Raw genomic sequence first — 57671 nt, 5'->3', positions numbered from 1 at the left:
GCACCGATTGCGCATAGTCGCGGTGGGTCAGTGGGATCCCGGCGTACGCCGCGCAACCACTGGCCGCCGTGATACCCGGCACGACCTGGAACGGGATGCCATGGGCCGCCAGTTCCTCGATCTCCTCGCCACCACGACCAAAGATGAACGGATCGCCCCCCTTGAGGCGCAGCACGCGCTTGCCTTGCTTGGCCAGGTCCACCAGTTGCTGGTTGATCTGATCTTGCGGCACGGCATGGTCGGCGCGACGTTTGCCGACGTACACACGCTCGGCATCGCGACGGCACAGTTCCAGAATCGCCGGCGCAACGAGGCGGTCGTAGAGCACCACATCGGCTTGCTGCATCAGGCGCAGTGCGCGGAAGGTCAGCAGGTCCGGATCGCCGGGGCCGGCGCCCACCAGGTAAACCTCACCCGGCGCATGGGGCGCCTTGCCGTTGACTTTTTCCACCAGCAAACGCTCGGCTTCGGCGCCCTGCCCGGCCAGTTGGCGATCGGCAATCGGGCCCTGGAACACGTCTTCCCAGAACGCGCGACGTTGCTGCACATCCGGGTACAAGCCTTTGACCTGGGCGCGAAAACGCGCCGCCAACCCGGCCAACTGGCCGTAGGTGGACGGAATCCAGGTCTCCAGCTTGGCGCGGATCAGCCGAGCCAGCACTGGTGCATCGCCGCCGCTGGACACCGCAATCACCAACGGTGAACGGTCGACAATCGCCGGGAAGATCACGCTGCACAAGGCGGGCGCGTCGACCACATTGACCGGCACGCACCGACGCTTGGCATCGCTGGACACCTGCGCGTTCAGCGTTTCATCGTCGGTGGCGGCGATGATCAGGGTGCAGCCGTCGAGGTCGGCCTCCTGATAACCGCGCAAAATCAGTTCCCCGCCACTGCCCAGCACCAACTCGTTGAGCTGGTCTTCGATCTGGGGAGCAACCACCCGCAGCAACGCACCGGCGTCGGCCAGCAGCCGGGATTTGCGCAAGGCAATCTCCCCGCCACCGACGACCAACACACGACTGCCGCGCAGGTTATGAAACAGCGGCAGAAATTCCATTTAGCCGATGACCTCAACGCCCGCCATGTACGGCTTGAGCACGTCCGGCACACGGATCGAACCGTCAGCCTGCTGGTAGTTTTCCAACACGGCCACCAGGGTACGGCCTACGGCCAGGCCCGAACCGTTGAGGGTGTGTACCAGTTCCGGCTTGCCGGTTTCCGGGTTGCGGAAACGCGCCTGCATGCGACGGGCCTGGAAATCACCGCAGTTGGAGCACGACGAGATCTCGCGGTACTTGTCCTGGCTCGGCACCCACACTTCGAGGTCGTAGGTCTTCACGGCGCTGAAACCCATGTCGCCGGTGCACAGTGCCAAGACGCGGTACGGCAGCTCCAGCAGTTGCAGGACGCGCTCGGCGTTGGCGGTCAGGCCTTCCAGGGCGTCCATGGAGGTCGACGGCTCGACGATCTGCACCATCTCGACCTTGTCGAACTGGTGCTGGCGGATCATGCCGCGCGTATCGCGGCCCGAGGCGCCGGCTTCGCTGCGGAAGCATGGCGAGTGAGCCACGAACTTCAGCGGCAGCTCTTTGGCGTCGAGGATCTCGCCGGAGACGATGTTGGTCAGCGACACTTCGGCCGTCGGGATCAGGTACAGGTCGGCTTCGCCTTCGCGGCTGATCTTGAACAGGTCTTCTTCGAATTTCGGCAGCTGGCTGGTGCCCATCAACGCCGGTGCTTGCACCAGGTACGGCGTGTAGGCTTCTTCGTAGCCGTGCTCGGCGGTGTGCAGGTTGATCATGAACTGCGCCAGGGCGCGATGCAGGCGGGCCACCGGACCACGCAGCAGGGAGAAACGTGCGCCGGACATCTTGGCAGCGGTTTCGAAATCCAGGCCACCGGTCAATTCGCCCAGGGCAACGTGGTCCTTGACCGCGAAATCAAAGGCTTTTGGCGTGCCCCAGCGGCGCACTTCGACGTTGCCGTCTTCATCTGCACCCACCGGCACGGATTCATGCGGGATGTTGGGGATGCCCAGCAGGATCGAATCCAGCTCGGACTGGATGCCTTCCAGCTCGACCTTGCCGTCGGACAGCTCAGTGCCCATGCGCTCGACGTCGGCCATCAACGGCGCGATGTCTTCACCGCGCTGCTTGGCCTGACCGATGGATTTGGAACGGGCATTACGCTCAGCCTGCAGTGCTTCGGTGCGGGTCTGGACGGTCTTGCGCTGTTCTTCCAGCGCTTCGATGCGCGCGACATCCAGGGCAAAGCCACGGGATGCCAGGCGGTCCGCTACGTCCTGAAGGTTGCTACGTAACAGTTTGGAATCGAGCATGTCGGTCTCTCGTTTATCAAAGTTTGGTCAGGGACAGGCCAGCCCAGGTGGCGAGCAGCCCGCCGAACACGCTGATGCCCAGGTACCCGAAGGCGACCAGGGCTTGCCCGCTTTCCAGCAGGCGCAGCGTATCCAGTGAAAAGGATGAAAAGGTCGTCAGACCGCCTACAAAGCCGACAATCAAGCCGGCGCGAATCTCAATCGGCACTTCCGGGCGCAACAGGAACCAGCCGTACAACAGCCCGATAATCAAGCAGCCCACCAGGTTGACCGCCAGGGTCGCCGCATAAAAATGCTTCGGCCAATTGGCGCTGACCCACGTACCGGTGGCGAAACGCAATAATGTACCAGCGATGCCGGCTGCGGACACGGCAAGAATCGTCTTGAGCACTACTTTCTCCGCTGTCTGGGGCTGAGTCGATCGAGTTGCGCGAGGTGATTCAGTTTTTCGCCGATTTTCAGCTCCAGGCCGCGGGGCACCGGCTGATACAGCGGCAGCGGTTCAAGCTCATCGGGGAAGTAATCTTCGCCGGCGGCATAAGCGTCCGGCTCGTCATGGGCGTAGCGGTATTCATCGCCATAACCCAGTTGTTTCATCAGCTTGGTCGGCGCATTGCGCAGGTGCATCGGCACCTCAAGGGAGCCGTATTCAGCGGCCGCACGCAGCGCCGATTTGAAGCCCATGTACACCGCATTGCTTTTTGGCGCGCAGGCCAGGTAGGTGATGGCCTGGGCCACCGCCAACTCGCCTTCCGGGCTGCCAAGGCGTTCCTGCACGTCCCACGCCGCCAGGCACAGGCTCAGCGCGCGCGGGTCGGCGTTGCCGATGTCTTCGCTGGCCATGCGCACCACGCGACGGGCCAGGTACAGCGGGTCGCAACCGCCGTCGATCATGCGCGCAAACCAGTACAGCGCGCCGTCGGGGTTGGAGCCACGCACGGATTTGTGCAGCGCCGAGATCTGGTCGTAGAAGGCTTCGCCGCCCTTGTCGAAACGGCGGCGGGTGTCGCCCAGCAGGCTTTGCAGCAGGTCGACACCGATCTCGCTGCCGTCTTCCGCCAGGTCGGAGGCGTTTTCCAGCAGGTTGAGGAAGCGCCGCCCATCGCCATCGGCGGCGCTCAGCAGAATCTTGAAGCCCTCGTCGCTGACGCGCAGCTGGCGCTTGCCCAAGCCCTTGTCTTCGCTCAAGGCGCGGTGCAACAGCTTTTGCATCGCCGCTTCGTCCAGGCTCTTGAGCACATAGACCCGCGCCCGCGAGAGCAAGGCGTTGTTCAACTCGAACGAAGGGTTTTCGGTGGTGGCGCCGATAAAGATCAGCGTGCCGTCTTCCACATAGGGCAGGAACGCATCCTGCTGCGACTTGTTGAAGCGATGCACTTCGTCGACAAACAGGATGGTGCGCTTGCCGTATTGCCCGGCCTGCTGCTTGGCCACCTCGACCGCCTGGCGGATCTCCTTGACCCCGGCGAGTACCGCCGAGACCGTTTCGAAGTGTGCATCCGAGACTTTCGCCAGCAGGCGCGCCAGGGTGGTTTTACCTACCCCTGGCGGCCCCCAGAAAATCATCGAGTGCAGCGCACCTTGCTCCAGGGCTTCGCGCAACGGCTTGCCGCGAGCGAGCAGGTGCTCCTGGCCGACGTACTCATCCAGGTTGGTCGAGCGCAAGCGCGCGGCCAGGGGCTGGGCAATCGGGTCACTGCGAAACAGGTCCATGGGCAGCGTTTTACTCCTGGATCACGTCGGCACCCTTGGGGATGTCGAACTTGAACGTGGAGGCAGGCACCGGCTGGTTGGCCTTGACCCCGGAAAACAGGATATCGGTGCGTTGGCCGACGCTGTCGATCAGGCGCATGTTGTTGATCACGCCATTGCCGAACGACAGGGACAGGGTGTCAAACAGCGTGTCCTTGGATTTCGGCTTCAGGGTGAACTCGATCACGTTGCTGGTTTGCTTGGAGGTGATCTCGAAGCTGTCGCTGATCTTCGACACATCGCCCGACAACAACAGCGCCGGGGTCTGGTTCAGGCGCGGGTCGAGCTTCTTGATGGTCACCTGCTCCAGGTCCGGGTCCCACAGGGTGACCTTCTGGCCGTCGGAGACGATGGTCTGCTCGTTCGGCGCGTCGGTCTTCCAGAAGAACAGGCCAGGGCGCTGCACGGCCATTTCACCGGCGGTTTCCTGCAACTGGGTGCCGCCGCCGTCCAGGGTCAGCTGGGAGAAGCGCGCGGTCAGGGTCTTGGATTTGTCCAACAGGTTGGTCAGGCTGGCGACGGAGGCCGGGTCAGCGTGAGCCGAAACAGCGGTCAGGGCCAGTGCCGGCAACAACAGCATGCGGATAAGGCGCATGGGAGTCCTCATTGAGTCGTAAGGGCGCGCCGCGTGCTGTCACGCGGCACGGGATCAGTCGCGCATCTGCCCGGGGGCGATGACTTCACGCGAGCCGTTGGTGTTCATGGCGGTCACGACGCCAGCATTTTCCATGGCCTCGATCATGCGGGCGGCGCGGTTGTAGCCGATTTTCAGCTTGCGCTGCACCGCAGAAATCGACGCGCGGCGGCTTTCGAGTACGAAGGCCACGGCTTCGTCGTACAGGGCATCGGTTTCCGCATCGTCGTCACCGCCACCGCCGCCATTCTCGAAGCCGCTGCCGGCTTCTTCGACGCCGTTGAGGATGTCGTCGTTGTACTCGGGGGCGCCGCGCAGTTTCCAGGCTTCCACCACGCGGTGCACTTCATCATCGGAGACAAAGGCGCCGTGTACACGGATCGGCAAGCTGGTGCCCGGCGGCATGTAGAGCATGTCACCGTGGCCCAGCAGTTGCTCGGCGCCGCCCTGGTCGATGATGGTCCGCGAGTCGATCTTGCTCGACACCTGGAACGCCATGCGCGTCGGGATGTTGGCCTTGATCAGACCGGTGATCACATCCACCGACGGACGCTGGGTGGCGAGGATCAAGTGGATACCGGCCGCACGGGCCTTCTGGGCGATACGGGCGATGAGTTCTTCAACCTTTTTGCCGACGATCATCATCATGTCGGCGAATTCGTCCACCACCACCACGATGGTCGGCAGCTTGGTCAGCTTCGGTGCTTCGTCGTGAATGCTTTCGCGCTTGTACAACGGGTCATCAATGGTCTCGCCACGATCGTGGGCTTCCTTGATCTTGGCGTTGAAGCCCGCCAGGTTGCGCACGCCCATCTTCGCCATCAACTTGTAGCGGCGCTCCATCTCGGCCACGCTCCAGCGCAGGGCGTTGGCGGCGTCCTTCATGTCGGTGACCACTGGGCATAGCAGGTGTGGAATGCCTTCGTAGATCGACAACTCCAACATCTTCGGGTCGATCATGATCAGCTTGGCGTCTTCCGGGCCGGACTTGAACAGGATCGACAGGATCATCGCGTTCACACCCACCGACTTACCGGAACCGGTGGTACCGGCCACCAGCAAGTGCGGCATTTTCGCCAGGTCGGTGATCACTGGCTTGCCGCCGATGTCATGGCCTAGGGCCAGGGTGACCGGCGACTTGAAGTTGTCGTACTCGGGCGTCGACAGCACTTCGGAGAAACGCACAATCTGGCGGTCTTCGTTGGGAATCTCGATGCCCACGGTGGTCTTGCCGGGGATCACTTCCACCACGCGCACGCTGGTCACGGCCAGGGAACGGGCCAGGTCTTTGGCCAGGTTGGAGATGCGGCTGACCTTGACGCCCGCGGCCGGCTGGATTTCGTAACGAGTAATGACGGGGCCGGGGTGGATCGAGTCCACGGTCACTTCGACGCCGAATTCCTTCAGTTTGATTTCCAGCAGATGGCCAACGGCAGCCAGCGACTCTGGGGAATAGTTGAGTTGTTTCTTTTCGGCCGGGTCGAGAATCGAGATCGGCGGCAAGGTGCCTTCGACGGCGCTGTCGACAAACAGCGGCGCCTGTTTCTCTTTCTGCACACGGGCACTCGGCTCGGGGGCCTTGGGCGGCGCCGGCGCGATCACCGGCGGCACCTGCTTCTCGCGGTCCGACATGTGCTTGCTCAGGGCCTGCTCACGTTCGATCAGGCGCTCCTTGACCTTGGCCTGCTCACGGCGGTCCGGCGTGCTCGGGGCCACCACTTCGTTGACGCGGGTGTCCACTTCACGCAGTTGCGCGACCATGCGCTTGCGGTCGACCCGCGCCGCCCACCAGCGGTTGGCGGCGCCCTGGAACAGCTCCAGCAGGTCGAGGGTGATCTTGCCGGTCACGTCCATCACCTTGAACCACGACAGGTCGGTGAACACGGTCAGGCCGAACAGGAACAGGGCGATAAACATCAGCGTGCTGCCCTGGATGTTCAGGGTCTTGCGCGCCAGGTCGCCCAGGCTTTCGCCCAGCGCACCACCGGCGCCCGCCGGCAGGCCGGTGGGTGCATGGAAATGGATGTGCGCCAGGGCCGCGCCGGACAGCACCAGGAACACCAGGCCGATCAGGCGCCAGGAGAACAGCCAGCCGCTCCACTGCCACGGCTCGTGGCGCTGACGGAAGATCTGCCAGGTCTTGATCGCCAGCAGCAAGGGGAAGATGTACGCGAAGTAACCCAACACCATGAACAGGATGTCGGCGCTGTAGGAACCGGCGGGGCCGCCGAAGTTCTGTACATCGTCGATCTTGCTGTTGTGGCTCCAGCCCGGATCGTCCTTGCCATAGGTGAGCAAGGCCATCATCAGGAACAGGCACAGGGCGCCGATCGCGATCAGCGCACCTTCCTTGAGGCGGTAGTGCAGGTGCTGGCGCCAGGCCGGCACGACTGCTGCTTTAGGTGTTGCGGCGGATTTCTTCAAAACGGGTCTTTTCCTGCGCTTTTAGCGCGTCCATCTATTGAATGACTGCAACCACTGCCCAATCCGAGCAGCTGAAAAATAAACGAACGTCGTTGATTCTACGTTTAACACCGGGAGATGAAGCGGTGAAACGGCGATAACGCCACAGTGCCCGCATTGTACGGGTTTGTGCCCCCGTTGCCACGCCCTTGCCCTTCCCCCGGCAGCATAGACAATTCAAGTGTTGCAACATGTTCAATTTGAGCATGCATTGTCTTTGCTGACAAAGGCTTATGGGCTGTTTTTACCAAACAAGGCAAGCTTGGCAAATGGCCTGCATGGTGTAACCCCGGTTACGACCACATCCCCGGCAGAGAGTTGCAGAAACACCCGCTCACGCTAATCCTCACTTGCACCCGATTCGGGCTGGCCCTGAGGCGCTCTGTCGACAATAATCACCCTCACTCGCGGCACGTACCGCTCCCCTCCCCTTCCGTAAGCCTGGATGCCATGCTGACCTGGTTGCAACGTGACTCCCTGACCTTCCCGCCGCTGGCCAAGGCCATGCGCGAACCCAATGGCCTGCTGGCCGCCGGTGGCGACCTGTCGGCCGACCGTTTGGTACAGGCTTACCGCCATGGCTGTTTTCCGTGGTTCTCGGACGGCCAGCCGATCCTCTGGTGGTCGCCAGACCCGCGCACGGTGATCTTCCCCGAAGAACTGCATGTATCCCGCAGCCTCGGCAAACTGTTGCGCCAACAGCGCTATACAGTGACCTTTGACCAGGACTTCGCCGCCGTCATCCAGGCCTGCGCGGCACCCCGCGCCTATGCCGACGGCACCTGGATCACTGAAGGCATCCAGGACGCCTACCTGGCGCTGCACCAGCGCGGTTACGCGCATTCCGTCGAAGTGTGGGACGAAGGCAAACTGGTGGGCGGGCTCTACGGCCTGGCAATGGGCCAATTGTTCTTTGGCGAATCCATGTTCAGCCGCGCCGACAACGCCTCGAAATTCGGCTTCGCCACCCTGACCCGGCAGTTGCAGGCCTGGGGTTTTGTGCTGATCGACTGCCAGATGCCCAACGATCACCTGCACAGCCTGGGCGCCCGCGCCATCCCGCGCAGCGAGTTTGCGCAATACCTGCACGACCATCTGGACCAACCCAATGCCGGACCCTGGGTTTCCTAGGCGACTTTCGCGCTCGTGGCTTACACTTGATTCAAAGCTTATCCCGAGGGTTGATCATGACCGAGCTGGCACGCTTGAAGTTTTATGCCACTCAAGCCCACTCTTGCAGCTACCTGCCCGACGAGCAGGCCACCACACTGTTCCTCGACCCCAGCCAGCCGATGGACGTGCACGTGTACGCCGACCTGTCGGAAATGGGCTTTCGGCGCAGCGGCGACCATCTGTACCGCCCCCATTGCCAGAACTGCAATGCCTGCGTGCCGGCGCGCATTCCTGTCGCGCAATTTCTGCCAGACCGTAACCAGAAGCGCATCCTCAAGCGCAATGCCGACCTGACGGTGACCGCCACCAAGCCACACTACAGTGAAGAGTATTTCGACCTTTACCAACGCTACATCGAACAGCGCCATGCTGACGGCGATATGTTTCCGCCCAGCCGCGACCAGTTTTCGACATTCCTGGTGCGCGACCTGCCCTTCTCGCGCTTCTACGAGTTCCGCCTCGACGGTCGGCTGGTGGCCGTCGCCGTGACCGATTTGCTGCCCAACGGGCTATCAGCGGTGTACACCTTCTACGAGCCCGCCGACGAACGCCGCAGCCTGGGGCGCTTTGCGATCCTGTGGCAAATCGGTGAAGCCCTGCGCCTGGAACTGGAGGCGGTGTACCTGGGTTACTGGATCAAAAACTGCAAAAAGATGAACTACAAGACCCAATATCGCCCCATAGAACTGCTGATTAATCAAAGATGGGTCACGCTTAACTAGAACCCCTTGGCTTAAACACCCTTTTTCGGGCACAATGCACGCCGCTTTTGCCTGGCGCAGTTGCACCGGGCCATTCACTGGATACCGAGGGCTTTACTGCATGTCGAAAGAAGACAGCTTCGAAATGGAAGGCACTGTCGTCGACACCCTGCCCAACACCATGTTTCGTGTGGAGTTGGAAAATGGGCACGTCGTAACCGCGCATATCTCCGGCAAGATGCGCAAGAACTACATTCGTATTCTTACCGGTGACAAAGTGCGCGTCGAGCTGACGCCCTATGACTTGAGCAAAGGGCGCATCACTTACCGCGCTCGCTAAGCAAGTCAATACAAAACGCCCGGTTATGCCGGGCGTTTTTGTGTGTGCGCTGTTTACCGAACACCACAGATCCCCTGTGGGAGCTGGCTTGCCTGCGATAGCGGTTGGTCAGAAAAGAATTTTTGGCTGATACACCGCTATCGCAGGCAAGCCAGCTCCCACATTTGATCTTCATTGTCTTGAAGGTCGTGTTTCAAACTTGAGACAGCAAAAAGGCGCCTTTCGGCGCCTTTTTGCTGTGTTGCGATCAGCGATCAGGCCATTTCAGCCGTGGTCTCGAACTCGAAGGTCAGCTCGCCATCCTTCAGATCGATATGCACCACGCCACCATGGTCGGAAAGCTCGCCGAACAGGATCTCTTCGGCCAATGGCCGCTTGATCTTGTCCTGGATCAGACGCGCCATCGGGCGTGCGCCCATTGCCGCATCGTAGCCGCCTTCGGCGATCCAACTGCGTGCCGCATCCGTCACTTCCAGCTGCACGCGCTTGTCTTCCAACTGCGCTTGAAGCTCGGTAAGGAACTTGTCCACCACGCTTTTGATGACCTCATGGCTGAGGCGACCAAACTGGATGATGGTGTCCAGGCGGTTGCGGAACTCCGGCGTAAAGCTCTTCTTGATCACTTCCATCGCATCGGAAGAGTGATCCTGATGGCTGAAGCCGATCGAAGCCCGCGCGGCCGTTTCGGCACCGGCGTTGGTGGTCATGATCACGATCACGTTGCGGAAGTCCGCCTTACGCCCGTTGTTGTCGGTCAGGGTCCCGTGGTCCATCACCTGCAACAGCAGGTTGAAGACTTCCGGGTGGGCCTTCTCGATTTCATCGAGCAGCAACACGCAATGTGGCTGTTTGGTGATCGCTTCGGTCAGCAGACCGCCCTGGTCGAAGCCGACATAGCCCGGAGGCGCACCGATCAGGCGCGACACGGTGTGACGCTCCATGTATTCGGACATGTCGAAACGTACCAGCTCGATCCCCATGGCCTTGGCCAACTGCCGCGCCGCTTCGGTCTTGCCGACGCCGGTGGGGCCTGCGAACAGGAATGAACCGACGGGTTTGTCCGGCGACTTGAGGCCCGCACGGGACAGCTTGATCGCCGTAGACAGCGCGTCGATGGCCGCATCCTGGCCAAATACGGTGAGCTTGAGGTCGCGCTCCAGGTTACGCAGCAGCTCCTTGTCGGAACTGTTGACGTGTTTAGGCGGAATCCGCGCGATCTTCGCGACGATGTCCTCGACCTGAGGCACGTCGATGCGCTTCACACGCTTCTCGACCGGTTGCAGGCGCTGATAGGCGCCGGCCTCGTCGATCACGTCGATGGCCTTGTCCGGCATGTGCCGATCATTGATGTAGCGCGAAGCCAGCTCGGCCGCCGCACGCAGGGCTTCATCGGTGTACTCGATGCCATGGTGCGCTTCGAAACGCCCCTTGAGCCCACGCAGGATGCCGATGGTGTCTTCAACCGAAGGCTCCGACACATCGACTTTCTGGAAGCGACGCGCCAGGGCGCGGTCTTTCTCGAAGATGCCGCGGAATTCCTGGAACGTGGTCGAGCCGATGCAACGGATATCACCCGACGACAGCAACGGCTTGAGCAGGTTGGAAGCATCCATCACCCCACCGGACGCCGCACCGGCACCAATGATGGTGTGGATTTCGTCGATGAACAGGATCGCCTGCGGGCGTTTTTTCAGCTCGCCGAGCAACGCCTTGAAGCGCTTCTCGAAATCGCCACGGTACTTGGTCCCGGCGAGCAACGCGCCCAGGTCCAGGGAGTAGACGACACTGTTGGCCAGCAGATCCGGCACCTGGTTATCCACGATGCGCTTGGCCAGGCCTTCGGCAATTGCGGTTTTGCCCACGCCCGCCTCACCCACCAGCAACGGGTTGTTCTTGCGACGACGTGCGAGGATCTGTGCTACGCGCTCAACTTCAAGCTCGCGCCCCACCAGCGGATCGATCCGCCCCTGGCGCGCCAGTTCATTGAGGTTGCTGGCATAGGCATCCAATGGATTGCCCGAAGAAGAAGACTCACCGCCCTCGTCGTCCTGCATATCCTGCTCACCCTCGGAATGATCGCCGTGCCCAGGCACCTTGGAGATACCGTGGGCGATGTAGTTGACGACATCTATACGGGCAACGCTCTGCTGCTTGAGCAGGAACACTGCCTGGCTTTCCTGTTCGCTGAAGATCGCCACAAGCACATTGGCGCCTGTGACTTCACGCTTGCCGGAGCTCTGCACATGGAACACGGCACGCTGAAGCACCCGCTGGAAGCCCAGGGTTGGCTGGGTTTCACGGTCTTCATCGTGGACTGGAATAAGTGGCGTTGTGGAGTCGATAAACTCCTGCAGGTCATGCTTGAGTTTGTCGAGGTTGGCGCCGCACGCACGCAAGACGGTGGCGGCAGCTTCGTTATCCAAAAGTGCCAGCAGCAGGTGTTCGACGGTCATGAATTCATGACGCTTCGAACGGGCCTCCTTGAAGGCAAGATTGAGGGTGACTTCGAGCTCGCGGTTTAACATAGCTTCACCTCATACCCAAGTGGTCGGCGTTAACCGTCCTTCTCGATTTCACAGAGTAGCGGATGCTGGCTTTCCCTGGCGTACTGGTTGACCTGCATGGCCTTTGTCTCGGCGATGTCGCGGGTAAACACTCCACATACTGCCCGTCCTTCTGTATGAACGGCCAGCATTACCTTGGTCGCCAACTCGCGGTTCAGGTTAAAAAACACCTCGAGCACTTCGACGACGAAATCCATCGGTGTGTAGTCATCATTAAACAAAACCACCTTGTACATCGGCGGTGCCTGTAGAGCAGGCTTCGCCTCCTGGACAGCAATGCCTGCAGAACCGTCGTCATCATGTTCCTGATCCGGGCGATCCTGATTGAATGTTAGTCGAATCTGGCTGTTTGCATGCATGGAAAGAAAGGTTCGTCAGTGGTTCAAATACAGTGGTGGGGGCGACCTGTCAGAATTTCAACTCTGACCGACTGGTCGCCTTGACTATCGGCGAAACGGTGTTACAACCAATAGAACCCACAGTGGGTAAAAAAGGTCCGCGCAGTCAACCTTATTTATTCGGGTTAGGACGGATAAACTGGATGATACTCCAGTGATGGAGTCTGGTGCAGAGGGATATGGAGATGGCTAGTGGTAAGGTCAAGTGGTTCAACAATGCCAAAGGCTACGGCTTCATCAATGAAGAGGGTAAGACCGAAGACCTATTTGCGCATTACTCAGCGATCCAAATGGATGGATACAAGACGCTGAAAGCGGGCCAACCTGTGGATTTTGATATTATTCAAGGGCCGAAAGGACTGCACGCCGTGGCAATCAAGGCCGCCAATCAAGCGCTGCCTGACAATCACGCACACTCGCACGCCCAGCAAGAAAAGATACAAACGGCCTAATCCGCCAAGACGCGCGAGCGGTGTGATAAAAAAGGCCACTCCAATCAACTTGGAGTGGCCTTTTTCTGTATTGCCCTTACATGTGCGAAATCAGCGCCTCACCAAAGCCCGATGACGACACCAACTTAGCGCCCTCCATCAATCGCTCGAAGTCATAGGTCACGGTCTTGGCCGAAATCGCGCCATTGGTGCCCTTGATGATCAGGTCGGCCGCTTCGGTCCAGCCCATGTGGCGCAGCATCATCTCCGCCGACAAAATCAGCGAACCCGGGTTGACCTGGTCCTTGCCCGCATACTTCGGCGCCGTGCCGTGGGTTGCCTCGAACATCGCCACGGTATCCGACAGGTTGGCCCCCGGCGCAATACCAATACCGCCCACCTCTGCCGCCAAGGCGTCAGACAGGTAGTCACCGTTGAGGTTGAGGGTGGCGATCACATCATACTCAGCCGGGCGCAGCAGGATCTGCTGGAGCATGGCATCAGCAATAGCATCCTTGACCACGACATTCTTGCCGGTCTTGGGGTTCTTGAATTGCATCCACGGGCCGCCGTCGAGCAACGTCGCGCCGAACTCTTTCTCGGCAATCCCGTAGGCCCATTCTTTAAAGGCGCCTTCGGTGAACTTCATGATGTTGCCTTTATGCACGATGGTCAGCGAATCGCGATCGTTATCCACTACATATTGCAGGGCTTTGCGCGCCAGACGCTCAGTGCCTTCCTTCGAAACCGGCTTCACGCCAATCCCGCAATCCTGATCAAAACGAATTTTGGTAACGCCCATTTCCTCTTTCAGGAACTTGATCACCTTGATGGCTTCCGGCGAACCGGCCTTCCATTCGATGCCGGCGTAAATATCTTCGGAGTTTTCGCGGAAGATGGTCATGTCCACATCCCCCGGTTTTTTCACTGGGCTCGGCACACCTTCGAACCAGCGCACCGGGCGCAGGCACACGTACAGGTCGAGTTGCTGGCGCAGGGCCACGTTCAGCGAGCGGATGCCGCCACCCACCGGCGTGGTCAGCGGACCCTTGATGGAAACCACGTAGTCCCTGACCGCATCCAGAGTCTCCTGGGGCAGCCAGGTGTCCTGGTCGTAGACTTGAGTGGCCTTTTCGCCGGCATACACCTCCATCCACGAGATCTTGCGCTTGCCGCCGTAGGCCTTTTCAACAGCGGCGTCGACCACCTTGATCATCACCGGGCTGATGTCGACACCGATACCGTCACCTTCGATGAACGGGATGATCGGGTGGTCAGGAACATTGAGAGAATGGTCTGCATTGACGGTGATTTTGTCGCCGACGGCTGGAACCTGAATCTTCTTGTATCCCATGCTGAACTCCATCTATGGATTGAACATCTGGCTGCGTTCGAGCCTACTCCAGATAAATGACGACTGAAACCTCGCGCCATGCTCATTTGCATCGAAAACAGCATATTTAGTCGCCTACAAGCCTGAAATCAAAGGCAAAATCGCCAATCCTGAGCACATCGTGCGACTTTGGGCGTAACCCGGTACCTGCGACCTTTAGACCAATGGACGACACACCTTTTGTATGAAGGCTCGGCGTAAGCATAGCGACCTATGTATAATGCCGCCGCTGACCCAAGAGTCACGACAGCTGACCGCTCTGGAACAGGTGCCTTCAGCTACAAAGCCGGACTATTACAATAGTCCACCCGCTTGACGCTCGACTGATGCAACCCAACATCACCGCGAAGAAACCTCGACATTTCGCTCATGGATGACTTTGAACGAACGCGCTCCACCCGGCGCATCTCGAGTTTCTGCGCACGCTTTCAGCAAAGAAGAGAGTTAATCCGAATATGCCCACCCGCTCGAAGATCATCTACACCTTCACCGACGAAGCCCCGGCCCTCGCCACCTATTCACTGCTGCCTATCGTAGAGGCCTTCACCGCTTCCGCTGATATTGCCGTGGAAACCCGCGACATCTCCCTCGCCGCGCGCATCCTCGCAAGCTTCCCCGAGCAACTGGGCGCCAAGGCTATCCCGGACCACCTCGCCGAACTGGGCGACCTGGCCGTTACGCCTGAAGCCAACATCATCAAGCTGCCTAACATCAGTGCCTCGACGCCGCAGCTGCAAGCCGCGATCAAGGAACTGCAGGCCCAGGGCTATGCCCTGCCGGACTACCCGGAAACCGTAACCACCGACGCGGAAAAAGAAACCCGTGCACGTTACGACAAGGTCAAGGGCAGCGCCGTGAACCCGGTACTGCGCGAAGGCAACTCCGACCGCCGCGCACCGCTGTCGGTCAAGAACTACGCACGCAAGCACCCGCACAAGATGGGCGCCTGGGCTGCCGACTCCAAGTCGCACATCGCGCACATGAACAACGGCGACTTCTACGGCAGCGAAAAAGCCGTACAGATCGAAGCCGCTGACGCAGTGAAGATCGAACTGATCGCCCAGGACGGCACCGCCACTGTCCTGAAGGAAAAGACTTCGGTACAGGCCGGCGAGATCATCGACACCGCCGTACTGAGCAAGAAAGCCCTGCGCGCGTTCATCGCCGCTGAAATCGAAGACGCCAAGCAACAAGGCGTGCTGCTGTCGGTCCACCTGAAAGCCACCATGATGAAGGTCTCCGACCCGATCATGTTCGGCCAGATCGTTGCCGAGTTCTATAAAGACGCCCTGACCAAGCACGCTGTCGTGCTGGAGCAGATCGGCTTCAACCTGAACAACGGCATCGGCGACCTGTACGCTCGCATCAAGGCCCTGCCGGCCGACCAGCAAGCGCAGATCGAAGCTGACATCCAGGCGGTCTACGCCGCTCGCCCTTCCCTGGCGATGGTCAACTCCGACAAAGGCATCACCAACCTGCACGTGCCGAGCGACGTCATCGTCGACGCCTCGATGCCCGCCATGATCCGTGACTCCGGCAAGATGTGGGGCACCGACGGCCAGCTGCACGACACCAAGGCCGTGATCCCGGATCGCTGCTACGCCACCATCTACCAAGCCGTCATCGAAGACTGCAAGGCCAATGGCGCGTTCGACCCAACCACCATGGGCAGCGTGCCAAACGTTGGCCTGATGGCGAAGAAAGCCGAAGAGTACGGCTCCCACGACAAGACCTTCCAGATCAAGGCTGACGGCGTAGTCCGCGTCACCGACAGCAAGGGCAACCTGCTGATGGAACAGACCGTCGAAGCCGGCGACATCTTCCGCATGTGCCAGACCAAAGACGCGCCGATCCAGGACTGGGTCAAACTGGCCGTCAACCGCGCCCGCGCCAGCAACACCCCAGCCATCTTCTGGCTGGACCCTAAACGCGCGCACGATGGCGTCGTGGTCGAGAAAGTTCAGGCCTACCTGAAAGACCACAACACCGAAGGCCTGGACATCCGCATCATGGCTCCGGTCGATGCAATGAAGTTCACCCTGGAGCGCACCCGCAAGGGCCTGGACACCATCTCGGTGACCGGCAACGTGCTGCGCGACTACCTGACCGACCTGTTCCCGATCATGGAACTGGGCACTAGCGCCAAGATGCTGTCCATCGTGCCGCTGATGAACGGCGGCGGCCTGTTCGAAACCGGCGCCGGCGGCTCGGCACCGAAACACGTGCAGCAACTGGTTGAAGAGAACTTCCTGCGTTGGGATTCCCTGGGCGAGTTCCTGGCCCTGGCGGCCTCCCTTGAGCATTTGGGTGTGACATACAACAACCCGAAAGCCCTGGTGCTGTCCAAGACCCTGGACCAGGCCACTGGCCAGTTCCTCGACAACAACAAATCGCCATCGCGCAAAGTCGGCAACATCGACAACCGCGGCAGCCACTTCTACCTGGCGCTGTACTGGGCCCAAGCCCTGGCCGCCCAAAGCGAAGACACTGCACTGCAAGCGCAGTTCGGCGAACTGGCCGAAACCCTGACCGCGAACGAAGCAACCATTGTTGCCGAGCTCAACGCCGTACAGGGCAAGCCAGTGGACATCGGCGGCTACTACGCGCCGAGCCCGGAGCTGACCAGCAAGGCCATGCGCCCGAGCAACACCCTCAATGCGGCGATTGCCAAGTTGAAGTAAGGTTGTAAGGTGACATCACAAACCCCGGCCATGTGCCGGGGTTTGTGTTTTCAGGCCTTAATCAAAGAGGGCCATCGATATACTCAGAAGCCCATGCTGTGCGGATCAAATCCAGCATCTGCTGCCGACAACCGGGATTCCAGCCTGCTCGCTCCCTTAGCATCACGGCAAATTCGGGCAGCCTCGGCAGACTGGAAACACCCTCGAGGCTTCTCAGGCCCATCGCTTGCGCAACATAAGGAAGTAACGTCACCCCCACACCCGCTTGCACCGCAGAGCGCAATGACATCAAATCCTCCGATTCATAGACGCAGTGCCATTTGAGCCCACACGCTTCCAGACTCCTGATCGCCAAACTGCGGAATCCACAAGGGGGTTTGAACAACACTAAGGGCACATCTTTCAAATCATCGCCTAAGCCGGCCTGCGCACTGCCAAACCATTTGACCGATAACGTATGCCAAGGCGGCTCGCTCGCAATCCCCAGCTCATCTATAACCAGACACAAGTCGATCTCACCGTCCTTTACGGCCTCCATCAATACGCCAGACCTTGCAACCTTTACCACCATCTGCGTAGAAGGAAACTGGATGGCCATATTGGAAATGATATGCGGTAGCACACGCTCACAAAAATGTTCAGGCATACCCAGTACAACTGTTTCTCTTCTTTTTTCCTTCTCAAACAGTCCACCTATCTTGTCGTTACAAGCAACAATATCTTTGGCATAGCCAAATAGCTTTTCCCCCTCCAGAGTGAGCAGGACCTGACGCCTTTCCCTCACGAAGAGCTCGACTCCCAGCAAGTCCTCAAGGCGCCTGATCTGCTGACTGATCGCGGGCTGAGTCAAGCTCAATGCTTGCGCTGCACGCGTAAAGCTTTTGGTTTCACCCACCTTGATAAAACTGCGCAAAGACTGAACATCAAGATTGACCCTCATGACACGCCACCCACCGAGGAATAACGCTTCGAAGTATGGCAATTCCCTGCGGCACTCACCACTGACTGTTCGGCTAGGTAGGGATGTTATTCGCACTGGAAGATCAAACTTAACGTGTATCCCTGTAGTCCCTCCTACGCCTTATGCAAGAAAACGCGACTCTGTACTTTATGACCTCCTATCATTAACAAGCGACAGCTTCGACAGGACATTCTCAGCTCGACTCGCAGAGTGACGGGCATTGATCTCCAGCGCACTGGTAAAAAAGAAAGCACCACTCGTGAGCTCGCCTAACACTGTAATTCTGTCGTCCACATAACCTCGCTGATTAATCAATCCACCGGTTTCAGTAGCAACCCTAACGCCGCCGAACGGATCAACACTGGCCAGGCCCTGATGAAGCATATTTTGTACCAGAGGGTTGTCGAACTTTCTGACGTCACGAGGTGTACCGGTCGCAATGACCACGGCGTCATACTCGCAGCGGCGAATGCCTGAACAATCATCTATTACCAAGGTAAACCTTCCGTCCCACTCCACCGCTTTAAGCTCACCCTTAAAAATCGACAATTGTTCCGTCTCAAGCAAATCTTTTATTTTCATTGCATTCTCTACTGGAATGGAAACACGGTAGGCCATCCACCAACTTGAATAACTTAAGAATTTTCGCCTATCCTCCTCAGGCATTGCAGGCCAAATCAAATCAAGCACCGCATTGGTAGAATAAAGTACCGACTGCCAGAATCTGGGATGCTGCGCCTGTGCGATCTCATCCGTCAGAAACTCAATGGCGGGCTTCTGAGTGCACTTGGACGACCAATCAATGCCACCAATTGCCTCTCCTCCTAAAGCCAACTCCTGCAACGTCCAGCGCATGACATCTTCCAGTCGGACCGCCCCGTACTTGGAAATGCAAGACTTGACCATCTCAGGCGTCAGGATTCTCGGCTTATAGCGCGCCTGGGTCCCACGAACGTAGGGCAATGCGCCTGTACGCGAATGGCACGTGATTGGCCCCACGTGCCCGCTGGCGGCGAGCCCGATCAATGTGTCGATGGCGCTCAGCCTTGACCCGACAACGGCCACACTTGCTTGCTTCGGAATCAAACGACATGTACGCCTTAGCGGGTAAGGACTGTTGAAAAAACCCTCTGAAGTCGCCAGGTGCTGATATTCCAGACTGCGGGCATTACCGCAACTGAGCACCACGTGATCACTAGAAAAGGAAAGATTTTCCTTAGTTAAAACTACAACTTTTCCATCGTGAGCAAAACTCAGACTGACTGCCTCATCATGAACTTGAATCAACTGGCAGCCGAGTGCCACCGCCTTATTCACCAAACACTGAATCATATGCGCAAGGTAAAGCCCGAACAGCGGTCGCGGCAGAAAGGCCTGAGGCGATAATTCAACACAAGGAAAGTCATCCTCCCAAACCCCCCGATTATCCGACAACCACCTATAGAAATGCCCAGGCTGGTCGGCAAAAGGCGAGATAAACTCGGCCCGCGTATTTAAAAGATTAGTGATGCAGTCTTCTGAATAGGCGAGCCCTCGCCCACACTGCGACTGCCTATCGATTAAATACAACGAGAAACCCGAATGACAACCAGACCTACTCAACCCCTCCAACAGCGAATAGATAAACGCTACACTTGATGCACCACCACCGACAACCGTGATAATATTATTTGGCATATCAACCTCCGCTCAATCGAATCAATCACCCCACTCAACACCTCATATAGCCAACCCAATTTGACCCTCAACAGAAAAATACAAACCTAAATCAAAAAAACATCATCCTTCATACACTTGCAATTAGCCGATATAACAAACCCACCTTCGATATACGGCGCTATATCGCGTACAACATCAATACCTGGCGCGACTTCATCCAAATAAAGCAGACCATTACACAATGAAAAAACTGCACGCTCCGTAATAATCATTACGCGCTGATGCAATAACTTAGCGTAACCACCATTAAATGTCAGGTGCGAAACTTGGCGAACAAACTTTTTGATGCAGCCCTCCCTGACTATTCGCAGCCCCTCTGAGCCCATTTCGACATTTAACCCTACCGCAGTTAACGTACCGCAAAATAGAATGAAACGTGCGGACTGAGAGATATTTATAAAACCGCCAGCCCCCTGTAGCTTGCTGCCAAACTGCGAAACATTGACATTGCCAACGGTATCAACTTCGGCAAAACCCAAGCACGCTACATCAATTCCGCCGCCCTCATAAAAATCAAACATGGCTGCCTGCTCGATCACGGCACTAGGTCGATAGCTGGCTCCAAACGATAATCCGAAGGCCGGCCTACCCCCCATGACCCCAGACTCAACAGTAAAGGTCTCGCCTCCCGAAAAACCGTTCTCTTCGGCCAATCGACCAATAACAGTGGGTATGCCAATACCGAGATTGATTACTTTAGCCTTCTCCTCTCGAATTGCCTGTAGCGCGCGCCTGGCAATAATTCGCTCAGCACAGGAAATTTCCCCGCTATCAGGCGCCTGGACTCCCGGACATAAAAATGCAGAGTTGTAGGCTTCGGCATAGGTTTGAGGATGTTCTCCAGGGCAAGATACGGTGACGTAGTCCACTAATACGGCAGGAATTTTTACATGCTGCGACTCTATCTCGTGCAGTCCTACCAAACTTTCAACTTGCACTATTACGATGCCGCCGCAATTCTTGACGGCCATTGCCTGTGCCAGCGAGTCACTGTAAGAAACCTCCCTCTCCATTGAGATATTTCCTTCAGGATCGCAACAGGTACCTCTCAACAACGCACAATTAACGTCAAGCGCGGGAAAGAAGAGTGTTGTCGCCCCCGCGATATCAACTCTTTGAACAAGCGGACCGCTCCCTCGGTCATTCAAACACCCCCCTTCATTATTGGGATCAACGAAAGTATTGAGCCCGATGCTCGATATTACCCCGGGCTTTTTGGCTGCGATGGCACGAAAGAGCTGACTGATAACACCCTGTGGCCAGTTATGCGCCTCTATTTCGCCGCGCCGCGCCATCTCACCGAGTCGCGGAACCAGCCCCCAAAAGCCGCCAATCGCCCTGGCCACCAGCCCTGGCTGAGCAAATAGATCGACACCTCGCCCCTCAAGATCCCCAGAGGCCGACGCGAAGAGCAGACCAATTTTGCGCGGTCGCCCTTCCCGCTTGAAACGTTCACTGATTGCGCGCGTGAGGCCATCTGGATGCCCGCAACTTCCAAAACCACCGGGGATGATTGTCCAACCGTCTTCGATCAAGTCCGCCGCTTGTTGCTCGCTAATGACTTTCATAGGTCGGCCCCAAGAGTTGAGGCTGCACCTGCACTGTCTTCGGGTGACGTGACAACTTGAACGGGTTGCTCCCAAACAACCAGGAACGTACAACCGGTCATCGAACGGAGTTCATGCGAAGAACCGGGCGGATAAATCTGCAACACGCCCTCAGCATGAAGCCCCCTATCATCAAGCAGCTCACCCTTTAACACTAAAACCAACTCCCACCCCAAGTGCATATGTCTTGGGGTAAAGGCTCCCGCCGTGTAACGGACCAAAGCTGCGGCGGGCCCTTGCGCATTTTGCCGGGCGTCATACAGATAAAATATCGAAACGCCCTCGCGACCATCAATTTGATAAGGCTCAAATTTTAAATGCTCAAGATCGTCGGTAGATAATCCACCGCCTAACTCATTCATCTGAATGTCAAATATTTCCCTACTGCCTATTGTATGCATGACCGTTCTCCGTCTTGTCACGAATGAACTGTTTATCGATCATTTCGGCGGGAATGATTCATCAAATAAACCCCAACCGCCGAAACAACAAGCCCCACAATCGCAACCGTACTAGGCACTTCCCCCAGCACTAGCGACGCCATAATCTGTGTGACCGCCGGAATAACATGAAACAAGTTAGTCGCCTTACTTGCCTCACCCCGGCGAATCATCAAATACAGCAGCGTCAGCGCCCCAACTGAATTCATCAACGTGATCCAGGCCACCGATGCTGCAAATGGCGCCCATTCGGTCACGCGCATGGTTTCGGTGGTATAGGCCAGCACCAACATAACCAGCGACGCGACAACCATCTGAATGAAGCAGCCCACCCACAGGTTCACACCACCTAGAAAGCGCTTCTGATAGAGCGTGCCAAGCGTGATACCCAGCAATGCCAGGCCTACTGCGCCATACCCGCCTAATGACGCCTCGGAACCGAAAAGGCTGCTGGCTACGACAATGACCACACCGCCGACCCCCAGGATGGACCCCGGCAGGTCGCGCCAACTCAATTGCTCACCTAAAAAGAAATAAGCACCGATCACGACAAATACCGGCATCAGCCCGACGATCAATGCGGCTTGCCCTGCTGGAACGCCCTGACTAATGCCGGTGTACAAGCCACCGAACTGCAACGCCTGCAGAAGCAGCCCAACTGCAGCAGCGTGGAGGTAAGGCGTCAGCTTTTTCGGCCATTCCGCTTTAATCGCGAGTGCTACTCCCAGGAAAACCAGCGCCGCCAGGGCAAATCGATAGAACGTCATGGTGAACGGCTCGCCATAACGGACGCCGAACGCGCCGCCGATGTAACCGGAGCTCCACAGCAGAATGAAGGCAATGGGTAGCGGCGAGGTGAGACGTACTTCGTAGCTTTTGTGGGCAACCGGACTCATGACACTCTCCAAATTGACTTGAAGAGGTAAACTGCGCCACGCCCTGGCATCCGTAAAATCATAAAATGTCAGGCTCATCATGCAGATTGCTTATGCAGACTCACTGAAGACACCCAATCAAATGTGGAAGCTGGCTTGCCTGCGATAGCTGTCTGCCAGTTGGTACCGCCGTAGCTGACCCACCGCTATCGCAGGCAAGCCCGCCCACATTGACCGAGTTTCTCCAGCCACATCATCCTCGAGGCCGCTTATGACCTGGCAACCCCACATCACCGTCGCCACCATCGTCGAAGACAACGGCCGCTTCCTCATGGTCGAAGAACTCAAAAACGGCCGCGCCGTGCTCAACCAGCCGGCCGGCCACCTTGACCCGCATGAAACCCTCACCGAAGCCGCCATCCGAGAAACCCTCGAAGAAACCGGCTGGGATGTCGAAGCCACCGGCATCGTCGGCATCTACCTGTACACCGCCCCCAGCAATGGCGTTACCTATCAACGGGTTTGCTTCATCGCCAAGGCCCTGAAACACCACCCGGACTATCAGCTCGACGAAGGCATCCTCCGCGCCCGCTGGCTGACCCGCGACGAGCTGCTGGCCGTGCGCGAAGATTGGCGCAGCGAGCTGATCATCCGCTGTATCGATGATTATTTGGCCGGCCAGCGCCACAGCCTCGAATTGATCCGCCCTTCTCTTTAGCCTTGAAGGCCCGAGCCTGATAGAATCGCGTCCTTTTTCAAGACACCCGTTGAAACCCTATGCGTGATCCAGCCCCTTCTGACACACAAAAGAAGCGCGTCATCGTCGGCATGTCCGGCGGCGTGGATTCTTCCGTTTCCGCCGTTCTGCTCATGGAGCAGGGTTATGAGGTGGAAGGCCTGTTCATGAAGAACTGGGAAGAAGACGATGGAACGGAATATTGCACCGCCATGGACGACCTGGCGGACGCCCAGGCCGTGTGCGACAAGATCGGCATCAAGCTGCACACCGCCAACTTCGCCGCCGAGTACTGGGACAACGTGTTCGAGCACTTCCTGGCCGAGTACAAGGCCGGCCGCACGCCGAACCCGGACATCCTGTGCAACCGCGAGATCAAGTTCAAGGCGTTCCTTGACTACGCCATGATGCTTGGCGCCGACCTGATTGCCACCGGCCACTATGTGCGTCGCCGCGACATCGATGGCCGCACCGAACTGCTTAAAGGCCTGGACCCGAACAAGGACCAGAGCTACTTCCTGCACGCCGTCGGCGGCGAACAGATCGCCAAGACCCTGTTCCCGGTGGGCGAGCTGGAAAAGCCCGAAGTGCGCAAGATCGCCGAAAAACACGGCCTGGCCACGGCCAAGAAGAAGGATTCCACCGGGATCTGCTTTATCGGCGAGCGCCGCTTCAGCGACTTCCTCAAGCAATACCTGCCGGCACAGCCAGGCGAGATCAAGACCACCGACGGTGAAGTCATCGGCCGCCACCATGGCCTGATGTACCACACCATCGGCCAACGCCAGGGCCTGGGCATCGGCGGCTTGAAAGACGCCGGCGAAGAGCCGTGGTACGTGCTGCTCAAGGACCTGGAAAACAACGAGCTGATCGTCGGCCAGGGCAACGAGCATCCGCTGTTGTTCTCCGGCGCCCTGCTGGCTTCGGAAATTTATTGGGTCAACCCGATCGACCTGAGCACCCCACGCCGCCTGACGGCCAAGGTGCGCTACCGCCAGAGTGACCAGCCCTGCACGCTGGAAAAGACCGCTACCGGCTATCGCGCCACCTTTGATGACCCGCAACGCGCGGTCACCCCCGGCCAGTCCGTGGTGTTCTACGACGGCGAAATCTGCCTGGGCGGCGGCGTGATTGAAGTCGCGCAAGCCTGGAGCAGCCAGGCATGAGCCCGACCCAGGAGCAATTGACGGCGCTGGGTGGGGTTTTCCTCGCGGCTGTCCTGGTGGACAAGATCGCCAAGACCGGCCAGGTCACCGAGGCGGGCCTGACCTGCATGCTCGGCAGCCTGTTGATCCGCGACCCCAAGGACACCCTGGAAGTCTACGGTGGCGACGATATCGCCCTGCGTGAAGGCTACCGCGCGCTGATCGGCGCCCTGGAGCGCGACCCCAGCACCTTGCAGCGCGAGCCGTTGCGCTACGCCCTGTCGATGCTCGGCCTGGAACGTCAACTGGCCAAGCGCGAGGACATGCTGGAAGTCATCGGCAAGCGCCTGCCACAGATTCAATCCCAGGTGGAACACTTCGGTCCGGCCCACGAAAACGTGATCGCCGCCTGCGGTGCACTTTACCAAGACACCTTGAGCACCTTGCGCCAGCGGATCCAGGTCCACGGCGACATGCGCAACCTGCAACAACCAAACAACGCCTCGAAAATCCGCGCCCTGCTCCTGGCCGGTATTCGTTCGGCGCGGTTGTGGCGGCAGTTGGGCGGTCATCGTTGGCAGTTGGTCATCAGCCGACGCAAATTGCTCAAAGAGCTTTACCCGTTGATGCGCAACGAATAAGTCGCAGCAACCGCATTTTTTCAAGCGTTACGCGTAATACGCCGGTCAGTTGGCGACGGACCGGCGGATTTTTTCATGTATGATACGCGCCCCATTTCGTTGCCCGACTGTCCGAGAACACCCCATGCAGCTCTCTTCGCTCACTGCGGTTTCCCCTGTTGACGGCCGCTACGCCGGCAAAACCCAGGCCCTACGCCCTATTTTCAGCGAATACGGCCTGATCCGTGCTCGTGTCCTGGTTGAAGTGCGCTGGCTCCAGCGCCTGGCCGCTCACCCCGCCATCAGCGAAGTGCCGGCGTTCTCCGCCGAAGCCAACGCTGTGCTCAACACCCTGGCGGAAAACTTCTCCCTGGAGCACGCCGAGCGTGTGAAAGAGATCGAGCGCACCACCAACCACGACGTTAAAGCCATCGAGTACCTGCTCAAAGAGCAAGCAGCCAAGCTGCCGGAACTGGCCCAGGTCAGCGAGTTCATCCACTTTGCCTGCACCAGCGAGGACATCAACAACCTGTCCCACGCCCTGATGCTGCGCGAAGGCCGTGATGACGTAATGCTGCCGCTGATGCGCCAGACCGCCAACGCCATCCGCGAACTGGCGATCCGTTTCGCCGACGTGCCGATGCTGTCGCGCACCCACGGCCAGCCGGCCTCGCCGACCACCCTGGGCAAAGAACTGGCCAACGTGGTGTACCGCCTGGAGCGTCAGATTGCTCAAGTCGCGGCCGTCCCGCTGCTGGGCAAGATCAACGGCGCCGTGGGCAACTACAACGCCCACCTCTCGGCCTACCCTGAGATCGACTGGGAAGAAAACGCCCGCGCCTTCATCGAAGACGAGCTGGGCCTGGGTTTCAACCCCTACACCACGCAGATCGAGCCGCACGACTACATCGCCGAGCTGTTCGACGCCATTGCGCGTTTCAACACCATCCTGATCGACTTCGATCGCGATATCTGGGGCTACATCTCCCTGGGCTACTTCAAGCAGCGCACCATTGCCGGTGAAATCGGTTCGTCGACCATGCCGCACAAGGTCAACCCGATCGACTTCGAAAACTCCGAGGGCAACCTCGGCATCGCCAACGCCCTGTTCCAGCACCTGGCCAGCAAGCTGCCGATCTCCCGCTGGCAGCGCGACCTGACCGACTCCACCGTACTGCGCAACCTCGGCGTGGGCTTTGCCCACAGCGTGATCGCGTACGAAGCCAGCCTCAAAGGCATCAGCAAGCTGGAGCTCAACGCGCAGAAAATCGCCGCTGACCTCGACGCGTGCTGGGAAGTCCTGGCCGAGCCGATCCAGACCGTGATGCGTCGCTACAACATCGAAAACCCGTACGAGAAGCTAAAAGAATTGACGCGCGGCAAGGGCATCAGCCCTGAGGCGCTGCAAACTTTCATCGACGGCCTGGACATGCCAGCCGCGGCCAAGGCCGAGCTGAAACTGCTCACCCCGGCCAACTACATCGGCAACGCTGTAGAGCAAGCCAAGCGCATCTGATCATCGCAAGACCCTTTGAGACGCCCGGCCGCGCCGGGCGTTTTTATTACAGTCTGAAAAGTGCTTTCTTTCAATAGGTTACACATGAATCCTGACATCCCTCTTCAACTTCTGGGCGGCATCACGGCACGGGAATTCCTGCGCGACTACTGGCAGAAAAAACCGCTGCTGATCCGCCAGGCCATCCCCGACTTCGAAAGCCCGATCGACGCCGACGAACTGGCCGGCCTGGCCCTGGAAGAAGAAGTCGAGTCGCGTCTGGTGATCGAACACGGCGAACGTCCGTGGGAATTGCGTCGCGGCCCGTTCGCCGAAGATGCTTTCGGCGCCCTGCCTGAGCGCGAGTGGACCCTGCTGGTACAAGCGGTTGACCAGTTCGTGCCGGAAGTCGCCGAGCTGCTGGAGCAGTTCCGCTTCCTGCCAAGCTGGCGCATCGACGACGTGATGATCAGCTTTGCCGCACCCGGTGGCAGCGTGGGTCCGCACTTCGACAACTACGATGTGTTCTTGCTGCAAGCCCAAGGCAAGCGCAACTGGAAAATCGGCCAGATGTGCAACTCCGAAAGCCCGCTGCTGCAACACGCGGACCTGCGCATCCTTGCCGAATTCGAAGAAAGCGCCGAATGGGTCCTGGAACCGGGCGACATGCTCTACCTGCCGCCACGCCTGGCCCACTTCGGTATCGCCGAAGACGACTGCATGACCTACTCCGTGGGCTTCCGCGCACCGAGCGCGGCCGAAGTACTGACTCACTTCACCGACTTCCTCGCCCAGTACCTGACCGACGAAGAGCGCTACACCGACGCCGACGCCCAACCGGTCAGCGACCCGCACCAGATCCAGAGCGACGCCCTCGACCGCCTGAAGAGCCTGCTGGCCGAACACATGAGCGACGAGCGCATGTTGCTGACCTGGTTCGGCCAGTTCATGACCGAACCGCGCTACCCTGAACTGGTGGCGGGCGAAGAACTGGGCGAGGACGACTTTATCGGCGCCCTGCAAGACGGCGCGATTCTGGTACGTAACCCAAGCGCGCGCATGGCCTGGTCGGAAGTGGACGACGACGTCCTGCTGTTCGCCAGCGGCCAGAGCCGTTACCTGCCGGGCAAACTGCGCGAACTGCTGAAGCTGATCTGCGCCGCCGACGCCCTGCACGCCGAAAACCTCGGCCCATGGTTGGCGGACGAAGACGGCCGCGACCTGCTGTGCGAACTGGTCAAGCAAGGAAGCCTGGGGTTTGCTGATGAATAAGATTCACGTAAGTGTCGCGGACTGGCAAAAGGATATCGCCGAGATACGGCGCATTCGTGAAGCGGTATTTATCGCTGAGCAATCGGTACCCCCGGAGCTGGAATGGGACGCAGACGACGCTGACGCGGCGCATTTCCTTGCCTTCGAAGGCGACTTTCCGATTGGCACCGCTCGCCTGCTGCCCAGCGGCGAGATCGGGCGTGTGTCGGTGCTCAAGGATTGGCGCGGGCTTAAAGTCGGCGACAAGCTGATGGAAGCGGTGATTGGCGTGGCTGAGCAGCGTGGCCAGACGAAGCAGTTTCTCAGTGCGCAGGTGTATGCGGCGCCGTTTTATGAGCGATTGGGGTTCAAGATCGTCAGCGAGGAATTCCTCGAAGTCGGGATTCCCCATGTCGATATGGTGCGCGGGGACTGATCCAAGACCGAGTCGCGCCTTTCGCGAGCAAGCCCGCTCCCACATTTGACTGAGTACACCCCTTGGAATGCGGTCAAAATGTGGGAGCGGGCTTGCTCGCGAAAGCTATTTCAGCAGCACCACAAATGCCCTGCCCTGCCAGGGCATTTTGCCGTCTACGATTCAACTTGCACCCCGCCAAGCCGACAAACTGGCACTATCAAGCCCAAACGACTCGCAGAGATAACGGACATGTCCCTACGCACCCTGCTCACCGCCCTCCTGCTGGCCACCAGCGTCACGGCCATGGCCGACACCGAAGTGGTCAACCTGAGCAACCGCACCAGCGCCGACCTGCTGCCCGTCGCGCAGAATTTCATCGGCAAGGACGGCACCGTCAGCGCCTACGGTAACCAGCTTATTGTCAACGCTGACCCCGGCAAGATCCAGGACCTGCGCGCCCTGCTCGCGCAACTCGACACCCCTGCCAAGCGCCTGCTGATCACCGTCGACACCAACGAGAACAACCAGCAGAACAGCGGCGACAACCAGACCCGCATCATCAGCTACGGCACCGCCAGCCGCGACGGCGGCGTGCAGCAGATCCAGGCCAGCGAAGGCGTGCCTGCGCTGATCCAGGTCGGCCAGAGCGTGCCGCTGACCACCACCCAACCGGACGCCTACGGCCGCCCGCAGAACCAGACCCAATACCGCAACGTGACCCAGGGCTTTTACGTGACTGCTAGCGTCACCGGCGAGACCGTTCACCTGGCCATCAGTACCAACCGTGACCGCATGAGCCAGGAACGTCCCGATGTAGTGAACGTGCAAAGTACCGACACAACCGTCAGCGGCCGCTTGGGTGAATGGATCCCCCTGGCCGGCATCAACCGCGAGACCCAGGCCGACAAATCCGCTGGAACCCGCACCTACTCTACTCAGGGCCGGGATGACCTGACTTTGCGGGTCAAGGTCGACACCCTGAACTGAAGCACCAAAAACTGACTGATGAGTCGTCTTAGACTAAAGATGTAGTGCTTGAAAATAAGCACTACAAAACATTTGACGAGCCAAAAAAGCATGGGCATGATGGCCTCGCTCCCGCTAATCAGGGGCCCTGGCAAGGGCCTTCGGATCGCGCTCCAAGCTACCCACCCGAGCCGATTCGTGTCTGTACCGCCCACAAGGTGTGTTTGACGAGGTTGCGACTGGAACGAAGTTGTCCCGAGGGACGGAAGCTAACCAGGTAACCCGGCTACACACTGATGGATCGTACAAAGGCCCACGACGCCCGAAGACTGCCCGCAGTTCGCCCCTACCTGCTCAACTCCTCCTCTCGCAACGCGTTCATCCCGTCGCATTCCCCGGCAAACCCGACATGACCGCCTAAGCTTCTGGTCAGCGAGCAGCCCTGCCCACGCATCGATTGCACGGCTGGAAAACGGATCTTCTAAACAAGACGCGACGAGGTTTACTCCCATGGCACTGACACGCGAACAGCAAATTGCAGCCCTCGAGAAAGACTGGGCTGAAAACCCACGCTGGAAAGGCGTAACCCGCGCTTATTCCGCTGCTGACGTCGTCCGCCTGCGTGGCTCGGTTCAACCGGAGCACACCTTTGCAAAACTCGGCGCCGAGAAGCTGTGGAACCTGGTCACCCAAGGTGCCAAGCCGTCCTTCCGTCCCGACAAAGATTTCGTCAACTGCATGGGCGCCCTTACTGGCGGCCAGGCAGTGCAACAGGTAAAAGCCGGCATCCAGGCGATCTACCTGTCCGGCTGGCAAGTGGCAGCGGACAACAACTCCGCTGAATCCATGTACCCCGACCAGTCGCTGTACCCGGTGGACTCGGTGCCAACCGTGGTCAAGCGCATCAACAACTCGTTCCGTCGTGCCGACCAGATCCAGTGGAAAGCCGGCAAGAACCCAGGCGACGCAGGCTACATCGACTACTTCGCGCCAATCGTGGCTGACGCTGAAGCCGGTTTCGGCGGCGTACTGAACGCCTACGAGCTGATGAAGAGCATGATCGAGGCAGGCGCTGCCGGCGTGCACTTCGAAGACCAACTGGCGTCGGTAAAGAAATGCGGCCACATGGGCGGCAAGGTATTGGTACCAACCCAGGAAGCCGTACAAAAGCTGACCGCTGCACGTTTGGCGGCTGACGTTGCCGGTACACCGACCATCATCCTGGCCCGTACCGACGCCAACGCGGCTGACCTGCTGACTTCGGATTGCGATCCGTACGACCAGCCGTTCGTCACTGGCGAACGTACCCAGGAAGGCTTCTACAAGGTGCGCGCCGGTCTCGACCAGGCCATCGCCCGCGGCCTGGCCTACGCGCCGTACGCCGACCTGATCTGGTGCGAAACCGCCAAGCCAGACCTGGACGAGGCTCGTCGCTTCGCCGAGGCGATCAAGAAGGAATACCCGGACCAACTGCTGTCCTACAACTGCTCGCCTTCTTTCAACTGGAAGAAGAACCTGGACGACGCGACCATCGCCAAGTTCCAGCGCGAACTGTCCGCCATGGGCTACAAGCACCAGTTCATCACCCTGGCCGGCATTCACAACATGTGGCACAGCATGTTCAACCTGGCGCACGACTACGCCCGCAACGACATGACCGCCTACGTGAAGCTGCAAGAGCAGGAATTCGCCGACGCCGCCAAAGGCTACACCTTCGTGGCGCACCAGCAGGAAGTGGGCACCGGCTACTTCGACGACATGACCACCGTGATCCAGGGCGGCTCCTCGTCCGTGACCGCGCTGACCGGTTCGACCGAAGAAGAGCAGTTCCACTAAGCACCGTGTACACGGCCACTGCGGCCCCAAGGAAGACCTAACCGCAGTGCCGCAAACAATCACGCCCCGACCTGTTCGGGGCGTTTTTTTATCTCAAGATCACCACAAGTCCAATGTGGGAGCTGGCTTGCCTGCGATAGCGGTGCAGCAGTCGCCACATTCACTGACTGACACACCGCCATCGCGGGCAAGCCCGGCTCCCACAGGGAACGCGTCGAGTTGAAGATTTTGCGCAAAACATTGATCCAGAGCGGTATTCCCTCCGATCAGATCGGTTAAAAGATCCCCGTCAACAACTAAGCCGCAACCAAGCAAGTAACGACAACTTCCCCCGCCACACGCGAAACATTCGCTTAAACCCTACGCAAACAATATTCATTATCATTTGGCGTATGAAAACTTCGTTACAGGTTAAACAAAACACATTTGATTAAATGCCCGCTAATGCCCACCACACAAGGGTTGCAGCCCCATCGAGGTGCACTATGTCCTTATTCCATCGAATAATTTCGCTATAGGAATTTTACTTGCCCGGTGTTTAGCCATAAAATCACCGCGATTGATTGCAGTGCGACATATCGTCACTGCATCGTTACTTTTTTAAGCTCAGAGACCCTTGCTCTCTGTTAAGGACTTCCAGCATGACCGAAGCGACAGGACTCATGGCCCACAACTGGGGCTTTGCCATTTTCCTTCTCGGTGTTGTCGGCCTTTGCGCCTTCATGCTTGGCGTCTCCAGCCTCCTCGGGTCAAAAGCCTGGGGCCGCAGCAAAAATGAACCGTTCGAGTCCGGCATGCTACCTACAGGTGGCGCCCGCTTGCGGCTCTCAGCCAAATTCTATCTGGTCGCGATGCTGTTCGTGATCTTCGATATCGAAGCCCTCTTTCTCTTTGCCTGGTCTGTGTCCGTCCGCGAAAGCGGCTGGACCGGATTCGTCGAAGCTCTCGTTTTCATAGCAATTCTGTTGGCAGGCCTTGTCTACCTATTCCGAGTGGGCGCCCTTGACTGGGCACCGGAAGCTCGTCGTAAGCGGCAAGCGAAGCTGAAACAATGAGGCTTTGGCGATGCAATACAATCTCACCAGGATCGACCCGGATGCTCCTAACGATCAGTACCCTATCGGCGAACGGGAAACCGTCTCCGATCCGTTAGAAGATCAAGTCCACAAAAACATCTACATGGGCAAGCTGGAAGACGTGCTGAGTGGCGCGGTCAACTGGGGGCGTAAAAACTCCCTGTGGCCGTACAACTTCGGCCTGTCCTGCTGCTACGTGGAAATGACCACTGCCTTCACGGCGCCCCACGACATCGCACGCTTCGGCGCCGAAGTTATCCGGGCATCACCGCGCCAGGCGGATTTCATGGTTATCGCCGGCACCTGCTTCATCAAGATGGCGCCGATCATCCAGCGTCTCTACGAGCAAATGCTCGAACCGAAGTGGGTTATCTCCATGGGTTCGTGCGCCAACTCCGGTGGCATGTACGACATCTACTCCGTTGTCCAAGGGGTGGACAAGTTCCTGCCCGTGGACGTCTACGTGCCTGGCTGCCCGCCCCGCCCTGAAGCGTTCTTGCAAGGCTTGATGCTGTTGCAGGAATCGATTGGCAAGGAGCGTCGCCCGCTTTCCTGGGTCGTCGGCGATCAAGGCGTTTACCGCGCCGAGATGCCTTCGCAAAAAGAACAGCGCCGCGAACAGCGAATCGCAGTGACCAACCTGCGCAGCCCCGACGAAGTCTGATCCAGCCCCGCTTCTTTTATAGAACGAAAACCTGGCTTCATTCTTTACGTTGACCGAAAGCGATAAAAAAACCATGACTACAGGCAGCGCTCTGTACATCCCGCCTTATAAGGCAGACGACCAGGATGTGGTCGTCGAACTCAATAACCGTTTTGGCCCTGACGCCTTCACCGCCCAGGCCACGCGCACCGGTATGCCGGTGCTGTGGGTGGCGCGCGCCAAGCTCGTCGAAGTCCTGACCTTCCTGCGTAACCTGCCCAAGCCGTACGTCATGCTCTATGACCTGCATGGCGTGGACGAGCGCCTGCGCACCAAGCGTCAAGGGCTGCCGAGCGGCGCCGACTTCACCGTGTTCTACCACCTGATGTCGATCGAACGTAACAGCGACGTGATGATCAAGGTCGCGTTGTCCGAAGGCGACCTGAGCGTCCCGACCGTGACCGGTATCTGGCCGAACGCCAGCTGGTACGAGCGTGAAGTCTGGGACATGTTCGGCATCGACTTCCCGGGCCACCCACACCTGACGCGCATCATGATGCCGCCAACCTGGGAAGGTCACCCGCTGCGCAAGGACTTCCCTGCCCGCGCCACCGAATTCGACCCGTTCAGCCTCAACCTGGCCAAGCAACAGCTTGAAGAAGAGGCCGCGCGCTTCCGTCCGGAAGACTGGGGCATGAAGCGTTCCGGCACCAACGAGGACTACATGTTCCTCAACCTGGGCCCGAACCACCCTTCGGCCCACGGTGCCTTCCGTATCATCCTGCAACTGGACGGCGAAGAAATCGTCGACTGCGTGCCGGACATCGGCTACCACCACCGTGGTGCCGAGAAGATGGCCGAGCGCCAGTCGTGGCACAGCTTCATCCCGTACACCGACCGTATCGACTACCTCGGCGGCGTGATGAACAACCTGCCGTACGTGCTCTCGGTCGAGAAGCTGGCCGGCATCAAGGTACCGGATCGCGTCGACACCATCCGCATCATGATGGCCGAGTTCTTCCGCATCACCAGCCACCTGCTGTTCCTGGGTACCTATATCCAGGACGTCGGCGCCATGACCCCGGTGTTCTTCACCTTCACCGACCGTCAGCGCGCCTACAAGGTCATCGAAGCCATCACCGGTTTCCGCCTGCACCCGGCCTGGTATCGCATCGGCGGCGTGGCCCACGACCTGCCGAACGGCTGGGAGCGCCTGGTTAAAGAGTTCATCGACTGGATGCCCAAGCGTCTGGACGAGTACCAAAAGGCCGCGCTGGACAACAGCATCCTCAAGGGTCGGACCATCGGCGTCGCTGCCTACAACACCAAAGAGGCCCTGGAATGGGGCGTCACCGGTGCTGGCCTGCGTTCCACCGGCTGCGATTTCGACCTGCGCAAGGCGCGCCCGTACTCCGGCTACGAGAACTTCGAATTCGAAGTACCGCTGGCGGCCAACGGCGATGCCTACGACCGTTGCATCGTGCGCGTCGAAGAAATGCGCCAGAGCCTGAAGATCATCGAGCAGTGCATGCGCAACATGCCGGCCGGCCCGTACAAGGCGGATCACCCGCTGACCACGCCGCCGCCGAAAGAGCGCACGCTGCAACACATCGAAACCCTGATCACGCACTTCCTGCAGGTTTCGTGGGGCCCGGTCATGCCGGCCAACGAGTCCTTCCAGATGATTGAAGCGACCAAGGGTATCAACAGTTATTACCTGACGAGCGATGGCGGCACCATGAGCTACCGCACCCGGATTCGCACCCCAAGCTTCCCGCACTTGCAACAGATCCCTTCGGTGATCAAAGGCGAGATGGTCGCGGACTTGATTGCGTACCTGGGTAGTATCGATTTCGTTATGGCCGACGTGGACCGCTAAGCATGAACAGCACGCTTATCCAGACAGACCGTTTCACCTTGAGTGAAACCGAGCGCTCGGCCATCGAGCACGAGCTGCATCACTACGAAGACCCGCGCGCGGCGTCGATCGAAGCCTTGAAGATCGTCCAGAAGGAACGTGGCTGGGTGCCGGACGGCGCCCTCTACGCCATCGGCGAGATCCTCGGCATCCCTGCCAGCGACGTTGAAGGCGTGGCCACGTTCTACAGCCAGATCTTCCGCCAGCCAGTGGGCCGCCACATCATTCGCGTGTGCGACAGCATGGTCTGCTACATCGGTGGCCACGAGAAAGTGGTCGACGCGATCCAGACCAAACTGGGCATCGGCCTCGGCCAGACCACTGCAGACGGGCGTTTCACCCTGCTGCCAGTGTGCTGCCTGGGCAACTGCGACAAGGCGCCGGCGTTGATGATCGACGACGACACATTCGGTGACGTGCAGGCAGCTGGCGTGACCCAATTGCTCGAGGGCTACCCATGACCCTTACATCTTTCGGCCCGGCCAACCTGATCAAGCGTTCGCCTGAAACCCACCCGTTGACCTGGCGCCTGCGTGACGATGCCGAGCCGGTATGGCTCGACGAGTACCAGGCCAAGAATGGTTACGCGGCGGCGCGCAAAGCCTTCGCCGACATGGCCCAGGACGATATCGTCCAGACCGTGAAGGACGCCGGCCTCAAAGGTCGCGGCGGTGCAGGCTTCCCCACTGGCGTTAAGTGGGGCCTGATGCCAAAAGACGAATCCATCAACATCCGCTACCTGCTGTGCAACGCGGATGAAATGGAGCCGAACACCTGGAAAGACCGCATGCTGATGGAGCAACTGCCCCATCTGCTGATCGAAGGCATGCTCATCAGCGCCCGCGCGCTGAAAACCTACCGTGGCTATATCTTCCTGCGTGGCGAATACACCACCGCCGCCAAGCACCTCAACCGTGCCGTAGAAGAAGCCAAGGCAGCGGGCCTGTTGGGCAAGAACATTCTCGGTTCGGGTTTCGACTTCGAACTGTTCGTGCACACCGGCGCCGGGCGTTACATCTGCGGTGAAGAAACCGCACTGATCAACTCCCTCGAAGGCCGCCGCGCCAACCCGCGCTCCAAGCCGCCCTTCCCTGCCGCCGTGGGCGTGTGGGGCAAGCCGACTTGCGTGAACAATGTCGAAACCCTGTGCAACGTGCCGGCGATCATCGCCGACGGCGTGGACTGGTACAAATCGTTGGCCCGTGAAGGCAGTGAAGACATGGGCACCAAGCTCATGGGCTTCTCCGGCAAGGTCAAGAACCCTGGCCTGTGGGAGCTGCCGTTCGGCGTGACCGCACGCGAACTGTTCGAGGACTACGCCGGCGGCATGCGCGACGGCTACACCTTGAAAGCCTGGCAACCAGGCGGCGCCGGTACCGGTTTCCTGTTGCCCGAGCACCTCGACGCACAGATGTATGCCGGCGGCATCGGCAAGGTCGGCACCCGGATGGGTACTGGCCTGGCGATGGCGGTGGACAACACCGTGAACATGGTCTCCCTGCTGCGCAACATGGAACAGTTCTTTGCCCGCGAATCCTGCGGCTTCTGCACCCCATGCCGCGACGGTTTGCCGTGGAGCGTGAAGCTGCTGATGGCCCTGGAAAACGGCGAAGGCCGCGAGGGTGACATCGAGACCCTGCTGGGTCTGGTCGGTTTCCTCGGCCCAGGCAAGACCTTCTGTGCTCACGCACCGGGCGCCGTGGAGCCATTGGGCAGCGCTATCAAATACTTCCGCTCGGAGTTCGAAGCCGGCATCGCGCCTACCAGCGCCGCCGTCCCGCCTCTGGCGAGGCCGATCGTAGTCGGCGCGTAACGCTTAAAGAAGCGAAGGGTCCGTGCCCTTCGCTTTCTCATGTGCTGGCGCCTCAAGGGCTGTGTAGATGCACATGAATAACAAGATTCCATTAGCCACGCCCGCTGACAACGGGCCAACGAAGAACTTTGAACCATGGCCACTATCCACGTAGACGGCAAAGCGCTCGAAGTCGATGGGGCGGACAACCTGTTACAGGCGTGTCTGTCACTCGGCCTCGACATCCCGTATTTCTGCTGGCACCCCGCACTTGGTAGCGTCGGTGCCTGTCGCCAGTGTGCGGTCAAGCAATACACCGACGAGAACGACACCCGTGGTCGTATCGTCATGTCGTGCATGACCCCAGCCACCGACAACACCTGGATCTCCATCGAAGATGAAGAATCCAAGGCGTTCCGCGCCAGTGTCGTCGAATGGCTGATGACCAACCACCCCCACGACTGCCCGGTCTGTGAGGAAGGCGGTCACTGCCACCTGCAAGACATGACGGTGATGACCGGCCACAACGAGCGCCGTTATCGCTTCACCAAGCGTACCCACCAGAACCAGCAACTGGGCCCGTTCATTTCCCACGAGATGAACCGCTGCATCGCTTGCTACCGCTGCGTACGTTTCTATAAAGACTACGCCGGCGGCACCGACCTCGGCGTGTTCGGCGCCCACGACAACGTGTACTTCGGTCGCGTTGAAGACGGCGTGCTCGAAAGCGAGTTCTCCGGCAACCTCACCGAGGTCTGCCCGACCGGTGTGTTCACCGACAAGACTCACTCCGAGCGCTACAACCGCAAGTGGGACATGCAGTTCGCCCCGAGCATCTGCCATGGCTGCTCCAGCGGTTGCAACATCTCCCCGGGCGAGCGCTACGGCGAACTGCGTCGCATCGAAAACCGCTTCAACGGTTCGGTCAACCAGTACTTCCTGTGCGACCGTGGCCGTTTCGGCTACGGCTATGTCAACCGCGAAGACCGCCCGCGCCAGCCATTGCTGGCCGGTGGCGCCAAGCTGAGCCTGGACGACGCGCTGGATAAAGCCGCCGACCTGCTGCGCGGCCGCAACATCGTCGGTATCGGTTCGCCGCGCGCCAGCCTCGAAAGCAACTTCGCGTTGCGTGAACTGGTCGGCGCCGAGCACTTCTACAGCGGTATCGAAGCCGCTGAGCTGGAGCGCATCCGCCTGGTCCTGCAAGTGCTGAACGACAGCCCGCTGCCCGTGCCGAACATGCGCGACATCGAAGACCACGACGCCATTTTCGTCCTCGGTGAAGACCTGACCCAGACCGCTGCCCGCGTGGCCCTGTCGCTGCGCCAGTCGGTGAAAGGCAAGGCTGAAGACATGGCCGACGCCATGCGCGTCCAGCCTTGGCTCGACGCCGCGGTGAAAAACATCGGCCAGCACGCGCTGAACCCGCTGTTCATCGCCAGCCTGGCTGAGACCAAACTCGACGACATCGCCGAGGAATGCGTACACGCAGCACCAGACGACCTGGCCCGCATCGGTTTCGCCGTGGCCCACGCCCTCGACGCCAGTGCCCCTGCCGTCGAAGGCCTGGACAGCGAAGCCGTGGCCCTGGCCCAACGCATCGCCGACGCCCTGCTGGCGGCCAAGCGCCCCTTGATCATTGCCGGCACCTCGTTGGGTTCCAAGGCGCTGATCGAAGCCGCTGCCAACATTGCCAAAGCCTTGAAGCTGCGCGACAAGAACGGTTCCATCAGCCTGGTGGTGCCAGAAGCCAACAGCCTTGGCCTGGCCATGCTCGGTGGCGAGTCCCTGGACGCAGCCCTGCAAGCGGTGATCGACGGCAACGCCGACGCCATCGTGGTGCTGGAAAACGACCTGTACACCCGCACCGATGCTGCCAAGGTTGACGCTGCACTGGACGCTGCAAAAGTCCTGATCGTCGCCGACCACCAGAAGACCGCCACCAGCGACCGCGCCGACCTGGTGCTACCAGCCGCCACCTTCGCCGAAGGCGACGGCACCCTGGTCAGCCAGGAAGGCCGCGCCCAGCGCTTCTTCCAGGTGTTCGATCCAAAGTACATGGACGCCAGCATCCTGGTTCACGAAGGCTGGCGCTGGCTGCATGCCCTGCGCGCCACCCTGCTGAACCAGCCGATCGACTGGACCCAGCTTGACCACGTGACCGCCGCCACCGCTGCCAGCGCACCGCAACTGGCCCGCATCATCGATGCTGCGCCATCCGCCGCGTTCCGCATCAAGGGCATGAAACTGGCCCGTGAACCGCTGCGTTACTCCGGTCGCACCGCCATGCGCGCCAATATCAGCGTGCACGAACCGCGTACCCCGCAAGACAACGACACCGCGTTCGCCTTCTCCATGGAAGGTTACTCGGGCTCCGCCGAACCGCGTCAGCAGGTGCCGTTCGCCTGGTCGCCGGGCTGGAACTCGCCGCAGGCCTGGAACAAGTTCCAGGACGAAGTCGGTGGTCACATCCGCGCTGGCGACCCGGGCACCCGCCTGATCGAAAGCACGGGTGATTCGCTGAACTGGTTCGCTGCCATACCGCGTCCGTTCAACCCGGCCCAGGGCACCTGGCAGGTTGTGCCGTTCTTCCACCTGTTCGGCAGCGAAGAGAACTCTTCCAAAGCCGCGCCAGTGCAAGAGCGCATCCCGGCTGCCTACGTGTCCGTGGCCAAGTCCGAAGCCGACCGCCTCGGTGTCAACGACGGTGCGCTGCTCAGCCTGAACGTGGCTGGCCAGACCCTGCGTCTGCCGCTGCGCATCAATGAAGAGCTGGGCGCCGGCCTGGTTGCACTGCCTAAAGGCATCGCCGGCATCCCCGCGGCGATCTTCGGCAAAACCGTTGACGGTCTGCAGGAGGCAGCGCAATGACTTGGTTCACGCCGGAAGTAATTGACGTGATCATCTCGGTGGTCAAGGCCATCGTGATCCTGTTGGCCGTGGTCGTTGCGGGCGCCCTGCTCAGCTTCGTCGAACGTCGCCTGCTGGGCTGGTGGCAGGACCGTTACGGTCCGAACCGCGTTGGCCCGTTCGGCATGTTCCAGATCGCGGCCGACATGCTGAAAATGTTCTTCAAGGAAGACTGGACCCCGCCGTTTGCCGACAAGGTGATCTTCACCCTGGCACCGGTCGTGGCCATGAGCGCCTTGCTGATCGCCTTCGCGATCATCCCGATCACCCCGACCTGGGGCGTGGCGGACCTGAACATCGGCTTGCTGTTCTTCTTCGCCATGGCCGGTTTGTCGGTCTACGCGGTGCTGTTCGCCGGTTGGGCCAGTAACAACAAGTTCGCCCTGCTGGGCAGCTTGCGGGCTTCGGCCCAGACCGTGTCCTACGAAGTGTTCATGGGCCTGGCGCTGATGGGCATCGTGGTGCAGGTTGGCTCGTTCAACATGCGCGACATCGTCGAGTACCAGGCGCAGAACCTGTGGTTCATCATTCCGCAGTTCTTCGGCTTCTGTACCTTCTTCATCGCTGGCGTCGCCGTGACTCACCGTCACCCGTTCGACCAACCGGAAGCGGAACAGGAACTGGCCGACGGTTACCACATCGAATACGCCGGCATGAAATGGGGCATGTTCTTCGTTGGTGAGTACATCGGCATCATCTTGATCTCGGCCCTGCTGGTCACGCTGTTCTTCGGCGGCTGGCACGGTCCGTTCGGCATCCTGCCGCAGTTGGCGTTCTTCTGGTTCTTCCTCAAGACCGCGTTCTTCATCATGTTGTTCATCCTGCTGCGCGCTTCCATTCCGCGTCCACGATACGACCAGGTGATGGATTTCAGCTGGCGCTTCTGCCTGCCGCTGACCCTGATCAATTTGCTGGTGACGGCTGCCGTTGTGTTGTTGAACACGCCCGCCGGCGCGGTTCAGTGAGGATTTGACCCATGTTCAAATATATTGGCGACATCGTTAAGGGTACTGGTACCCAGTTGCGAAGCCTGGTGATGGTTTTCGGCCATGGCTTCCGCAAACGCGACACCCTGCAATACCCGGAAGAAGCGGTGTACCTGCCGCCGCGTTATCGCGGCCGTATCGTGCTGACCCGCGACCCCGATGGCGAAGAGCGTTGCGTAGCCTGCAACCTGTGCGCCGTGGCGTGCCCGGTGGGTTGCATCTCCCTGCAGAAAGCTGAAACCGAAGACGGTCGCTGGTACCCGGACTTCTTCCGCATCAACTTCTCGCGCTGCATTTTCTGCGGCCTCTGCGAGGAAGCTTGCCCGACCACCGCGATCCAGCTCACCCCGGATTTCGAGATGGCCGAGTTCAAACGTCAGGACCTGGTGTACGAGAAAGAAGATCTGCTGATCTCTGGTCCCGGTAAAAACCCTGATTACAACTTCTATCGTGTTGCAGGTATGGCCGTTGCCGGTAAGCCGAAAGGCGCCGCACAAAACGAAGCCGAGCCGATCAACGTGAAGAGCTTGCTGCCTTAAGGAAGAAAGATGGAATTCGCTTTCTATTTCGCGTCCGGTATTGCAGTGGTGTCCACGCTTCGCGTGATCACCAACACCAATCCTGTGCACGCCCTGCTCTACCTGATCATTTCGTTGATCGCCGTGGCCATGACCTTTTTCAGCCTCGGCGCACCGTTCGCCGGTGTCCTGGAAGTGATCGCCTACGCTGGCGCCATCATGGTGCTGTTCGTGTTTGTGGTGATGATGCTCAACCTGGGGCCGGCTTCGGTCGCCCAGGAACGCGTCTGGCTCAAGCCCGGCATCTGGCTCGGCCCGGTTGTCCTGGCAGCCCTGCTGCTGGGTGAACTGCTGTATGTGCTGTTCGCTCACCAGAGCGGCCAGGCCATCGGTCACACCACCGTAGACGCCAAGGCCGTGGGCATCAGCCTGTTCGGCCCGTACCTGCTGGTGGTCGAACTGGCTTCGATGCTGCTGCTCGCTGCAGCCATCACCGCCTTCCACTTGGGCCGCAACGAAGCCAAGGAGCAATGACGATGCCTGCTATTCCTTTGGAGCATGGTCTGGCGGTCGCCGGCATCCTGTTCTGCCTTGGCCTGGTCGGCCTGATGGTCCGCCGTAACATTCTGTTCGTGTTGATGAGCCTGGAAATCATGATGAACGCCGCCGCATTGGCGTTCATCGTTGCCGGCGCACGTTGGGGCCAGCCGGATGGACAAGTCATGTTCATCCTGGTGATCAGCCTGGCAGCCGCCGAGGCCAGTATTGGCCTGGCGATCCTGCTGCAACTGTATCGTCGCTTCCACACGCTTGATATCGACGCTGCCAGTGAGATGCGCGGATGAACATGATCTTTCTGACTTTCGTATTCCCCCTGATCGGTTTCCTGCTGCTGTCGTTCTCTCGCGGGCGCTGGTCGGAAAACCTGTCGGCCCTGGTGGGCGTGGGCTCCATTGGCCTGTCGGCCATCGTGACCGCCTACGTCATCTGGCAATTCAACGTGGCGCCGCCGGAAGGTGGCCATTACACCCTGGTGCTGTGGCAGTGGATGTCGGTGGAGGGCTTCAAGCCCAACTTCGCTCTCTACGTCGACGGCCTGTCGATCACCATGCTCGGCGTGGTGGTGGGTGTGGGCTTCCTGATCCACCTGTTCGCGTCCTGGTACATGCGCGGTGAAGCCGGTTACTCGCGCTTCTTCTCGTACACCAACCTGTTTATCGCCAGCATGCTGTTCCTGGTACTGGGCGATAACCTGTTGTTCCTGTACTTCGGCTGGGAAGGCGTGGGCCTGTGCTCGTACCTGTTGATCGGTTTCTACTACAGCAACCGCAACAACGGTAACGCGGCACTCAAGGCCTTTATCGTCACCCGTATCGGCGACGTGTTCATGGCCATCGGCCTGTTCATCCTGTTCCAACAGGTGGGCACGCTGAACATCCAGGAACTGCTGGTGCTGGCGCCGCAGAAATTCCAGGTCGGCGACTTCTGGATCACCCTGGCGACCCTGATGCTGCTGGGCGGCGCCGTGGGTAAATCCGCGCAACTGCCGCTGCAAACCTGGCTGGCGGATGCGATGGCCGGCCCTACTCCTGTTTCGGCACTGATCCACGCCGCAACCATGGTAACCGCCGGTGTCTACCTGATCGCCCGTACCCACGGCCTGTTCACCCTGGCGCCGGACATCCTGCACCTGGTGGGCATCGTTGGCGGCGTGACCCTGGTCCTGGCCGGCTTCGCCGCGCTGGTACAGACCGATATCAAGCGTATCCTCGCCTACTCGACTATGAGCCAGATCGGCTATATGTTCCTGGCCCTGGGCGTTGGCGCCTGGGACGCGGCGATCTTCCACCTGATGACCCATGCCTTCTTCAAGGCCCTGCTGTTCCTTGCGTCCGGTGCGGTGATCGTTGCCTGCCACCACGAGCAGAACATCTTCAAGATGGGCGGCCTGTGGAAGAAACTGCCACTGGCCTACGCCAGCTTCATCGTCGGTGGTGCCGCCCTGGCCGCCCTGCCGTTGGTGACCGCCGGTTTCTACTCGAAGGACGAAATCCTCTGGGAAGCGTTCGCCAGCGGTAACCAGAACCTGCTGTACGCAGGCCTGGTGGGTGCGTTCATGACCTCGCTGTACACCTTCCGCCTGATCTTCATCACCTTCCACGGTGAAGCCAAGACCGAAGCGCACGCAGGCCACGGCATCTCCCACTGGCTGCCATTGTCGGTGCTGATCATCCTGTCGACGTTCGTCGGCGCCCTGATCACGCCACCCCTGGCCGGTGTCCTGCCAGAAAGCGCCGGCCATGCCGGTGGCGCTGCCAAGCACAGCCTGGAAATCGCCTCGGGCGCCATTGCCATCGCCGGTATCCTGTTGGCGGCCCTGCTGTTCCTCGGCAAGCGTCGCTTCGTGACCGCCGTGGCCAACAGTGGCATTGGCCGCTTCCTGTCAGCCTGGTGGTTCGCTGCCTGGGGCTTCGACTGGATCTACGACAAACTCTTCGTCAAGCCATACCTGGCCATCAGCCATGTACTGCGCAAAGACCCGCTCGACCAGACCATCGGTTTGATCCCGCGCGCCGCCAAGGCCGGTCACACCGCCCTGAGCCGCAGCGAGACTGGCCAGTTGCGTTGGTACGCTGCTTCCATGGCTGCCGGTGCGGTACTGGTGATCGGCGCCATCGTCGTGGTAGCGGTCTGACTATGAACTTTGCCAACTTTGCGAACTTGCGAAAGGAAACGAGCCTGTCATGATTCTGCCCTGGCTAATCCTGATCCCCTTTATCGGCGGCCTGCTCTGCTGGATGGGTGAACGCTTCGGCGCCACCCTCCCCCGCTGGATTGCGTTGCTGACCATGTCCCTGGAACTTGCGCTCGGCCTCTGGCTGTGGGCCCATGGCGACTATTCATTTGCTCCGGCACCGGGTGTCGATCCAACGTTCGCGCTTGAATTCAAGCACGTGTGGATCCAGCGCTTCGGCATCAACGTGCACCTGGCCCTCGACGGCCTGTCGCTGTTGATGATCCTGCTGACCGGCCTGCTGGGTATCCTCTCGGTACTCTGCTCCTGGAAAGAGATCCAGCGTCACGTGGGCTTCTTCCACCTGAACCTGATGTGGATCCTGGGCGGCGTTGTCGGCGTGTTCCTCGCCCTCGACCTGTTCATGTTCTTCTTCTTCTGGGAAATGATGCTGGTGCCGATGTACTTCCTCATCGCGCTCTGGGGTCACAGTTCTTCGGATGGCAAGAAAACCCGGATCTACGCGGCGACCAAGTTCTTCATCTTCACCCAGGCTTCCGGCCTGATCATGTTGGTGGCGATCCTGGGTCTGGTACTGGTCAACTTCAACACCACCGGCGTGATTACGTTCAACTACGCCGACCTGTTGAAAACCAAGATGTCCCTGACCACCGAGTACATCCTGATGCTGGGCTTCTTCATCGCGTTCGCGGTGAAGCTGCCGGTGGTGCCGTTCCACTCCTGGTTGCCTGATGCGCACGCCCAGGCGCCGACCGCGGGTTCCGTGGACCTCGCCGGTATCTTGCTGAAAACCGCCGCCTACGGCCTGCTGCGTTTCGCCCTGCCGCTGTTCCCGAATGCCTCGGCCGAGTTCGCGCCGATCGCCATGACCCTGGGTCTGATCGGGATCTTCTACGGTGCTTTCCTGGCCTTCGCCCAAACCGACATCAAGCGTCTGATTGCCTTCTCGTCCGTTTCCCACATGGGCTTCGTACTGATCGGCATCTACTCCGGCAGCCAACTGGCGCTGCAAGGCGCGGTGATCCAGATGTTGGCCCACGGTGTTTCCGCCGCTGCCCTGTTTATCCTGAGTGGCCAGTTGTACGAGCGCCTGCACACCCGTGACATGCGTGAAATGGGTGGCGTGTGGTCGCGCATCGCGTACCTGCCGGCGATCAGCCTGTTCTTCGCCGCCGCGTCCCTGGGCTTGCCGGGTACCGGCAACTTCATCGGCGAGTTCCTGATCCTGATGGGTGCCTTCGTGCAGACGCCATGGATCAGTGCCATTGCGACGTCCGGCCTGGTGTTCGGTTCGGTCTACTCGCTGATCATGATCCACCGCGCCTACTTCGGCCCGGCCAAGTCCGACACCGTCCTGCAAGGGATGGATGCTCGCGAACTGATCATGGTGCTCGGCCTTGCGGTATTGCTGATCTACATCGGCGTGTACCCGCAACCGTTCCTGGACACTTCTGCCGCGACGATGCATGGCGTGCAGCAGTGGTTCGGCACCGCCTTCTCTCAACTCGCTTCGGCCCGGTAAGAGCGCTATGGAATTCACGATCCAACACTTTATCGCGCTTGCGCCGCTGCTGATTACCAGCCTCACCGTTGTCGCGGTGATGCTGGCCATCGCCTGGCGCCGCAATCACTCGCAAACGTTCCTGCTGTCCTGCGCCGGTCTCAACCTGGCCCTGCTGTCGATCATCCCGGCCCTCAAGGTCGCGCCACTGGCGGTCACGCCATTGATGATGGTCGATGACTTTGCCCTGCTGTATATCGCGCTGATCCTGGTGGCCACACTGGCCTGCGTCACCCTCGCCCACGCCTACCTCGGCGAAGGCGGCACCGGCTACCCAGGCAACCGCGAAGAGTTGTACCTGCTGATCCTGCTGGCTGCGGCCGGTGGCATCGTGTTGGTCAGCGCACAGCACCTGGCGGGCCTGTTCATCGGCCTGGAACTGCTGTCGATCCCGACCTACGGCCTGGTGGCCTACGCCTTCTTCAACAAGCGCTCCCTGGAAGCCGGCATCAAGTACATGGTGCTGTCGGCTGCCGGTTCCGCGTTCCTGTTGTTCGGTATGGCCCTGCTCTACGCCGAAGCCGGTAGCCTGAGCTTCACCGGTATCGGCCACGCCCTGGCCGCCACCGGCATGCCTGCGCCGATTGCCCAACTGGGCCTGGCGATGATGTTGATCGGCCTGGCGTTCAAGCTGTCGCTGGTGCCGTTCCACTTGTGGACCCCGGACGTGTACGAAGGCGCCCCGGCGCCGGTGGCCGCGTTCCTGGCCACCGCGTCGAAAGTGGCTGTGTTTGCGGTGATGGTGCGTCTGTTCCAGATCTCCCCTGCTGCCAACACCGGCGTGTTGAGCGACGTACTGACCGTGATCGCCATTGCGTCGATCCTGTTCGGTAACCTGCTGGCCCTGACCCAGAACAACCTCAAGCGTCTGCTGGGTTACTCCTCCATCGCGCACTTCGGCTACCTGCTGATCGCCCTGGTGGCGAGCAAAGGCCTGGCCGTGGAAGCCATGGGCGTGTACCTGGTCACCTACGTGATCACCAGCCTGGGTGCATTCGGTGTGATCACGCTGATGTCCTCGCCGTTCAAAGGCCGTGACGCCGACGCCCTGTACGAGTATCGCGGCCTGTTCTGGCGCCGTCCGTACCTGACCGCCGTACTCACCGTGATGATGCTGTCCCTGGCCGGCATTCCACTGACTGCGGGCTTTATCGGCAAGTTCTACATCGTCGCCACCGGCGTTGAAGCCCACGAATGGTGGTTGGTTGCCTCCCTCGTGCTGGGTAGCGCCATCGGCGTGTTCTACTACTTGCGCGTGATGGTCACCCTGTACCTGATCGAGCCAAACCTGCGCCGTGTGGATGCCGAGCTGCATTGGGAACAGAAGGCAGGCGGCGTGATGCTGCTGGCCATCGCCCTGCTCGCGTTCTTCCTGGGTGTGTACCCACAACCGTTGCTCACTTTGGTGCAGCATGCGGTGTTGGGCGTTTGATCGTTTAAGTCGATGTGGTAAACAAAACGGCGCCTTCGGGCGCCGTTTTGCGTTTGTTGCGATGAGTAAATTCCACAAGGAATTCCTGTGGCGAGGGAGCTTGCTCCCGCTGGGGCGCGAAGCGGCCCCAAAAAGGTCACCGCGTTATCCCTGATAAATCTCAGTGTCCGGATTCGGGGCCGCTACGCAGCCCAACGGGAGCAAGCTCCCTCGCCACAACTATGTGCTCGAATCGTCACACCGCTCCCTGACATGTGACCGGATTCTTCTGACGAACGCGGTCAAAAATGTGGGAGCGGGCTTGCCCGCTAATGCGTAGTGTCAGTCACAGATGCTTCGACTGATCTACCGCTTTCGCGGGCAAGCCCGCTCCCACATGTGCTACTCGGTGCTGGCGTCAGAACGCGATACCGACCTTCACCCCATACTCATCCCGCTTGAGCTTGGTGTTATCCGCCACCTCGGAATCTTCATCCAGCTTGTACTCGGTGCGGGTGTAATACAGGCCCGCGACCACCGGCAGGTCGCCCTTCTGGTTCATCAACAGGCTGACTTCGGCGTAGGGGTTGGTGCGGTCCTTGAGGTCCACGGTATCGCTGCCCAGGCCGTCTACCTTGATCTTGGCCCGACCGTCGAGGGTGCGACGGGCGCCGGCTTCGACGCGCAGGGTCATGTCATCGAACTGATGGTTGTAGCCCAGCGCCGCCTTGGCAAATGGCGATTTGCTGGTGAGCTCCAGGTCTTCGTTGTTGGAGTCCAGCTCGTAGCGGGTCCAGCTGTAGCCGCCACCGGCAATCACATCGACCGAGTTGCGCGCATCCAGCGCGGCACGCCAGCCGAGGTCCAGGTCGGCCTGGCCGTCCTTGAGCTTGTTGTCGCTCTTTTTGCCGTACTTGGCGGTAACGCCCGCCTGGTAGATAAAGCCGGACTCAGCGGTGAGCTTGTTGCCGAAGTTATAGAACAGGCCCGCTTCGGGCATGTTGTCCTTGTCACTTTGGCTGCCGCCTTCGAGCTTGAAGTCGTTGTAGGCACCCAGGATACCGAAGGTGGAAATCGGCCCTGTCGGCGGTGCGGCGAACACCATGGCAGGCGCTGCGACTAGCGCAAATACCGAGGTGTTCTTGAGGAATTTTCCGAATAGCTTGGACATCGTTTTACAGCTCCTTGTCTGGTGAGCAAATTACTCCGGAACCGCTTCGAGCCTAAATGTAGGAAAAAGGTTCGCATTCATTTGCGCAGACAAAGAGGTAAAACGGTTCAGCGATGGCTCTATCTCGATATTTCTAGCTAGATGCCATTATCAAGCCATTAACTTTCTCAACCAACGACCCGTCCTCCGGCAAGCGAATCCCAAAGGTTTCCCTGAGCAGCGCCAGGAGTTCATCGGCCTGTTTAATCGTGTGTTTTTCACTGGGCCGATCCAGGTGGTGGACCGCATAGTGGGCGTTGTTCAACGTGTAGCGCTTGCCCGCCGCCAACCGCGCGACTTTCAACTGGCCGAGAAACGGCGAACCCGGATGCGTGGACACGTACCAGTTGCCAATCTCATAGTCGATATCCGCCTGCTCTTGCAGGTCGAACACATACAACCCACGCCACTCCCCGGCGACTTCCGCCCACAACGTGTAGCTGTCGTCCGCGTTGTGTGTCAGGCGATAGAATTCGTGAGCCGTCGCCTGATCCGCCTCGCTGTCCAACCGCAGCGGGCTGCTGGGCACCATGCCGCCAAAGCCGACGTCAGTGATGTAGCGCACCCCGTCCAGGGTCACCAGGCTCAAGCGATGGGTACGTGCCGTGCGTGCATCCGCCGGCCCGCCCATGACCACACGGCCAGTAATACCGCGCGCGTCAAAACCGAGCTCCTGCAACAGGGCCAGGAACATCTGGTTCAGCTCATAGCAATAACCCCCTCGCCCATCGAGCAGCACTTTGCGCTCGACACTGGCCAGGTCGATGGGTACTGGCAGGCGCAGCAAGGTCGACAGGCTTTCAAAGGCAAAGGTGCACACATGGCGCAGTTGCAGGTCACGCAGGGTTTGCAGGGTGGGTGCAGGCGGCGTGTCGTAGCCCAGGCGTTGCAGGTAAAGCTGGCGATGGGTCAGGTCGGGCATGGCGCAATCCTTGGGCACGGGGCGGAGGCGACACTATGCCGCGCCGATGTGCAGATTGTCATTTTGAATGAACCTTTTTGAACGCCACCCTATCCATTTATAACAACACAGGGAGGCAACATGAGTAGCGCAAAAATCTACACCATCAATTACCAACTACACGGTCAACCCAAGTCCTTTGTGGTACGCGCCGATGTGATGAACAACGCCGAGGCCTGGCACTGGGCGGCAGTGGACGCCGACATTGCCCACGTGAGCCGCATCGGCCGCGTCGGTCACGAGCAAGTGAAAAAGACCACCCGGCCCTGGGCCGAGAAATTCGGCGTCACCGAGGTGACGTGGACCGCGCCCAAGTAACCAAAAGCCCCGCCGAAGCGGGGCTCTTCATGTGCGATGTGCGAAGATGCGCGCCTACGCCACTGGAGACCGCCCCGGATGTTCGAGCTCAAACCCTGCGACCCTGTCACCTACCGCCGCCAAACCCGCCGCAGCACGCTGATCGTGGCGGTGCTGTTCCTCGCGCTGGCGATGTTGCTGTCGAGCCTGGCGGTGATGCTGTTCGGCGAGCCGGGCGGTGACAATTTCCGTTTCAACGTCGGCGGCGTATTTGCCGGCGTGCTGATCACCCTGGCCCTGGTGCGCGGCCCGTTCTGGACCCAGCCGTGGCTGGCGCCCGCGGTGTATGGCTGGCAGCTCAAGCGCAGCCTGATGAGCGTGACCAATGTGATGCACAAGGTCACGGAGGGCGTGCAGGCCAACGACCCGACGGCGCTCAAACTGCTGCGTTTCTACCACCTGGGGCTGACGCAGATGCATGCCCTTGACGCCAACTCCAGCGCCCAGGCGCAACTGCTCAGCGAGGTCGAGGCGCATAAAGCGAAAGTGCAGGCGCTGGGCATCGAGACCGAACAAACACGCCTTGATCCGGCTTGGCTGGAACACCTGCGCGGCTAAGCGAGCCTGCCGGCGCGCCAGCAGAACAACGCACTCACAGCAATCGCCGCGCCGGCCAAACCAAACACCAGCGGCGCCGACGCCACCGGCAGCAACAACCCCGCCAACAACGGCCCAAGGCCCGCGCCGATATCACGCCACACCGCATTCGAGGCCAGAGCCGACACGCGCATCGCACCGGGGTTGCGTTCGGCCACCAGGGTAGTCACCAGCGGCAGTTGCAGCGCGCGCAACACCAGCACCGCCGCCGCGCCGACGATCACCCAGTAGCTGGCAAACGCCGTCAGGGCCAGCGCACTCATGAACGAGAACAGCAGCAACATCGAGGTCGCGCCAAAGCGCTGGGCCGCGCGCCCCCCCAAAGGGCTCAGGAGCATTTCCGAGACATAGCGCAGCGCCATCAACCCGCCGGCGATCAACACCGCATCGCCGCCCAGGATCTTCTGCGCCTGGATCGACAGGCCAAAGATAAACAGCCCATCCAACGCCACGCCTTCGATAAACGACCACATCGCCACGCTGTCGGGCCACTTGAAGCGGCGCCCGCTGCTGTGCAGATCATGGCCCGCGACGGGCAAGCCACGCGCCACCCACAGGCCCACCAGGCAGCAACCGGCGAGGATCAGAAAGATCGGCCGCGGCCCGGCCCATAACGTCAGCCAACCACCCAGCGGCAGCGCGAGCATCGGCCCGAGGGCGATCACTGCCCGTGAACGTCCGGCCCGGCGTGCCGCACCGGCAGGTTCCGACGTCGCCAGCACTTGGGTCGACAGATTCAACGCGGCAAAACACAGGCCCCAGACCAACCGCAACCCCAGCAACGCGGCAAAGCCCGACAACATCGAGTTGCCCAAGGCACACAGCATCGCGGCGCCGGCGGCGATCATGCAGGTCAGGCGGTCGCCGTTGCGCGCGTAGAAATTCAGCACATGCCGGTAGCCGAAAATCCGCACCAGGCGGTTGGCCGCCAGCAATACCCCGGCCTGGGCCAGCGTGATGCCGAAGGCCTGGGACTCCATCGGCAGCAGCAGGTACAGCAACACATCGCTGGGCAGGCATAAAGCCAGGGTCAGCGCAGCGCGGCGGGATTGGGTGTCAGCAGTGCGTTGGGCCAGGGCGGTCATAAATCTGAAACATCCCGAAATATTCAGGTCGCCACGGTAGCCCTCCCCCCGCGTGTTTTACAACGGCCTGGCGGGCTTTTTTCCATAGGGCAGCAAACGCAACACGCTGGCCACGGCGCCCACCAACGCAAACACGCAGCCCAGCCACAACGCCGTTTGCGGGCCGCTGTCGACGAACAGGTGGAAACACAGCGCCACCAACGACGCCCCCAGCGTCTGCCCCAGCAACCGCGAAATCGCCACGATGCCACTGGCCCCACCGCTGCGGGCCAGCGGCGCGCTGGTCATGATGGCCTTGAGGTTGGGCGACTGGAAGAAACCAAAACCGGCGCCACACAAAGCCATGCGCCAGCCAATGTCCAAGGCCGACGCTTCATTGCCCAGGCTGGCCAGCGCCGCCATGCCCAGGCTCAGCATCAACAGGCCGATGCCGCACAGCGCGCCCAGCGACACGCGGTCCGCCAAGCGCCCCGCCACCAACGCCATCACCGCCACGACGGCCGGCCACGGCGTCATCAGAAAACCGGTTTCCACCTGGCTATGGCCCAGCACCGCCTGCAACAGGAACGGCAACGACACAAACGCCAGGCCCTGGGCACTGAACGCGCAAATCGCGGTGAGGGACGACAAGGCAAACACCGGCCGCTTGAACAGGTCCACCGCCAGCATCGGCGCCGGGTGACCGGCCTGTCGGCGCAGCAGCAAGGCGCCGCACACCAACGCCACCGCGATCAAGCCCAGGGTCAACGCACCCTGGGCTCCCTGCACCGCCGTGCCCAGGCCCAACACCAGCAGGGCGAACAATCCGGCACACAGCAAGGCCGCCAGCCGGTCAAACGCATGCCCGGTCATTGGCAGGGTCGGCAACGAGCGCAAGCCCAACGCCAGGGCCAACACGCCCAGTGGCACATTGATCAGGTACAGCCAGTGCCAAGTGGTGACCGCCAGGATCGCCGACGCCGCCGTCGGCCCAAGGGTAAACGCCAACCCCACCACCAGCGAGTTATAGCCCAGGCCACGCCCGAGCATGCGGGACGGATAGATATGCCGCAGCAACGCAGCGTTCACGCTCATGATCGCCGCCGCCCCGAGCCCCTGCACCACCCGCGCGGCGGTGAGGGTTTCCAGCGAACCGGCCAGCCCGCAGAACAGCGACGAGACGATAAACAGCAGCAACCCGCCGAGGTACACGCGGCGATGCCCCAACACCTCGCTCAGCGACGCAAACGGCAGCACCATGGCAATGATCGCCAGTTGATAGGCGTTGACCACCCAGATCACCGAGGCCGAGTCGGTACCAATGCCCTCGGCCAAGGTCGGCAACGCCGTGTTGACGATGGCCGTGTCCAGGGTCGCCATGCCGATCCCCAGGGAGATTGCGATCACGGCCGGCAGGCGTTTATTGAGGGGCAGCCCATCGGCAACTGAAGACATGAACAATCCGCACGGGTGACAAAGGTGTCTAGAGTACGGGCAGCGGCAATTTTTTTCAGCGGCTGATTGGCCAGCTGTCAATATCTTCATGTCCAATGCCGACGTTTACGCCTCAGTCAGAGGGCTCCTACAGTCTTGCGCAGCATTGTTTGCAACCTTGGCACTTCTCTGTTCCAACCACTACGAGAAGCCAATCGATGGACAACGCCCACCAACCCGTCCCACCCACCTTGATGAATGACCGCCGCAACTTTCTACGACTGGCCACCGCCGGCGCAGGGGCACTGCTCTTGGCGGGTGCATTGCCGCCTGCGCTGGCACATGAAGTGGCTGCTCCACCGGCTGTTACAAACCCACAACAAGCCCTGGCGCGGCTGCAGGAAGGCAACCGTCGATACGCCGCGGATGTCACAAAGCGCCGCGGCCTGATGGATGAACGCGCGGCGCTGGTCAACGGCCAGCGTCCGTTCGCAGCGGTGCTGGCCTGCGCCGATTCAAGGGTTGCCCCTGAGTACATGTTTGACACGGGCCTGGGCGAACTTTTTTCAGTCCGCGTCGCGGGCAACTTCGTCACCAATGACGGGCTCGCCAGCCTCGAATACGCCGCCGCGGTGCTGAACACCCCGCTGATCCTGGTACTGGGGCATGACAGCTGTGGCGCCGTCGCGGCCGGTGTCAAGGCTGTCACAGACAACGCCACGTTCCCCGGCAAGATCCAGGGCCTGGCGAATGCGTTCAAACCCTCGGTGAACAAGGTGTTGAAAGCACCCGGCAATCTCCTCGACAACGCGATTGCGCAAAATGTCCGGGACACCGTGGCGCGGCTCAAGCGCGAGTCCAGCCTGCTGACCGAGGCACTGGCCAAAGGCCAATTGAACATCGTCGGCGGCATTTACCGCCTACACAGTGGCGAGGTTGAATGGCTCGCTTAGATCAGCGCGTCAGCACACTCAGCTCCAGGCGCCCGTCCTTGACCGGTGGGCACCAGTAGTAGCCCCCCGTCAACGGCGTGCTGATGCGATACAAACCATCAACAATCCCATCCTCCAGCCCACTCATGCGGCGCAGCTGGGCTTCGAACGCATCGAAGGAATGCCCGAACGCGAGGAACATCAACCCAGCCTGACCATTCTCGGCCCACGGCATCGAGCGACGCACCACGAAGGCTTCCGGGGTGAAGCTTTCCTGGGCGGTGCGTTTGACGTGGGCGGATTCCGGGGCGTCGTCGAGTTCTTCGTTGTCGCCATGGCGACGGCCGATGATGTGGTCGCGCTCCTGCGCCGGCAAGGCGGCAAAGCCATCGAGGTCGTGCTGCCATTGCTGGATCGCGGCGAAGCTGGCGCCGCTGTCGGTCAGGGCAGCTTCAACGGCTGCGTCGTCGTGGGGGTTTTCGGTGCCGTCTTCGTAGTCGGTGAGGTCGAAGCCGGTCTTGTAGCGGAAGCCCTCGGTCATCTGCACCAGGCTGAACGCCGGGGCCAGGGCCTTTTCAAAGGTGCGGCTGCGCAACAGCAGTTCGCCACGGTCGACGCCGTGCAACCACACCCACAGCGCCTGTTGAGTGGACGGGTTGTGCGCACCCGGGCCGCTAACGGCAGGAAAGCTGCGCAAGCCGTCGATCTGTGCATCCAACGCGTTGACCAGCGGCTCACCAAAACCGACCACCACCTGCGCGTCTGCCAACTGCACCAGCGCATCCAGCGCAGCGGGCACGGCGGCCAATGAATCCACGGCGAAAAACAGATGGCGTGCCTGCAACGGCACCGGTGCGGCAAGAATGCCCGGCTGGTACTGACTCATGTGAACTCCTTCAAGAAAGCCGCGCAGTTTACCCGCAGGCGTACAAGAAAGCGCGCAAGCCTTGCCATAGAGCCCTGTGTTGGGTGACTCTCTAGTCATGTTTTGCAACTATTCCAGGAGTAGCGACATGACCACCAGCAACCTGCTCGACGAGCTGTTTCCCGCCACCGCCAACGATATTCCCGAGCAATACCGCCTGGCAGCGCCCATTGAACAGCGTGATTACCTGGTCGATGGCCAGTTGCAGGTCTGGAACGGCCCATTGGCCCAAGTGCAAAGCCCGGTGCAACTCGGTGAAAAGCGCGTGCATATCGGCAGCACGCCGCTACTGGACGCCGACACCGCCCTCACCGCCCTCGACGCCGCCGTGCGCGCCTACAACCGCGGCCAAGGCGAGTGGCCGACGATGCGCGTGGTCGACCGCATCAGGCATGTCGAAGCCTTTTTACGGCGCATGCGTGAACAGCGCGACGCCGTGGTCAAGTTGCTGATGTGGGAGATCGGCAAGAACCTCAAGGACTCGCAGAAAGAATTCGACCGTACCTGCGACTACATCACCGACACCATCAACGCCCTCAAGGAACTCGACCGCCGCTCCAGCCGCTTCGAGCTGGAGCAAGACACCCTCGGCCAGATCCGCCGCGTACCCCTGGGCGTCGCGCTGTGCATGGGCCCCTACAACTATCCGCTCAACGAAACCTTCACCACGCTGATCCCGGCGCTCATCATGGGCAACACGGTGGTGTTCAAACCCGCCAAGCTCGGCGTGCTGTTGATCCGCCCCTTGCTGGAAGCATTCCGTGACAGCTTCCCGGCCGGGGTGATCAACGTGATCTACGGCAGCGGCCGTGAGACAGTCAGCGCGCTGATGGCCAGCGGCAAGATCGACATCTTCGCGTTTATCGGCACCAACAAGGCCGCCAGCGACCTGAAAAAGCTGCACCCAAAACCACACCGTTTGCGCGCGGCCCTGGGTCTGGATGCGAAAAACCCCGGTATCGTGTTGCCCGAAGTGGACCTGGACAACGCCGTGAGCGAGGCGGTCACCGGCTCCTTGTCGTTCAACGGCCAGCGTTGCACCGCGTTGAAAATCCTCTTTGTGCATGAAGACGTGGTCGAACGCTTTATCGAGAAATTCAACCAGAAGCTGACCACCCTCAAACCCGGCATGCCGTGGGAAGACGGCGTGTCGCTGACGCCGCTGCCGGAAGCCGGCAAGGTCGATTACCTCAACGGCCTGGTGGCCGATGCCGCGCAACATGGCGCCCAGGTGGTGAACGCCCATGGCGGCGAAAGTCGCGGTTCGTTCTTCTACCCGGCGGTGTTGTACCCGGTGAACCCGCAGATGCGCGTGTACCACGAAGAACAGTTCGGCCCGGTGGTGCCGATCGTGCCTTACCGCGACCTGGAGACCGTGATCGACTACGTGCTGGACTCGGACTTCGGCCAGCAACTGAGTATTTTCGGCACCAACCCCGAGGCCGTCGGCAAGCTGGTGGACACCTTCGCCAACCAGGTCGGCCGCATCAATATCAATGCCCAGTGCCAGCGCGGGCCGGACACGTTCCCGTTCAACGGGCGCAAGAACTCGGCCGAGGGCACGCTGTCGGTGCATGACGCCTTGCGCGTGTTCTCGATCCGCACGTTGGTGGCGACCAAGTTCCAGGAGAGCAACAAGGCGCTGGTCAGCGATATCCTGAAAAACCGTGACTCAAGCTTTTTAACCACCGACTATATTTTCTGACACCACACCGTACAAAAATGTGGGAGCGGGCTTGCTCGCGAATGCGGTGGATCAGCCAGTACATCTGTCACTGATAGACCGCATTCGCGAGCAAGCCCGCTCCCACATTTGGACCGCGTTATTCCTGACTACCGAGGCCCCTTTACCACCGATGAACCTGCCCCTCTTCGCCCGGCGCCTGCTGCGCCCATTGCTCGACCCCTACCGCCGCTATCGCCACGCCAAACTGATCCACGCCGTGCGCGTGTCCATCGGCTTGCTGGCGACGATCCTGCTGACCACCGGCATCAACCTGCCCCACGGTGAATGGGCGTCGGTGACCATGCTCATCGTGATCGGCGGCTTGCAACACCACGGCAATATCGGCAAAAAGGCCGTGGAACGCGCCTACGGCACCTTGATCGGCGCCAGCGTCGGCTTGCTGCTGGTGCTGCAACAGGCCTGGCTCGGCCAGCCGCTGTTGACCTATCTGTTGATGTCGGTGGTGTGCGGGTTCTTTTCCTATCACGCCATCGGCAAGGGCGGGTACATCGCGCTGCTGTCGGCGATCACGGTGTTTATCGTCGCCGGGCACGGGGACAATCCCGTATCGGACGGCTTGTGGCGCACCGTGGATATCCTGATTGGGATTGTGCTGGCGTTGGCGTTCTCGTTCGCCCTGCCGCTGTATGCGGTGTATTCGTGGCGCTACAACCTGGCCAGTGCGTTGCGTGACTGTGCCGAGATTTATAGCCGGATTATCAGTGGGCGATCAGTCACCGATGATGAGCACTTCAAACTGCTGAATCGCCTGAACGCGGCGATGCTGCAATTGCGCTCGCTGATGCCGTCGGTGTCCAAGGAGGTGCGGATTTCCATGACGGAGTTGGACGCAATCCAGCGGCACTTGCGCCTTTGCATCAGCACCCTGGAGATTCTAGGCAACACGCGCCCTAATCCTCAGGATGAACAGGCCATGGCACGCATGCAGGTGATGTTGAAGGCCGAGAATAGGCAGATTCGCGTCCAATTGGTGGGCATGGCGCGGGCGTTGAAATCGGGGGTGACGGAGCGGTTGGAGCGCTCGGGCAATATCACGGGTAGTCAGTCCGCGCTGGATCCGCCGATTCAAATTGCACAGGATGGATATCGGATGTTGACGTTTCAATTATTGACCAATGTTGATGCAATGCGTGCGAGATTGGCGAAAACGTCTAAACACTGGCAGATTTGACTGACCATTGAAAAAACCGGAACAGATGCAAAACATCTATTCCGGTATAAACTTCAATCCAATGCGAACATAAGCCTTTACTGCACACCGCACCGGCTGAGTAGAGCAACCCAAAAGCTTACAATCACTTGCTTATTTGCCGAATCCTAATATCATCAAAATCATATGCCCCACCATCTTTTTGACTACCCAGATAAGTCAGTATCAAGTGCGTCCACCCACCATTCATAACAATAGTCTGTACAGAGTTATGCCATACATTGAGGGCCGTTATTGTGATGGATCTAGACTGATGATCTGGATAAAACAAGTAATAAACCTGCAACTGGCCAGCCGGCGGCAGCGCACTTGCCCGGTATCTAAAGCTGATTTCATAAGTGCCCGGCGGTTGCGTGCCATATGTTTTAGTCAACCCTCCTTGCCTCGTATACTTCCCAATCAACCTCCAGAAACTATTTCCGGCCTCACTTGTAATATAACCATCAGACCCCGTATTCGAATAGTTAACCCAGCCATTCAAGTTATTACCAGTGAACGGCGTGTAATCATCAAGAAAGACCCGCTGCTTAATCGTGTAGTTCGTTGAAGAAAATCCGACCGCATCTGCCCTATTTGTCCCCCCCCCAAAGTTTACTTCGGCAGTCACAGTGATCTGCGCATTATTGGCCAACGCCGTCAACCAACTGCGCAATACCGCCTTGTTCACCAACCCATTCGCCGCTTCCGTTGAAGTAATCAATGCACCACCGGCACCCAGTACGTC

General features: G+C 59.9%; 51 protein-coding genes (1 of these 51 running past the window's edge). 31 read left to right on the top strand and 20 right to left on the bottom strand.

Annotated features, from left to right (window positions below):
* The 6 genes in view from cysG to J1G37_RS17730 are tightly spaced (at most 54 nt apart) and all read right to left on the bottom strand, a layout consistent with a single transcriptional unit that may run on beyond the window.
* A protein-coding gene (cysG, locus tag J1G37_RS17755) for a siroheme synthase CysG (RefSeq protein ID WP_207043824.1) crosses the window boundary here: on the bottom strand, positions 1-1060 show its 5' portion. The gene continues 335 nt to the left of window position 1, outside the view; the window shows 1060 of its 1395 coding nt (coding positions 1-1060); the start codon lies at positions 1058-1060; its stop codon lies off the left edge, out of view.
* Positions 1061-2341 (bottom strand): serine--tRNA ligase, encoded by a 1281-nt coding sequence (gene serS, locus J1G37_RS17750; RefSeq protein WP_124527883.1) that lies wholly within the window; start codon positions 2339-2341, stop codon positions 1061-1063. It abuts the gene before it with no gap.
* A gap of 16 nt (positions 2342-2357) precedes the next feature.
* Positions 2358-2732: a fluoride efflux transporter CrcB gene (gene crcB / locus J1G37_RS17745; protein ID WP_003232122.1), complete on the bottom strand. Its 375-nt coding sequence runs from the start codon at positions 2730-2732 to the stop codon at positions 2358-2360.
* Positions 2732-4054 (bottom strand): replication-associated recombination protein A, encoded by a 1323-nt coding sequence (locus tag J1G37_RS17740; protein ID WP_207043822.1) that lies wholly within the window; start codon positions 4052-4054, stop codon positions 2732-2734. Before J1G37_RS17740 ends, crcB begins: the two co-directional genes overlap by 1 nt.
* A gap of 10 nt (positions 4055-4064) precedes the next feature.
* On the bottom strand, positions 4065-4688 hold the full coding sequence (lolA, locus tag J1G37_RS17735; RefSeq protein ID WP_207043820.1) for an outer membrane lipoprotein chaperone LolA: 624 nt from the start codon (positions 4686-4688) through the stop codon (positions 4065-4067).
* A 54-nt stretch (positions 4689-4742) separates the two neighbouring features.
* Positions 4743-7151, bottom strand: a complete 2409-nt coding sequence (locus J1G37_RS17730; protein ID WP_207043818.1) for a DNA translocase FtsK — start codon at positions 7149-7151, stop codon at positions 4743-4745.
* A gap of 489 nt (positions 7152-7640) precedes the next feature.
* Between J1G37_RS17730 and aat the strand changes: the two genes are divergently transcribed.
* The 3 genes from aat (at position 7641) to infA (ending at position 9404) form a co-directional block, all read left to right on the top strand.
* Positions 7641-8321 carry a leucyl/phenylalanyl-tRNA--protein transferase gene (gene aat, locus J1G37_RS17725; RefSeq protein WP_207043809.1) on the top strand — a complete coding sequence of 227 codons (681 nt, stop codon included), beginning with the start codon at positions 7641-7643 and terminating at the stop codon, positions 8319-8321.
* A 56-nt stretch (positions 8322-8377) separates the two neighbouring features.
* Positions 8378-9085 carry an arginyltransferase gene (locus J1G37_RS17720; protein ID WP_207043807.1) on the top strand — a complete coding sequence of 236 codons (708 nt, stop codon included), beginning with the start codon at positions 8378-8380 and terminating at the stop codon, positions 9083-9085.
* A 100-nt stretch (positions 9086-9185) separates the two neighbouring features.
* Positions 9186-9404, top strand: coding sequence for a translation initiation factor IF-1 (gene infA, locus J1G37_RS17715; RefSeq protein ID WP_002553999.1), 219 nt, complete (start codon positions 9186-9188; stop codon positions 9402-9404).
* Between the two features lie 254 nt (positions 9405-9658).
* On the opposite strand, the gene clpA is transcribed toward infA, so the two are convergent.
* Both clpA and clpS read right to left on the bottom strand, forming a co-directional pair.
* On the bottom strand, positions 9659-11929 hold the full coding sequence (clpA, locus tag J1G37_RS17710) for an ATP-dependent Clp protease ATP-binding subunit ClpA (RefSeq protein ID WP_207043805.1): 2271 nt from the start codon (positions 11927-11929) through the stop codon (positions 9659-9661).
* A gap of 29 nt (positions 11930-11958) precedes the next feature.
* Positions 11959-12327, bottom strand: a complete 369-nt coding sequence (gene clpS, locus J1G37_RS17705; RefSeq protein WP_005789091.1) for an ATP-dependent Clp protease adapter ClpS — start codon at positions 12325-12327, stop codon at positions 11959-11961.
* 224 nt (positions 12328-12551) lie between these two features.
* Here clpS and cspD point away from each other — a divergent pair, with 224 nt between their 5' ends.
* Positions 12552-12818 carry a cold shock domain-containing protein CspD gene (gene cspD / locus J1G37_RS17700; protein WP_207043803.1) on the top strand — a complete coding sequence of 89 codons (267 nt, stop codon included), beginning with the start codon at positions 12552-12554 and terminating at the stop codon, positions 12816-12818.
* 76 nt (positions 12819-12894) lie between these two features.
* Here cspD and icd read toward each other — a convergent pair whose 3' ends face one another.
* Positions 12895-14151 (bottom strand): NADP-dependent isocitrate dehydrogenase, encoded by a 1257-nt coding sequence (icd, locus tag J1G37_RS17695; RefSeq protein ID WP_207043802.1) that lies wholly within the window; start codon positions 14149-14151, stop codon positions 12895-12897.
* Between the two features lie 494 nt (positions 14152-14645).
* Between icd and J1G37_RS17690 the strand changes: the two genes are divergently transcribed.
* Positions 14646-16871, top strand: coding sequence for an NADP-dependent isocitrate dehydrogenase (locus J1G37_RS17690; RefSeq protein ID WP_207043800.1), 2226 nt, complete (start codon positions 14646-14648; stop codon positions 16869-16871).
* A gap of 61 nt (positions 16872-16932) precedes the next feature.
* Here J1G37_RS17690 and J1G37_RS17685 read toward each other — a convergent pair whose 3' ends face one another.
* From J1G37_RS17685 to J1G37_RS17665, 5 genes are all read right to left on the bottom strand, one after another.
* The gene (locus J1G37_RS17685) at positions 16933-17811 is read right to left on the bottom strand and encodes a LysR family transcriptional regulator (RefSeq protein ID WP_207043798.1); all 879 of its coding nucleotides are present in this window, start codon (positions 17809-17811) and stop codon (positions 16933-16935) included.
* A 168-nt stretch (positions 17812-17979) separates the two neighbouring features.
* On the bottom strand, positions 17980-19509 hold the full coding sequence (locus J1G37_RS17680; RefSeq protein WP_207043796.1) for an FAD/NAD(P)-binding protein: 1530 nt from the start codon (positions 19507-19509) through the stop codon (positions 17980-17982).
* An 86-nt stretch (positions 19510-19595) separates the two neighbouring features.
* Positions 19596-21119, bottom strand: a complete 1524-nt coding sequence (locus tag J1G37_RS17675) for a CoA-transferase (RefSeq protein WP_207043794.1) — start codon at positions 21117-21119, stop codon at positions 19596-19598.
* Complete coding sequence (locus J1G37_RS17670; protein WP_207043792.1) at positions 21116-21559, bottom strand: cupin domain-containing protein; 444 nt, start codon at positions 21557-21559, stop codon at positions 21116-21118. The genes J1G37_RS17675 and J1G37_RS17670 overlap by 4 nt, the downstream gene beginning before the upstream one ends.
* A 32-nt stretch (positions 21560-21591) precedes the next feature.
* Positions 21592-22494: a DMT family transporter gene (locus J1G37_RS17665; protein ID WP_207043790.1), complete on the bottom strand. Its 903-nt coding sequence runs from the start codon at positions 22492-22494 to the stop codon at positions 21592-21594.
* A 250-nt stretch (positions 22495-22744) separates the two neighbouring features.
* Between J1G37_RS17665 and J1G37_RS17660 the strand changes: the two genes are divergently transcribed.
* The 21 genes from J1G37_RS17660 to nuoN all read left to right on the top strand — a co-directional run bounded on the left by J1G37_RS17660 (position 22745) and on the right by nuoN (position 46531).
* Positions 22745-23191, top strand: coding sequence for an NUDIX hydrolase (locus J1G37_RS17660; protein ID WP_207043789.1), 447 nt, complete (start codon positions 22745-22747; stop codon positions 23189-23191).
* A gap of 59 nt (positions 23192-23250) precedes the next feature.
* Positions 23251-24375 carry a tRNA 2-thiouridine(34) synthase MnmA gene (gene mnmA / locus J1G37_RS17655; RefSeq protein WP_207043786.1) on the top strand — a complete coding sequence of 375 codons (1125 nt, stop codon included), beginning with the start codon at positions 23251-23253 and terminating at the stop codon, positions 24373-24375.
* The gene (hflD, locus tag J1G37_RS17650; protein ID WP_017737157.1) at positions 24372-24995 is read left to right on the top strand and encodes a high frequency lysogenization protein HflD; all 624 of its coding nucleotides are present in this window, start codon (positions 24372-24374) and stop codon (positions 24993-24995) included. The genes mnmA and hflD overlap by 4 nt, the downstream gene beginning before the upstream one ends.
* Before the next feature lie 124 nt (positions 24996-25119).
* Positions 25120-26490 carry an adenylosuccinate lyase gene (gene purB, locus J1G37_RS17645; protein ID WP_017737156.1) on the top strand — a complete coding sequence of 457 codons (1371 nt, stop codon included), beginning with the start codon at positions 25120-25122 and terminating at the stop codon, positions 26488-26490.
* Positions 26491-26574: 84 nt separating this feature from the next.
* Positions 26575-27741 carry a cupin domain-containing protein gene (locus J1G37_RS17640; RefSeq protein WP_207043784.1) on the top strand — a complete coding sequence of 389 codons (1167 nt, stop codon included), beginning with the start codon at positions 26575-26577 and terminating at the stop codon, positions 27739-27741.
* Positions 27734-28156, top strand: coding sequence for a GNAT family N-acetyltransferase (locus tag J1G37_RS17635; protein ID WP_207043782.1), 423 nt, complete (start codon positions 27734-27736; stop codon positions 28154-28156). Before J1G37_RS17640 ends, J1G37_RS17635 begins: the two co-directional genes overlap by 8 nt.
* Before the next feature lie 231 nt (positions 28157-28387).
* The gene (locus tag J1G37_RS17630; RefSeq protein ID WP_207043775.1) at positions 28388-29125 is read left to right on the top strand and encodes a secretin N-terminal domain-containing protein; all 738 of its coding nucleotides are present in this window, start codon (positions 28388-28390) and stop codon (positions 29123-29125) included.
* Between the two features lie 489 nt (positions 29126-29614).
* The gene (gene aceA / locus J1G37_RS17625; RefSeq protein WP_017737152.1) at positions 29615-30940 is read left to right on the top strand and encodes an isocitrate lyase; all 1326 of its coding nucleotides are present in this window, start codon (positions 29615-29617) and stop codon (positions 30938-30940) included.
* 641 nt (positions 30941-31581) lie between these two features.
* Positions 31582-31995 carry an NADH-quinone oxidoreductase subunit A gene (locus J1G37_RS17620; RefSeq protein ID WP_003219575.1) on the top strand — a complete coding sequence of 138 codons (414 nt, stop codon included), beginning with the start codon at positions 31582-31584 and terminating at the stop codon, positions 31993-31995.
* Positions 31996-32005: 10 nt separating this feature from the next.
* Complete coding sequence (locus tag J1G37_RS17615; RefSeq protein ID WP_012724951.1) at positions 32006-32680, top strand: NADH-quinone oxidoreductase subunit B; 675 nt, start codon at positions 32006-32008, stop codon at positions 32678-32680.
* A gap of 73 nt (positions 32681-32753) precedes the next feature.
* A complete protein-coding gene (gene nuoC / locus J1G37_RS17610; RefSeq protein ID WP_207043773.1) occupies positions 32754-34538 on the top strand; it encodes an NADH-quinone oxidoreductase subunit C/D in 1785 nt (594 codons plus the stop codon).
* A gap of 2 nt (positions 34539-34540) precedes the next feature.
* Positions 34541-35038, top strand: a complete 498-nt coding sequence (gene nuoE, locus J1G37_RS17605) for an NADH-quinone oxidoreductase subunit NuoE (RefSeq protein WP_017737149.1) — start codon at positions 34541-34543, stop codon at positions 35036-35038.
* Entirely contained in the window at positions 35035-36390 is a 1356-nt protein-coding gene (gene nuoF / locus J1G37_RS17600) for an NADH-quinone oxidoreductase subunit NuoF (RefSeq protein ID WP_003174722.1), read from the top strand. The genes nuoE and nuoF overlap by 4 nt, the downstream gene beginning before the upstream one ends.
* A gap of 135 nt (positions 36391-36525) precedes the next feature.
* A complete protein-coding gene (nuoG, locus tag J1G37_RS17595) occupies positions 36526-39240 on the top strand; it encodes an NADH-quinone oxidoreductase subunit NuoG (RefSeq protein WP_207043771.1) in 2715 nt (904 codons plus the stop codon).
* On the top strand, positions 39237-40244 hold the full coding sequence (gene nuoH / locus J1G37_RS17590; RefSeq protein ID WP_017737147.1) for an NADH-quinone oxidoreductase subunit NuoH: 1008 nt from the start codon (positions 39237-39239) through the stop codon (positions 40242-40244). The genes nuoG and nuoH overlap by 4 nt, the downstream gene beginning before the upstream one ends.
* A gap of 11 nt (positions 40245-40255) precedes the next feature.
* Positions 40256-40804 carry an NADH-quinone oxidoreductase subunit NuoI gene (gene nuoI, locus J1G37_RS17585; protein ID WP_003174725.1) on the top strand — a complete coding sequence of 183 codons (549 nt, stop codon included), beginning with the start codon at positions 40256-40258 and terminating at the stop codon, positions 40802-40804.
* Between the two features lie 9 nt (positions 40805-40813).
* A complete protein-coding gene (nuoJ, locus tag J1G37_RS17580) occupies positions 40814-41317 on the top strand; it encodes an NADH-quinone oxidoreductase subunit J (protein ID WP_003174726.1) in 504 nt (167 codons plus the stop codon).
* Positions 41318-41319: 2 nt separating this feature from the next.
* Positions 41320-41628: an NADH-quinone oxidoreductase subunit NuoK gene (gene nuoK / locus J1G37_RS17575; protein ID WP_003174727.1), complete on the top strand. Its 309-nt coding sequence runs from the start codon at positions 41320-41322 to the stop codon at positions 41626-41628.
* Entirely contained in the window at positions 41625-43478 is a 1854-nt protein-coding gene (nuoL, locus tag J1G37_RS17570; RefSeq protein ID WP_124527868.1) for an NADH-quinone oxidoreductase subunit L, read from the top strand. Before nuoK ends, nuoL begins: the two co-directional genes overlap by 4 nt.
* A gap of 49 nt (positions 43479-43527) precedes the next feature.
* Positions 43528-45060: an NADH-quinone oxidoreductase subunit M gene (gene nuoM, locus J1G37_RS17565; protein WP_017737145.1), complete on the top strand. Its 1533-nt coding sequence runs from the start codon at positions 43528-43530 to the stop codon at positions 45058-45060.
* A 7-nt stretch (positions 45061-45067) separates the two neighbouring features.
* Positions 45068-46531 carry an NADH-quinone oxidoreductase subunit NuoN gene (nuoN, locus tag J1G37_RS17560; RefSeq protein ID WP_017737144.1) on the top strand — a complete coding sequence of 488 codons (1464 nt, stop codon included), beginning with the start codon at positions 45068-45070 and terminating at the stop codon, positions 46529-46531.
* Positions 46532-46928: 397 nt separating this feature from the next.
* Here the strand turns inward: nuoN and J1G37_RS17555 are convergent, their stop codons facing one another.
* Both J1G37_RS17555 and J1G37_RS17550 read right to left on the bottom strand, forming a co-directional pair.
* The gene (locus tag J1G37_RS17555; RefSeq protein WP_207043770.1) at positions 46929-47681 is read right to left on the bottom strand and encodes an outer membrane beta-barrel protein; all 753 of its coding nucleotides are present in this window, start codon (positions 47679-47681) and stop codon (positions 46929-46931) included.
* 133 nt (positions 47682-47814) lie between these two features.
* Positions 47815-48642, bottom strand: coding sequence for an arylamine N-acetyltransferase (locus J1G37_RS17550; RefSeq protein ID WP_207043769.1), 828 nt, complete (start codon positions 48640-48642; stop codon positions 47815-47817).
* A gap of 120 nt (positions 48643-48762) precedes the next feature.
* On the opposite strand from J1G37_RS17550, the gene J1G37_RS17545 reads away from it, so the two are divergent.
* Positions 48763-48999, top strand: a complete 237-nt coding sequence (locus J1G37_RS17545) for a DUF6555 family protein (protein ID WP_017737140.1) — start codon at positions 48763-48765, stop codon at positions 48997-48999.
* A gap of 78 nt (positions 49000-49077) precedes the next feature.
* Positions 49078-49596 (top strand): DUF3087 family protein, encoded by a 519-nt coding sequence (locus tag J1G37_RS17540; protein WP_207043768.1) that lies wholly within the window; start codon positions 49078-49080, stop codon positions 49594-49596.
* On the opposite strand, the gene J1G37_RS17535 is transcribed toward J1G37_RS17540, so the two are convergent.
* The gene (locus J1G37_RS17535) at positions 49593-50720 is read right to left on the bottom strand and encodes an MFS transporter (RefSeq protein ID WP_207043767.1); all 1128 of its coding nucleotides are present in this window, start codon (positions 50718-50720) and stop codon (positions 49593-49595) included. The two genes, J1G37_RS17540 and J1G37_RS17535, sit on opposite strands and share 4 nt — an antisense overlap.
* Before the next feature lie 57 nt (positions 50721-50777).
* Complete coding sequence (locus tag J1G37_RS17530) at positions 50778-52154, bottom strand: MFS transporter (protein ID WP_207043766.1); 1377 nt, start codon at positions 52152-52154, stop codon at positions 50778-50780.
* Between the two features lie 197 nt (positions 52155-52351).
* Between J1G37_RS17530 and J1G37_RS17525 the strand changes: the two genes are divergently transcribed.
* Entirely contained in the window at positions 52352-53086 is a 735-nt protein-coding gene (locus J1G37_RS17525; RefSeq protein WP_207043764.1) for a carbonic anhydrase, read from the top strand.
* Between the two features lies 1 nt (position 53087).
* Here the strand turns inward: J1G37_RS17525 and J1G37_RS17520 are convergent, their stop codons facing one another.
* Positions 53088-53951, bottom strand: a complete 864-nt coding sequence (locus J1G37_RS17520) for a Dyp-type peroxidase (protein ID WP_207043762.1) — start codon at positions 53949-53951, stop codon at positions 53088-53090.
* A 127-nt stretch (positions 53952-54078) separates the two neighbouring features.
* Here J1G37_RS17520 and J1G37_RS17515 point away from each other — a divergent pair, with 127 nt between their 5' ends.
* Both J1G37_RS17515 and J1G37_RS17510 read left to right on the top strand, forming a co-directional pair.
* Complete coding sequence (locus J1G37_RS17515) at positions 54079-55695, top strand: NADP-dependent glyceraldehyde-3-phosphate dehydrogenase (RefSeq protein ID WP_207043760.1); 1617 nt, start codon at positions 54079-54081, stop codon at positions 55693-55695.
* A 151-nt stretch (positions 55696-55846) separates the two neighbouring features.
* On the top strand, positions 55847-56908 hold the full coding sequence (locus tag J1G37_RS17510) for an FUSC family protein (protein ID WP_207043758.1): 1062 nt from the start codon (positions 55847-55849) through the stop codon (positions 56906-56908).
* A gap of 124 nt (positions 56909-57032) precedes the next feature.
* Here the strand turns inward: J1G37_RS17510 and J1G37_RS17505 are convergent.
* Positions 57033-57671, bottom strand: a 639-nt coding sequence (locus tag J1G37_RS17505; RefSeq protein ID WP_207043756.1) for a hypothetical protein, incomplete at its 5' end; no start/stop codon positions are given.

Source organism: Pseudomonas sp. Marseille-Q1929 (genome assembly GCF_017316265.1).
Lineage (GTDB): Bacteria > Pseudomonadota > Gammaproteobacteria > Pseudomonadales > Pseudomonadaceae > Aquipseudomonas.
This window is presented reverse-complemented; position numbering and strand designations above follow the sequence as displayed.

Coding starts and splice junctions, on each gene's coding strand:
- serS (WP_124527883.1), bottom strand. CDS start 2,341: ATGCTCGATTCCAAACTGTTACGTAGCAACCTTCAGGACGTAGCGGAC.
- J1G37_RS17740 (WP_207043822.1), bottom strand. CDS start 4,054: ATGGACCTGTTTCGCAGTGACCCGATTGCCCAGCCCCTGGCCGCGCGC.
- lolA (WP_207043820.1), bottom strand. CDS start 4,688: ATGCGCCTTATCCGCATGCTGTTGTTGCCGGCACTGGCCCTGACCGCT.
- aat (WP_207043809.1), top strand. CDS start 7,641: ATGCTGACCTGGTTGCAACGTGACTCCCTGACCTTCCCGCCGCTGGCC.
- J1G37_RS17720 (WP_207043807.1), top strand. CDS start 8,378: ATGACCGAGCTGGCACGCTTGAAGTTTTATGCCACTCAAGCCCACTCT.
- infA (WP_002553999.1), top strand. CDS start 9,186: ATGTCGAAAGAAGACAGCTTCGAAATGGAAGGCACTGTCGTCGACACC.
- clpA (WP_207043805.1), bottom strand. CDS start 11,929: ATGTTAAACCGCGAGCTCGAAGTCACCCTCAATCTTGCCTTCAAGGAG.
- clpS (WP_005789091.1), bottom strand. CDS start 12,327: ATGCATGCAAACAGCCAGATTCGACTAACATTCAATCAGGATCGCCCG.
- cspD (WP_207043803.1), top strand. CDS start 12,552: ATGGCTAGTGGTAAGGTCAAGTGGTTCAACAATGCCAAAGGCTACGGC.
- icd (WP_207043802.1), bottom strand. CDS start 14,151: ATGGGATACAAGAAGATTCAGGTTCCAGCCGTCGGCGACAAAATCACC.
- J1G37_RS17690 (WP_207043800.1), top strand. CDS start 14,646: ATGCCCACCCGCTCGAAGATCATCTACACCTTCACCGACGAAGCCCCG.
- J1G37_RS17685 (WP_207043798.1), bottom strand. CDS start 17,811: ATGAGGGTCAATCTTGATGTTCAGTCTTTGCGCAGTTTTATCAAGGTG.
- J1G37_RS17680 (WP_207043796.1), bottom strand. CDS start 19,509: ATGCCAAATAATATTATCACGGTTGTCGGTGGTGGTGCATCAAGTGTA.
- J1G37_RS17675 (WP_207043794.1), bottom strand. CDS start 21,119: ATGAAAGTCATTAGCGAGCAACAAGCGGCGGACTTGATCGAAGACGGT.
- J1G37_RS17670 (WP_207043792.1), bottom strand. CDS start 21,559: ATGCATACAATAGGCAGTAGGGAAATATTTGACATTCAGATGAATGAG.
- J1G37_RS17665 (WP_207043790.1), bottom strand. CDS start 22,494: ATGAGTCCGGTTGCCCACAAAAGCTACGAAGTACGTCTCACCTCGCCG.
- J1G37_RS17660 (WP_207043789.1), top strand. CDS start 22,745: ATGACCTGGCAACCCCACATCACCGTCGCCACCATCGTCGAAGACAAC.
- mnmA (WP_207043786.1), top strand. CDS start 23,251: ATGCGTGATCCAGCCCCTTCTGACACACAAAAGAAGCGCGTCATCGTC.
- hflD (WP_017737157.1), top strand. CDS start 24,372: ATGAGCCCGACCCAGGAGCAATTGACGGCGCTGGGTGGGGTTTTCCTC.
- purB (WP_017737156.1), top strand. CDS start 25,120: ATGCAGCTCTCTTCGCTCACTGCGGTTTCCCCTGTTGACGGCCGCTAC.
- J1G37_RS17640 (WP_207043784.1), top strand. CDS start 26,575: ATGAATCCTGACATCCCTCTTCAACTTCTGGGCGGCATCACGGCACGG.
- J1G37_RS17635 (WP_207043782.1), top strand. CDS start 27,734: ATGAATAAGATTCACGTAAGTGTCGCGGACTGGCAAAAGGATATCGCC.
- J1G37_RS17630 (WP_207043775.1), top strand. CDS start 28,388: ATGTCCCTACGCACCCTGCTCACCGCCCTCCTGCTGGCCACCAGCGTC.
- aceA (WP_017737152.1), top strand. CDS start 29,615: ATGGCACTGACACGCGAACAGCAAATTGCAGCCCTCGAGAAAGACTGG.
- J1G37_RS17620 (WP_003219575.1), top strand. CDS start 31,582: ATGACCGAAGCGACAGGACTCATGGCCCACAACTGGGGCTTTGCCATT.
- J1G37_RS17615 (WP_012724951.1), top strand. CDS start 32,006: ATGCAATACAATCTCACCAGGATCGACCCGGATGCTCCTAACGATCAG.
- nuoC (WP_207043773.1), top strand. CDS start 32,754: ATGACTACAGGCAGCGCTCTGTACATCCCGCCTTATAAGGCAGACGAC.
- nuoE (WP_017737149.1), top strand. CDS start 34,541: ATGAACAGCACGCTTATCCAGACAGACCGTTTCACCTTGAGTGAAACC.
- nuoF (WP_003174722.1), top strand. CDS start 35,035: ATGACCCTTACATCTTTCGGCCCGGCCAACCTGATCAAGCGTTCGCCT.
- nuoG (WP_207043771.1), top strand. CDS start 36,526: ATGGCCACTATCCACGTAGACGGCAAAGCGCTCGAAGTCGATGGGGCG.
- nuoH (WP_017737147.1), top strand. CDS start 39,237: ATGACTTGGTTCACGCCGGAAGTAATTGACGTGATCATCTCGGTGGTC.
- nuoI (WP_003174725.1), top strand. CDS start 40,256: ATGTTCAAATATATTGGCGACATCGTTAAGGGTACTGGTACCCAGTTG.
- nuoJ (WP_003174726.1), top strand. CDS start 40,814: ATGGAATTCGCTTTCTATTTCGCGTCCGGTATTGCAGTGGTGTCCACG.
- nuoK (WP_003174727.1), top strand. CDS start 41,320: ATGCCTGCTATTCCTTTGGAGCATGGTCTGGCGGTCGCCGGCATCCTG.
- nuoL (WP_124527868.1), top strand. CDS start 41,625: ATGAACATGATCTTTCTGACTTTCGTATTCCCCCTGATCGGTTTCCTG.
- nuoM (WP_017737145.1), top strand. CDS start 43,528: ATGATTCTGCCCTGGCTAATCCTGATCCCCTTTATCGGCGGCCTGCTC.
- nuoN (WP_017737144.1), top strand. CDS start 45,068: ATGGAATTCACGATCCAACACTTTATCGCGCTTGCGCCGCTGCTGATT.
- J1G37_RS17555 (WP_207043770.1), bottom strand. CDS start 47,681: ATGTCCAAGCTATTCGGAAAATTCCTCAAGAACACCTCGGTATTTGCG.
- J1G37_RS17550 (WP_207043769.1), bottom strand. CDS start 48,642: ATGCCCGACCTGACCCATCGCCAGCTTTACCTGCAACGCCTGGGCTAC.
- J1G37_RS17545 (WP_017737140.1), top strand. CDS start 48,763: ATGAGTAGCGCAAAAATCTACACCATCAATTACCAACTACACGGTCAA.
- J1G37_RS17540 (WP_207043768.1), top strand. CDS start 49,078: ATGTTCGAGCTCAAACCCTGCGACCCTGTCACCTACCGCCGCCAAACC.
- J1G37_RS17535 (WP_207043767.1), bottom strand. CDS start 50,720: ATGACCGCCCTGGCCCAACGCACTGCTGACACCCAATCCCGCCGCGCT.
- J1G37_RS17530 (WP_207043766.1), bottom strand. CDS start 52,154: ATGTCTTCAGTTGCCGATGGGCTGCCCCTCAATAAACGCCTGCCGGCC.
- J1G37_RS17525 (WP_207043764.1), top strand. CDS start 52,352: ATGGACAACGCCCACCAACCCGTCCCACCCACCTTGATGAATGACCGC.
- J1G37_RS17520 (WP_207043762.1), bottom strand. CDS start 53,951: ATGAGTCAGTACCAGCCGGGCATTCTTGCCGCACCGGTGCCGTTGCAG.
- J1G37_RS17515 (WP_207043760.1), top strand. CDS start 54,079: ATGACCACCAGCAACCTGCTCGACGAGCTGTTTCCCGCCACCGCCAAC.
- J1G37_RS17510 (WP_207043758.1), top strand. CDS start 55,847: ATGAACCTGCCCCTCTTCGCCCGGCGCCTGCTGCGCCCATTGCTCGAC.